General features: G+C 71.5%; 48 protein-coding genes, 1 tRNA gene and 2 pseudogenes (2 of these 51 only partly in view). 25 read left to right on the top strand and 26 right to left on the bottom strand.

The features are described 5' to 3' along the window. Positions 1–137: the final stretch of an ABC transporter permease gene (locus tag O1G22_RS19255; protein WP_225097351.1), read on the top strand. Its footprint begins 658 nt before the window's first position; 137 of the gene's 795 nt are visible here — the last part of the coding sequence; the start codon falls outside the window, past its left edge; the stop codon is at positions 135–137. A 21-nt stretch (positions 138–158) separates the two neighbouring features. Here O1G22_RS19255 and O1G22_RS19250 read toward each other — a convergent pair whose 3' ends face one another. Further along, positions 159–3,299: an ATP-binding protein gene (locus tag O1G22_RS19250; RefSeq protein WP_270082465.1), complete on the bottom strand. Its 3,141-nt coding sequence runs from the start codon at positions 3,297–3,299 to the stop codon at positions 159–161. 20 nt (positions 3,300–3,319) lie between these two features. After that, positions 3,320–3,613: a hypothetical protein gene (locus O1G22_RS19245; RefSeq protein WP_270082464.1), complete on the bottom strand. Its 294-nt coding sequence runs from the start codon at positions 3,611–3,613 to the stop codon at positions 3,320–3,322. A 227-nt stretch (positions 3,614–3,840) separates the two neighbouring features. Between O1G22_RS19245 and O1G22_RS19240 the strand changes: the two genes are divergently transcribed. Then, positions 3,841–5,418 carry a Na+/H+ antiporter gene (locus O1G22_RS19240; protein WP_270082463.1) on the top strand — a complete coding sequence of 526 codons (1,578 nt, stop codon included), beginning with the start codon at positions 3,841–3,843 and terminating at the stop codon, positions 5,416–5,418. A gap of 58 nt (positions 5,419–5,476) precedes the next feature. Here the strand turns inward: O1G22_RS19240 and O1G22_RS19235 are convergent, their stop codons facing one another. Beyond that, complete coding sequence (locus O1G22_RS19235; RefSeq protein ID WP_270082462.1) at positions 5,477–5,677, bottom strand: hypothetical protein; 201 nt, start codon at positions 5,675–5,677, stop codon at positions 5,477–5,479. A gap of 439 nt (positions 5,678–6,116) precedes the next feature. Between O1G22_RS19235 and O1G22_RS19230 the strand changes: the two genes are divergently transcribed. The 4 genes from O1G22_RS19230 to O1G22_RS19215 all read left to right on the top strand — a co-directional run bounded on the left by O1G22_RS19230 (position 6,117) and on the right by O1G22_RS19215 (position 12,293). Beyond that, positions 6,117–7,958, top strand: coding sequence for an APC family permease (locus O1G22_RS19230; RefSeq protein ID WP_270082461.1), 1,842 nt, complete (start codon positions 6,117–6,119; stop codon positions 7,956–7,958). Between the two features lie 237 nt (positions 7,959–8,195). Then, positions 8,196–8,549: an ArsR/SmtB family transcription factor gene (locus O1G22_RS19225; protein WP_428986497.1), complete on the top strand. Its 354-nt coding sequence runs from the start codon at positions 8,196–8,198 to the stop codon at positions 8,547–8,549. Then, positions 8,542–11,220 (top strand): magnesium-translocating P-type ATPase, encoded by a 2,679-nt coding sequence (gene mgtA, locus O1G22_RS19220; protein ID WP_428986381.1) that lies wholly within the window; start codon positions 8,542–8,544, stop codon positions 11,218–11,220. The genes O1G22_RS19225 and mgtA overlap by 8 nt, the downstream gene beginning before the upstream one ends. A 152-nt stretch (positions 11,221–11,372) precedes the next feature. Beyond that, the gene (locus O1G22_RS19215) at positions 11,373–12,293 is read left to right on the top strand and encodes an undecaprenyl-diphosphate phosphatase (protein ID WP_270082458.1); all 921 of its coding nucleotides are present in this window, start codon (positions 11,373–11,375) and stop codon (positions 12,291–12,293) included. A 21-nt stretch (positions 12,294–12,314) separates the two neighbouring features. Here the strand turns inward: O1G22_RS19215 and rodA are convergent, their stop codons facing one another. From rodA to O1G22_RS19200, 3 genes are all read right to left on the bottom strand, one after another. Further along, entirely contained in the window at positions 12,315–13,514 is a 1,200-nt protein-coding gene (gene rodA, locus O1G22_RS19210) for a rod shape-determining protein RodA (protein ID WP_270082457.1), read from the bottom strand. A gap of 97 nt (positions 13,515–13,611) precedes the next feature. Continuing rightward, entirely contained in the window at positions 13,612–15,348 is a 1,737-nt protein-coding gene (locus O1G22_RS19205) for a TIGR03767 family metallophosphoesterase (RefSeq protein ID WP_270082456.1), read from the bottom strand. 156 nt (positions 15,349–15,504) lie between these two features. Further along, positions 15,505–16,359, bottom strand: coding sequence for a ZIP family metal transporter (locus O1G22_RS19200; protein WP_225097335.1), 855 nt, complete (start codon positions 16,357–16,359; stop codon positions 15,505–15,507). 393 nt (positions 16,360–16,752) lie between these two features. On the opposite strand from O1G22_RS19200, the gene O1G22_RS19195 reads away from it, so the two are divergent. Then, positions 16,753–17,286, top strand: coding sequence for a hypothetical protein (locus O1G22_RS19195; RefSeq protein ID WP_270082455.1), 534 nt, complete (start codon positions 16,753–16,755; stop codon positions 17,284–17,286). Positions 17,287–17,372: 86 nt separating this feature from the next. On the opposite strand, the gene O1G22_RS19190 is transcribed toward O1G22_RS19195, so the two are convergent. Further along, complete coding sequence (locus O1G22_RS19190; protein ID WP_333492309.1) at positions 17,373–18,773, bottom strand: sensor histidine kinase; 1,401 nt, start codon at positions 18,771–18,773, stop codon at positions 17,373–17,375. 198 nt (positions 18,774–18,971) lie between these two features. Next, on the bottom strand, positions 18,972–19,754 hold the full coding sequence (locus O1G22_RS19185) for a class I SAM-dependent methyltransferase (protein WP_270082454.1): 783 nt from the start codon (positions 19,752–19,754) through the stop codon (positions 18,972–18,974). Between the two features lie 182 nt (positions 19,755–19,936). Here O1G22_RS19185 and O1G22_RS19180 point away from each other — a divergent pair, with 182 nt between their 5' ends. The 5 genes and pseudogenes from O1G22_RS19180 to O1G22_RS19160 form a co-directional block, all read left to right on the top strand. Beyond that, positions 19,937–20,752 (top strand): COG4705 family protein, encoded by an 816-nt coding sequence (locus O1G22_RS19180; RefSeq protein ID WP_270082453.1) that lies wholly within the window; start codon positions 19,937–19,939, stop codon positions 20,750–20,752. Between the two features lie 288 nt (positions 20,753–21,040). Further along, on the top strand, positions 21,041–21,283 hold the full coding sequence (locus O1G22_RS19175; RefSeq protein WP_270082452.1) for a hypothetical protein: 243 nt from the start codon (positions 21,041–21,043) through the stop codon (positions 21,281–21,283). Then, the gene (locus tag O1G22_RS19170; protein WP_270082451.1) at positions 21,280–22,503 is read left to right on the top strand and encodes an MFS transporter; all 1,224 of its coding nucleotides are present in this window, start codon (positions 21,280–21,282) and stop codon (positions 22,501–22,503) included. Before O1G22_RS19175 ends, O1G22_RS19170 begins: the two co-directional genes overlap by 4 nt. Positions 22,504–22,749: 246 nt before the next feature. Continuing rightward, positions 22,750–23,472 carry a dienelactone hydrolase family protein gene (locus O1G22_RS19165; protein ID WP_270082450.1) on the top strand — a complete coding sequence of 241 codons (723 nt, stop codon included), beginning with the start codon at positions 22,750–22,752 and terminating at the stop codon, positions 23,470–23,472. Between the two features lie 165 nt (positions 23,473–23,637). Beyond that, positions 23,638–24,004, top strand: a pseudogene (locus O1G22_RS19160) (transposase); the annotation flags it as partial. 6 nt (positions 24,005–24,010) lie between these two features. Here O1G22_RS19160 and O1G22_RS19155 read toward each other — a convergent pair. Further along, positions 24,011–24,391 carry a winged helix-turn-helix transcriptional regulator gene (locus O1G22_RS19155; RefSeq protein ID WP_270082449.1) on the bottom strand — a complete coding sequence of 127 codons (381 nt, stop codon included), beginning with the start codon at positions 24,389–24,391 and terminating at the stop codon, positions 24,011–24,013. A gap of 74 nt (positions 24,392–24,465) precedes the next feature. Between O1G22_RS19155 and O1G22_RS19150 the strand changes: the two genes are divergently transcribed. Beyond that, positions 24,466–25,149, top strand: coding sequence for an NADPH-dependent F420 reductase (locus O1G22_RS19150; RefSeq protein ID WP_270082448.1), 684 nt, complete (start codon positions 24,466–24,468; stop codon positions 25,147–25,149). Here O1G22_RS19150 and O1G22_RS45125 read toward each other — a convergent pair. From O1G22_RS45125 to O1G22_RS19125, 5 genes and pseudogenes are all read right to left on the bottom strand, one after another. Then, on the bottom strand, positions 25,034–25,810 hold the full coding sequence (locus tag O1G22_RS45125) for a hypothetical protein (RefSeq protein ID WP_487416690.1): 777 nt from the start codon (positions 25,808–25,810) through the stop codon (positions 25,034–25,036). The genes O1G22_RS19150 and O1G22_RS45125 overlap by 116 nt on opposite strands. A gap of 116 nt (positions 25,811–25,926) precedes the next feature. Further along, positions 25,927–26,255 (bottom strand): annotated as a pseudogene (locus O1G22_RS19140) (DUF488 family protein); the annotation flags it as partial. Between the two features lie 94 nt (positions 26,256–26,349). Further along, a tRNA-Pro gene (locus O1G22_RS19135) sits at positions 26,350–26,423 on the bottom strand. 74 nt (positions 26,424–26,497) lie between these two features. Continuing rightward, positions 26,498–27,256: a Pr6Pr family membrane protein gene (locus tag O1G22_RS19130; RefSeq protein WP_270082447.1), complete on the bottom strand. Its 759-nt coding sequence runs from the start codon at positions 27,254–27,256 to the stop codon at positions 26,498–26,500. 55 nt (positions 27,257–27,311) lie between these two features. Continuing rightward, positions 27,312–28,247, bottom strand: coding sequence for a metallophosphoesterase (locus O1G22_RS19125; protein WP_270082446.1), 936 nt, complete (start codon positions 28,245–28,247; stop codon positions 27,312–27,314). A gap of 109 nt (positions 28,248–28,356) precedes the next feature. On the opposite strand from O1G22_RS19125, the gene O1G22_RS19120 reads away from it, so the two are divergent. Beyond that, positions 28,357–28,824: a GatB/YqeY domain-containing protein gene (locus O1G22_RS19120; protein ID WP_225097306.1), complete on the top strand. Its 468-nt coding sequence runs from the start codon at positions 28,357–28,359 to the stop codon at positions 28,822–28,824. A gap of 218 nt (positions 28,825–29,042) precedes the next feature. Here the strand turns inward: O1G22_RS19120 and O1G22_RS19115 are convergent, their stop codons facing one another. Further along, the gene (locus O1G22_RS19115; RefSeq protein WP_270082445.1) at positions 29,043–31,358 is read right to left on the bottom strand and encodes a transglycosylase domain-containing protein; all 2,316 of its coding nucleotides are present in this window, start codon (positions 31,356–31,358) and stop codon (positions 29,043–29,045) included. 408 nt (positions 31,359–31,766) lie between these two features. Here O1G22_RS19115 and wblA point away from each other — a divergent pair, with 408 nt between their 5' ends. After that, positions 31,767–32,105 (top strand): transcriptional regulator WblA, encoded by a 339-nt coding sequence (gene wblA / locus O1G22_RS19110; RefSeq protein WP_225097304.1) that lies wholly within the window; start codon positions 31,767–31,769, stop codon positions 32,103–32,105. Positions 32,106–32,378: 273 nt separating this feature from the next. Here the strand turns inward: wblA and bagB are convergent, their stop codons facing one another. Then, a complete protein-coding gene (bagB, locus tag O1G22_RS19105; protein ID WP_270082444.1) occupies positions 32,379–33,836 on the bottom strand; it encodes an ATPase BagB in 1,458 nt (485 codons plus the stop codon). Further along, entirely contained in the window at positions 33,833–34,810 is a 978-nt protein-coding gene (gene bagA, locus O1G22_RS19100; RefSeq protein ID WP_270082443.1) for an ATPase BagA, read from the bottom strand. Before bagA ends, bagB begins: the two co-directional genes overlap by 4 nt. 96 nt (positions 34,811–34,906) lie before the next feature. Here bagA and sp36 point away from each other — a divergent pair, with 96 nt between their 5' ends. From sp36 to O1G22_RS19080, 4 genes are read left to right on the top strand one after another with little or no spacing between them, the layout of a single operon-like run. Further along, complete coding sequence (gene sp36, locus O1G22_RS19095; RefSeq protein WP_086024262.1) at positions 34,907–35,065, top strand: Sp36 family protein; 159 nt, start codon at positions 34,907–34,909, stop codon at positions 35,063–35,065. After that, complete coding sequence (locus tag O1G22_RS19090; protein WP_270082442.1) at positions 35,062–35,526, top strand: RidA family protein; 465 nt, start codon at positions 35,062–35,064, stop codon at positions 35,524–35,526. The genes sp36 and O1G22_RS19090 overlap by 4 nt, the downstream gene beginning before the upstream one ends. Before the next feature lie 58 nt (positions 35,527–35,584). After that, complete coding sequence (locus O1G22_RS19085; protein WP_225097300.1) at positions 35,585–36,469, top strand: NUDIX hydrolase; 885 nt, start codon at positions 35,585–35,587, stop codon at positions 36,467–36,469. Continuing rightward, positions 36,466–37,296: an MBL fold metallo-hydrolase gene (locus O1G22_RS19080; protein ID WP_225097299.1), complete on the top strand. Its 831-nt coding sequence runs from the start codon at positions 36,466–36,468 to the stop codon at positions 37,294–37,296. The genes O1G22_RS19085 and O1G22_RS19080 overlap by 4 nt, the downstream gene beginning before the upstream one ends. A 328-nt stretch (positions 37,297–37,624) precedes the next feature. On the opposite strand, the gene O1G22_RS19075 is transcribed toward O1G22_RS19080, so the two are convergent. Then, entirely contained in the window at positions 37,625–38,446 is an 822-nt protein-coding gene (locus tag O1G22_RS19075) for a nucleotidyltransferase domain-containing protein (protein WP_270082441.1), read from the bottom strand. 98 nt (positions 38,447–38,544) lie between these two features. Beyond that, on the bottom strand, positions 38,545–39,219 hold the full coding sequence (locus tag O1G22_RS19070) for a Crp/Fnr family transcriptional regulator (RefSeq protein WP_014674022.1): 675 nt from the start codon (positions 39,217–39,219) through the stop codon (positions 38,545–38,547). 275 nt (positions 39,220–39,494) lie between these two features. On the opposite strand from O1G22_RS19070, the gene nth reads away from it, so the two are divergent. From nth to O1G22_RS19055, 3 genes are all read left to right on the top strand, one after another. Further along, positions 39,495–40,472, top strand: a complete 978-nt coding sequence (nth, locus tag O1G22_RS19065) for an endonuclease III (protein WP_270082440.1) — start codon at positions 39,495–39,497, stop codon at positions 40,470–40,472. A 76-nt stretch (positions 40,473–40,548) separates the two neighbouring features. After that, positions 40,549–41,241, top strand: a complete 693-nt coding sequence (locus O1G22_RS19060; RefSeq protein WP_225097297.1) for an NUDIX hydrolase — start codon at positions 40,549–40,551, stop codon at positions 41,239–41,241. A 93-nt stretch (positions 41,242–41,334) separates the two neighbouring features. Further along, a complete protein-coding gene (locus O1G22_RS19055) occupies positions 41,335–42,534 on the top strand; it encodes a MarP family serine protease (RefSeq protein ID WP_270082439.1) in 1,200 nt (399 codons plus the stop codon). A 491-nt stretch (positions 42,535–43,025) separates the two neighbouring features. On the opposite strand, the gene O1G22_RS19050 is transcribed toward O1G22_RS19055, so the two are convergent. The 5 genes from O1G22_RS19050 to O1G22_RS19030 all read right to left on the bottom strand — a co-directional run bounded on the left by O1G22_RS19050 (position 43,026) and on the right by O1G22_RS19030 (position 50,869). Beyond that, the gene (locus O1G22_RS19050; RefSeq protein WP_270082438.1) at positions 43,026–43,946 is read right to left on the bottom strand and encodes an alpha/beta fold hydrolase; all 921 of its coding nucleotides are present in this window, start codon (positions 43,944–43,946) and stop codon (positions 43,026–43,028) included. Then, positions 43,943–44,431: a phage holin family protein gene (locus O1G22_RS19045; RefSeq protein ID WP_225097294.1), complete on the bottom strand. Its 489-nt coding sequence runs from the start codon at positions 44,429–44,431 to the stop codon at positions 43,943–43,945. Before O1G22_RS19045 ends, O1G22_RS19050 begins: the two co-directional genes overlap by 4 nt. Positions 44,432–44,502: 71 nt before the next feature. Continuing rightward, a complete protein-coding gene (gene nhaA / locus O1G22_RS19040) occupies positions 44,503–45,957 on the bottom strand; it encodes a Na+/H+ antiporter NhaA (RefSeq protein ID WP_270086459.1) in 1,455 nt (484 codons plus the stop codon). A 187-nt stretch (positions 45,958–46,144) separates the two neighbouring features. Further along, on the bottom strand, positions 46,145–48,100 hold the full coding sequence (gene acs / locus O1G22_RS19035; protein WP_270082437.1) for an acetate--CoA ligase: 1,956 nt from the start codon (positions 48,098–48,100) through the stop codon (positions 46,145–46,147). Positions 48,101–48,217: 117 nt separating this feature from the next. Further along, positions 48,218–50,869: a bifunctional SulP family inorganic anion transporter/carbonic anhydrase gene (locus tag O1G22_RS19030; protein ID WP_270082436.1), complete on the bottom strand. Its 2,652-nt coding sequence runs from the start codon at positions 50,867–50,869 to the stop codon at positions 48,218–48,220. 281 nt (positions 50,870–51,150) lie between these two features. Here O1G22_RS19030 and O1G22_RS19025 point away from each other — a divergent pair, with 281 nt between their 5' ends. After that, positions 51,151–52,419, top strand: a complete 1,269-nt coding sequence (locus O1G22_RS19025) for a polysaccharide deacetylase family protein (protein ID WP_270082435.1) — start codon at positions 51,151–51,153, stop codon at positions 52,417–52,419. A 3-nt stretch (positions 52,420–52,422) separates the two neighbouring features. On the opposite strand, the gene O1G22_RS19020 is transcribed toward O1G22_RS19025, so the two are convergent. Then, positions 52,423–53,403 (bottom strand): ATP-binding protein, encoded by a 981-nt coding sequence (locus tag O1G22_RS19020; protein ID WP_270082434.1) that lies wholly within the window; start codon positions 53,401–53,403, stop codon positions 52,423–52,425. Positions 53,404–53,504: 101 nt separating this feature from the next. Between O1G22_RS19020 and O1G22_RS19015 the strand changes: the two genes are divergently transcribed. Then, positions 53,505–54,368: a Fic family protein gene (locus tag O1G22_RS19015; RefSeq protein WP_428986380.1), complete on the top strand. Its 864-nt coding sequence runs from the start codon at positions 53,505–53,507 to the stop codon at positions 54,366–54,368. Between the two features lie 348 nt (positions 54,369–54,716). On the opposite strand, the gene O1G22_RS19010 is transcribed toward O1G22_RS19015, so the two are convergent. Then, a complete protein-coding gene (locus O1G22_RS19010) occupies positions 54,717–55,547 on the bottom strand; it encodes an HAD family hydrolase (RefSeq protein WP_270082432.1) in 831 nt (276 codons plus the stop codon). Between the two features lie 594 nt (positions 55,548–56,141). Here O1G22_RS19010 and ssd point away from each other — a divergent pair. Then, positions 56,142–56,401, top strand: the start of a protein-coding gene (gene ssd / locus O1G22_RS19005) for a septum site-determining protein Ssd (RefSeq protein ID WP_270082431.1). 847 nt of this gene lie beyond the right edge of the window; 260 of the gene's 1,107 nt are visible here — the first part of the coding sequence; its start codon is at positions 56,142–56,144; its stop codon lies off the right edge, out of view.

Genomic DNA, 56,401 nt, shown 5'->3' with positions numbered 1-56,401 from the left:
AGACCCTGCGCGGGCTGCTGCTGGGCAGCGGGATCGGCACGAAGAACGTGGTGCTGGCCGTCGCGTGGTTCGTGGGGATGACGGTGCTGGGTTATGTGTGGGCCAGGGCGACGTTCAACCACGAGCCGAAGCGGTGAGAACGCGGGAGGGGCGGGGTGTCACCCCGCCGTCAGCTCCCTCAGCACCTCCGCCCGCACCTCCTCCCGTCCCAGGGCGGCATACTTCGACCTCGCGTCGGTGTATGCCGCCCTGTCGGCGTTCTCGGCCGCCTCCCGGGAGCGGGTCAGGGACATGGTGGGGAAGTCCCGTACCGCCGGCATCCGTTCCGCGAGCGCCACCAGCCGGACGGCTCCCGCGTCGCCCCGGGCCAGTCCGGCGAAGCCGAGGGCCAGCAACACCGTGCCGTTCACCGACATTTCGGCCGCACCCCGGTCGGCCCCGTCGGACAGCATCCCGAGCAGCCGCTCCCGCAGCTCCTCGGCGAGGCCGGCCACCGGCTGGAGCCGGCCGGCCTGCGCGTGCGCCGCCAGCGCGCCCGACCGCACCGTCAGCGACCACGGCTCCACGAACGGGTCATCGGGATACAGCAGGCTGTCCTCCCGGATCTGCGCGACCGCCCGGCGCCACAGCCCGAGTCCGACCTCGGTCAGCCCCCGGGCCAGCGCGATCTCCGCCCGGTTCGGCAGGTCGGAGCTGAAGACCTGGGCGGACTCCGGCGGCCGGTCCAGTGCCGCGAGCCCCAGCCAGTACTCCGCCTCGTCGACGTCCCCGCGCTGCAGACAGGCGAGCACCAGCGCCGAGTGCACCCCGACCGAGTCCGACCAGTCGCCGAACCCGCTGAACTCGCTGAGCGCGTCCAGCGCGGCCCGCAGATGGCCGTACGCCTCCGCACCCCGCTCGGACTGCAGACACAGCTCGCCGACCCGGCCGTGACTGAGCAGCGCCGTGGCCGGATTGCCGAGCGGGTTCAGCGCGCCGAGCGCCCGGCGGGCGTACTCCAGCGCGCGCTCCGTCTCGTGCTGCGCCTCCCACACATAGCTCGCCACGGTCGCCGCGACGCCCGCCAGCAGCGGTTCGCCGGCCGCGCAGAGCTCCTCCAGCCGCTCGTACTCCGGCGGCTGAATGTCCGGTACGGCGCACAGCACGACGGCCAGCGCCCGCAGCAGGGTGTCCGGCGGCGCGGGCGGCAGCCGGCGCAGGGTGACCAGCTGCCGTAGGGCGGCCTGCGGGCCGTGGGCCATGAAGAGGCTGGCCGCGCACACGGCCGCCGCGCTGCGGGCCGGCTCCGCGTCCTCGGGGTTCCGGGGCCCGGGGCGGAACCGGGACAGCGGCCCGCCGGTCTCGGCGACGAGGGCGGCGAGCCGGGGGTAGTTGGAGTCGATGGCCCACAAGGAGGCCAGTACGGCGGCGAGGGCGGCGATGGCGGGTCCGTCGGCGCGGGCCAGGGCGTGCCGCAGTGCCAGGACGAGGTTGTCCTGCTCGGCGCGGACGCGCAGCCAGGCGGGCACCGGGTCGGAGCCGAACAGCACGTCGTGGTGGGCGCGGCCGAAGTCCCGCGCCCAGGCGAGGAACCGGTCGGTGACCGCCTCCTCCTCGCCGGCCTCGGCACGCCGGTCGGCGCCGAACTCCCGCAGGGTCTCCAGCATGCGGAAACGCACCCCGGACGGGCTGTCGTCCACCTTGATCAGGGACTGTCCGGCCAGTTGTTCCAGCAGCGCCAGCGTGTCCCCGGTCTCGCCGAGGACGTACTCCGCCGCGTCCTCGGCGAAGCCCCCGGGGAACACGGACAGGGCGCGCAGGGCCGCCCGGCCGTCGGGTTCCAGGAGATTCCAGCTCCAGTCGACCACGGCCCGCAGTGTGCGGTGCCGCTCGGGGGCGTCGCGGGCGCCGCCGCGCAGCAGAGCGAACCGGTCCCGCAGCCGGCGGGAGATCTCGGGCACGGACAGCACCCGGACCCGGGCCGCGGCCAGCTCCACGGCGAGCGGCAGCCCGTCGAGGTGCCGGCAGATCTCGGCGACCGCCTCCGCGGGCAGCTCCACGCCGGGCCGGGCGGCCCGCGCCCGCTGGGTGAACAGCTCCACCGAGGTCGCCAGGGACAGCTCCGGCAGTGCGTACACCGACTCCGACGTCAGCCCCAGCGGGGCCCTGCTGGTGGCCAGGACCCGCAGCTTGCTCGACCGCGACACCAGCGCCTGGACGAGGGCGGCGGCACCCGCGACGACGTGCTCGCAGTTGTCCAGCACCAGCAGCGCCGGCCCGGTGCCCAGGGCACCGACGATGCCGGTCACCGTGTCCCCGCCGGCGAACCGGCTCTCTCCGGCACCGACCGCCGAGGCGACCTCACCGGCCACGTCGTCGTCGGCGGTGACACCCGCCAGCGGGACGAAGTGCACCACGGGCTGCTCGGCGGCCCGGCTCACCGCGTGGGAGAGGCGGGTCTTGCCCAGCCCGCCGGGGCCGGCGAGGGTCACCACCCGGGCCTCGCGCAGCAGCCCGGTCACGGCGGCGAGGTCGGCCTCCCGCCCCAGCAGCGGGTTCGGGTCGTGCGGCACGCCGTGGCGGACCGGCGGGGCGTCGGCGCTCAGCAGCTCCTGGTAGACGGCCCGGAGTCCGGGGCCCGGATCGGTTCCCAGGTCGTCCCGCAGGGCGCGGCGGTAGGAGTCGTACCGGGACAGCGCCGCGGCCCGGCCGGCGGTGGCGGCCTCGCAGCGCAGCAGCTCCGCCAGCACCTCCTCGTCCCGCGGCAGCTCCTCCGCCAGCCCGGCCAGGGGCGCGGTGGCCTCTTCCCGCCGGCCCAGCCGGGCGAGCGCGAGCGCCCGGGAGCGGACCAGCGCCCGGTGCGTGCGCACCCGCGCGGCCCGCAGCGCCACCACCGGATCGTGCAGATCCTCTCCCGACCCGGCGGCCACGCTCCCGTCCCACAGCGCGAGCCCCGCCTCGGCCCGGGCGAGGGCGCCCTCGTGATCCCCGGCCCGCGCGCGCTCGGCGCTCGCCGCCTCGTGCAGCAGCAGTGCGGCGCTGTCGACCCGCGTCTCCTCCAGCGCCAGCCGGTAGCCGTTCGGCGTGCTCACGACCACCTCGGCCCCGAGCTGCGCCCGCAGCCGCGACACGAGGATCTGCACCGCCTTGCCCGGCCGCTCCGGCAGCTCCTCGGCCCACAGCCCCTCCACGAGCCGCCCGGTGCTGCATCCGGCCCGCAGGTCCTCCGCGAGCAGGGCCAGCAGTCCGCGCAGCCGGGGTGCGGTGATCTCCCGGCCACGGAAGGCGACTTGGGGCAGCAGGGTCAACTCGGTCGTCACACGTGCAGGTTAGCCAGCGGTCACGAAAGACCGGAGGCCCGGAGCACCGCCGGTGCCGTCTCGCCGTCGATACGGTGGCCCAGCCGATCCAGGACGTCCGCGCCGTGACACAGCGTGCCGCGCTGGAGCGAGCGGCGCACGCCGGTGTCGAGCTCGTGCCGGAGCAGGGGTTCGGCGGCCAGGATCCGGGGATCGAGCTCCAGCCGGTTGCCGTGCACGTCCCGCAGGACCGGGTGGGTGGAGGGGCCGTCGTACTGCCGTACTGCCGTCAGCGCGTCCGTGCGGACGAGGCGCCGCCGCCAGGGCGTGCGCACCGCCGGCCGGCCGGGACCCGCGTTCCGGCCTGCCCGGCAGCAGCGCGACGGCGGGACCGGCGACCGTTGCTGACGCGGCCTTGACGGGGCGGTGCCGGATCCTGACGCGGCCCTTACGCGCCCGATAGGGTGAGGGCAGGTGTGCCGGGAAGTCTGGTCGGCCGGAGGCCGGGGTGGCTTCCGCAATCCCCTTCCGCGTTGTCGGAGGGAATTCCCAGGGGGACGGCATGCGCAGCGTCGGTACGGTTCTCGCCCTTGTGGTCCTCGCCACGGTGGTCGCCACCTTCGCGCGCCGGTGGCGGATCCCGGCGCCGTCGCTGCTCGTGGTCGCCGGCCTTGCCGTCGCGCTGCTGCCGGGCACCCCGCAGATCCAGATCAGCCCGCAGATCATCGCCCTCGTCGTCCTGCCCCCGCTGCTCCACGCGAGCGCCGAGGACATGCCCTGGCGGGAGCTGCGCGCGGTGTGGAAACCGGTCGGGATCCTCGCGATCGGCCTGGTGCTGGCCTCGGCGGCGGCCGTGGCCGCGGTGGCGGCCCTGGTCACCCCGCTGCCGTGGCAGATGGCGTTCGTGCTGGGCGCGGTGCTGGCCAGCACCGACCCGGTGGCGGTCACCGCGCTGGGCCGCCGGCTCGCGCTGCCGCCCCGGGTGCAGGTCCTGGTGCAGGCGGAGAGCCTGTTCAACGACGCGACCTCGCTGGTGCTGGTCCGGGTGGCGGCGGGCATCGCCATCGCCGCGGCGGCCGCGGACTGGGGCTCGGCGAGCGGCGAGTTCTTCCTGCTCGCGGGCGGCGGCACGGTGATCGGAGCGGCGGTGGCGGGAGTGATCGCCCTGATCCGGCGCCGCACCGAGGATCCGGTGCTGGAGACGGTGATCGCGCTGGTCACCCCGTACGCCGCCTACCTCCTGGCGGAGGTCGCGCACACCTCCGGCGTGACCTCGTGCGTGGTCGCCGGAGTGGTCCTGGGCGGCCGGGGCGACCGCCTCACCAACGCCCGCATCCGCCTCCAGCTGCACGCCGTCTACGGCACCGTCGTGTTCCTGCTGGAGAGCGTGGTGTTCAGCCTGATCGGGCTGGCCCTGCCCGCGCAGGTGCGGGCGCTGGCCCACGGCGACCGGGCCTGGCCGCTGTACGCTCTCGCGGTCGCCGCCACCCTGATCGCCGTACGGCTGCTGTGGCTCGCGCCGCTGTCGGCGGTCGTGCAGCGCAAGGGCGGGCTCGGCCGCCTGAACTGGCGGATCCCGGTGGTGCTGACCTGGGCCGGCACCCGGGGCGTGATGCCGCTGGCCGCCGCGCTGTCCATCCCCGAGGTGACGAAGAGCGGCGCACCGCTCGACGGCCGCGCGCTGGTGCTGGTCCTGACCACATCGGTCGTGGTCGTCACCCTGGTCGTGCAGGGCTTCACCCTGGCCCCCGTCGTCCGCGCCTCCGGCATCGCCCTGGAGCCCGCGCACACCGCCCGCGAGGAGGCCCAGGCCCGCTCCCACCTGGCCCACGCCGGTCTCGCCCGGCTGGAGGAACTGGCCGAGCTGGAGGCCGTGTCCGACGTCGTCCTCGACCGTCTCCGCCGCGGCCTCACCGCCCGCCTGGAGGACGCCCGGGACCGGCTGGCCGAGAGCAACGGGGAGAACAGCGCGGCCACCGAGTCGGCCGACCTGGTCTACCGGCAGTTGCGGCGGGACCTGATAGCGGTGGAGACGGCGGAACTGCACCGGCTCTACGACGCCCACGCCATCAGCGACACCACGCGGCGGCGGCTTCAGCGGGCGCTCGATCTGGAGGAGGCGCGGTTGTCGGATGCGTGACGCTTCGCGCGGGCCGGTTCGCCGACCGCGGGTGTGCCGTGGCGCGACCGAGGCGGGCTCAGTGCCGGCGGCGCCCCGGGAACAGCGCGCACAGCGCCCCGCACACCAGCGCGCCGAAGAGCAGTCCGCCCCACGGCGGCCCACCCGGCCGGTGCGTGACCGCCGCGTACGCGAAGATGCCGAGACCGCCGCCCAGCAGGAAGACGGCGAAGCCGCGCAGCCCCAGCCACCACCGGGGTCTGTCCGTCTGTGAGTTCATGCCGGACATTGTGCACGCACCGGATCCCGCTACTCCTCCAGCCCCGACGCCCGGAACACCGCCAGTGCCGTCTCCCGGTCCATCCGGGACGACAGCCGGCGCAACACGGTCCCGCCGCACAGCAGTACCCCGTCGGCCGCGCCTTCCGCGCGCCCTCGTCGAGGAGGCGCCACAGCCGCGGGTTGCCCGCCGGCACCTCGGGGTCGATCCGGAACCCGCCAGGGCGACGACGGTACTGACCTGCGGAAGCGGATTCCGGCACCTTGACACGGCTCTGACGCGGATCCCCGTCAAGGTCGCGTCAAGACGGACCGGTTGGGCGTGAAGATCCCGCAAGGACCGGTCGGATGCGGTCGGAAACGGACAGAACCTGGGTGCGCCCGCGCACGTAAGGAATGGGTGCGCCCGCGCACGCAAGGAAAAAGAGGAGCACGTGCCCATGTCCGTCCTGACCACCGAACCGGATGCCGTCCCCGCCGGCGAGGAGCCCCCTGATACCGGCGAACGGCACCGGCTGACCGCCCTCACCGGGCTCGCCGCCCTGTCGCTGGACGCGATGGCCTCGGTGGCGTACGGGCCCGAGGCGATCGTGCTGGTCCTCGCCGCCGCCGGCGCGCACGGGCTGGGCTTCACCCTGCCGGTCACGCTGGCCATCGCCGCCCTGCTCGCCGTGCTCGTCGCCTCCTACCGGCAGGTCATCGCGGCCTTCCCGGACGGCGGCGGGTCGTACGCCGTCGCCCGGACGCATCTGGGGGCGCGGACCAGTCTCGTCGCCGCCGCCTCTCTCGTCCTCGACTACGTCCTCAACGTCGCCGTCGCCGTCACCGCGGGCGTCGCCGCTCTCACCTCCGCCTTCCCCTCCCTCTACGCCGACCGGCTGTGGCTGTGCCTGGCCGTGCTCGCCCTGGTCACGGGCGTCAATCTGCGCGGCATCGCGGAGTCCGCGAAGGCGTTCATCGTGCCGACTGTCGTCTTCGTCGGGTCCGTCCTCGTCCTCATCGCCGTCGGGCTCTTCCGGTCCCATCCGGTGAGTACGGCGACCGCCGCCGGGCATGCCTCCGTCGTCGCGGGCAACGCGTCCGGCGTGGGCGCGCTGCTCCTGCTGAAAGCATTCGCCTCCGGCTGTGCCGCACTGACCGGCGTCGAGGCCATCGCCAACGCCGTCCCCTCCTTCCGGGTCCCGCGGGTACGGCGGGCCCAGCGCGCGGAGGTCGCCCTGGGCGCCGTACTGGGCCTGATGCTGATCGGTCTGTCGGTGCTGATCGGCCGCTTCCACCTCCAGCCGGTCGCGGGCGTCACCGTCCTCGCCCAGCTCGCGGACGCCTCCCTCGGCCACAACTGGGCTTTCTACGTCCTGCAGTTCGCGACGATGATCCTGCTCGCCCTGTCCGCGAACACCTCCTTCGGCGGGCTCCCGGTGCTGCTGAAACTGCTCGCCCGGGACAACTACGCCCCGCACGTCTTCGCCCTGAAGGCCGACCGCCAGGTCCACCGGCACGGTGTCCTCGCGCTCGCCGTCGTCTCGGCCGCGCTGCTGGTCTTCTCCGGCGGCGACACCAACACCCTGGTGCCGATGTTCGCGATCGGCGTCTTCGTCGGCTTCACCATCGCCCAGGTGGGGATGGTGCGGCACTGGCGGCTCGACCGGAGCTCCGGCCGGCGTGGGAAGGCGCTGCTCAACGGGTTCGGGGCCCTGCTCACCGGGGTCGCCGCCGTCGTGGTCACCGCGAGCAGGTTCACGGCGGGCGCCTGGCTGATCGTCGTCGCGCTGCCGTTGCTGGTGGCCGCCTTCCTCGCCGTCCACCGCGCCTACGGCCGGATCGGCGAGCGGCTCGGGCTCGGCCGGATCCCCGAGGCCCCGCACCGCGACCGCTCGCTGGTGATCGTGCCGGTGTCCTCGCTGTCCCGGCTCACCTCCGAGGCGCTGACCGCGGCCGCCTCCCTCGGTGACGAGGTCCGCGCGGTGACCGTCTGCTACCCCGACCCCGAGGACCGGGCCCAGCTGCACGCCCTGGAGCGGGCCTGGGCCGAGTGGGACCCCGGGGTGCCCCTGGTACGGCTGGCCTGCGCGCGGCGCACCCTCGGCCGGCCCATCGCCGCGTACGTCCGTGCGGCGGCCGCCGCCGAACCGGGCACCCGGGTCACCGTCCTCATCCCGGAGGCCGAGCCGGAGCGGCTGTGGCAACGGCTGCTCCAGAACCAGCGGGGCGCGGTCGTCGCGCACGCCGTGCGGCGGGAGACGGACGCGGTGATCTGCCGGCTGCGCTTCCGGCTCACGTAGACGGCCGCAGGGGACCCGTCCAGACGGCCACAGGGGCCCGTCGAAGCCGTGCGCGCGGCCGTATGACAGCCGTGGGCGGGCGGTCGGATCCGGCCGGACAGGCGACTGCGGGTGAGCGGGGAGCCGATCACACCGTCCCCGGCCGGCGCGCGGCCGGTGGCACCTACACTGAGGGCCGCGCGTTCCTGTGACGCGGCGGGCCGGGCAGGGGACGGACGGGAGAGGGCTGTGGGGCAGATGGCCGGCGGTTTCGAGGATCCGTCCGCCGAGGTGCTCGCGGAGGCCGCCGCCGCCTTCGGGCTGCTGGCGGCGGCGCCCCGGCTGCACATCATGTGGGCGCTGGCCCAGGGCGAGAGCGATGTCAGCCATCTCGCGGACCGGGTCGGCGGTGCGCTGCCCGCGGTCAGCCAGCACCTGTCGAAGCTGAAGCTCGCCGGTCTCGTCCGCTCCCGCCGCGAGGGCCGGCGGCAGATCTACTACGTCGGCGACCCCGATGTCGTCACGGTCGTACGGGTGATGGTCGGTCAGCTCGCCCAGCGCGCCGCGCAGGCACCCGCGGCGGCGGGCGGGCTGCAGGGGACCGGTGCCTAGGATCGCCCCGGCCTGGGGAGAGGACGCCGGGACGCCGGTGTCGGGGGCCGTGCCCGAAGCGCCGGCCGCGAGTGAGCCCGGGGAAGCGGGTGCGGCGACCGCGCTGCAGGTGCTGCGGCGGCTGGACACCGGGCCGCGCGGGCTGACGGAGGACGAGGCCGCGCTCCGCCTGGGCCGGGTCGGGGCGAACACGCTGCCGGCCCGCCGGGACGCCTCCTGGCCGCGGCTGCTGCTGCGGGGCCTGCGCGATCCGTTCACCGCGGTGCTGCTGTGCCTCGCCCTGGTCTCCGCCGCCGTGTTCGCCTGGTCCACCGCCTGTGTGATCCTCGTGCTGGTCGTGACCAGCAGTGTGCTGCGGGCCTCCGGCGAGTACCGCGCCGACCGGTCCATGGACCGTCTGCGCGAGCTGGTCGCCACCACCTCCTCCGTGCTGCGGCGGGCCGCCGAGGACGCGGCACCCGTCGCCCGGGAGGTCCCGGTGGAGGAACTGGTCCCCGGCGACATCGTCCAGCTCGGCCCGGGGGACCTGGTCCCGGCGGACGTACGGCTGCTGCGCGCACGGGGTCTCACGGTGCATCAGGCGGCGCTGACCGGGGAGTCGGTCCCCGTCGCGAAGCACGCGGGGGACGTCGCCGGGCCGGCCCGGGGCGCGGTGTTCGAGCAGCCGCAGCTGTGCTTCCAGGGCAGCAGCGTCGCCACCGGCAGCGCTACCGCGGTCGTGGTGGACACCGGCGGGCGCACCCGGTTCGCGGCGGCTCACGACCGTACGGCAGGGCAGCGCGAGGCGAGCGCCTTCGACCGGTCGGTGTACGGCATCTCGTGGATCCTGATCCGGTTCATGCTGCTCACCCCGCCCCTGGTGCTGATGGCCAACGCGGCGCTGCGCGACCGGGGCCTGGAGACCCTGCCGTTCGCGGTGGCGGTGGCGGTGGGGCTGACGCCGGAGATGCTGCCGGTCGTCGTGACCACCTGTCTGGCGCGCGGGGCGGCGCTGCTGGCCCGCGCGCACGGGGTGATCGTCAAACGGCTCCCGGCCCTGCACGACCTGGGCGCGGTCGACGTGCTGTGCCTGGACAAGACGGGCACCCTCACCCAGGACCGGCCGGTGGTCGAGCGGGGCCTGGACGCGGCCGGCGGGGACGCCCCCGAGGCGGTGCACTGGGCCGCCGTCAACGCCTGGTGGACCCTGCAACTGGCCGAACTGCCCGCGCCCGACGCCCTGGACGAGGCGGTCCTGGACGCGGCCGACGAGGACGGCCTCATGGCGTACGACGGGATCGCGGCGCTGCCGTTCGACCCCGTGCGCCGGCTGTCCACGGCCGTGGTGCGCACCCCCGGCCGGCTGGGCACGCACACCCTTGTCGTCAAGGGCGCCGTGGAAGCCGTCCTGGAGCGCTGCGCCCTGCGGCCGGAGGAGACGCGGCGGCTGACCGAGCTCGCGGACCGGGCCGCGCGGGACGGCCTGCGGGTGCTGGCGGTCGCCACCGCCGAACGCCCGGCCCGGCTGCGCGACTACACCCCGGCCGACGAACGCGGCCTGGACTTCCAGGGTTTGGTCACCCTGCGCGACGCCCTCGCGCCCACCGCCGCGCCGGCCCTGGCCGCGCTCGCCGACCGGGGCGTCACCGTCAAGATCCTCACCGGCGACCACCCGGGCACCGCCGCGCGCGCCTGCCGCGACCTGGGCATCGTGCTCGGTGCGGACGCGGTGGTCACCGCCGACCGCACCGACAGCCTGACCGACGCCGAACTGGCCCGACTGGCCGCCCGTACGACGGTCTTCGCCCGCTGCACCCCGGAACACAAGGCGCGGATCAGCGCCGCGCTGCGCACCGGCGGGCACACGGTGGGCTTCCTCGGGGACGGCGTCAACGACGTGTCCGCGCTGTGGGCGGCCGACGTCGGCATCGCCCCGCGCGACGCCACCGACGTGGCCCGCGAGGGCGCCGACGTGGTGCTCGCCGAGAAGGACCTCACGGCCGTCGGCCACGCCATCGCCGCGGGCCGGCTGAGCGGCGGCAACATCGCCACGTATCTGCGCATCACCCTGTCGTCGAACCTCGGCAACGTCGTCGCGATGCTCGCCGCCGGCCTGCTGCTGCCCTTCCTGCCGATGCTTCCGGCCCAGGTGCTGGTGCAGAACCTGTGCTTCGACACGGTGCAGCTCGCCTTCGCCTACGACCGCCCCCACCCGGCCGTGCTGCGCCGCCCGGCCCGCCTCGACCCGCGCGCCCTGCTGCGCTTCATCACCGGGTTCGGCATCCTCAACGCGGCGGCCGACCTCGCGACCTTCGGCGTCCTGGCGCTCGCCCTGCACGGCCGGGGGCCGGGGGAGGACGAGGCGGTGTTCCACTCCGGCTGGTTCACCGAGAACCTGATCACCCAGAGCCTGGTGATGCTGCTGCTGCGCACCGGCCGCCGGCTGTTCGAGGACCGCCCGCCCGGCCCGGTGGGCTGGACGGCGGGCGCCCTGGCGGTCATCGGCGTGCTCCTGCCGCCGTCCCCGCTCGGCCCGCCGCTCGGTCTGACCGCATTGCCACCGGAGTATTACCTGCTTCTCACCGTCGTCCTCGCGCTGTACGCCGCCGCGCTCGTCCTGGCCCGCACCCGCCAGGAACGGCACCTCATCGGCCGGGACGAATGGGTGGAAAGCGGTCGTTTTCCGCGCTGACGTTCCCGGGACGGAGGCGGTGAACGGGCCGCTTCGTGCGACCTGTCCGCGTTTTTACACTCGTGTAGTAGCTTCTGCGCGCGGAGCCGCCCCTCGCGCGTGCTGTCCCCGGCTCCATCCCTTGTCGCGCACCTGGAGTCGAAGGCCGGCCGATGTCCGTTCTGACCTATCCCGAAGCCGTGGGCGTGGGCCTGCTGCAAGGCGTCACCGAACTGTTCCCCGTCTCCAGCCTGGGGCACAGCATCCTGATACCCGCGCTGCTGGGCGGGCACTGGAAGCACGACCTCGACGTCTCCGCCGACGGATCCCTGTACCTCAACGAGCTGGTCGGCCTCCATCTGGCCACCGCGCTCGCCCTCGTCGTCTACTTCTGGCGGGACTGGGTGCGGGTGATCCGCGGCCTGACCACGTCGATCACCCAGCGCCGGATCGAGACCGTCGACCAGAAACTCGCCTGGCTGATCATCACCGCGTGCGTCCCGGTCGCGGTCGCGGGCGTCGCGCTCGACAAGGTGTTCCGTACGACGCTCGGCAAGCCCGTCCCGACCGCGATCTTCCTGGCGCTCAACGGCATCGTGCTCTTCGTCACCGAGCAGCTGCGGCGCGGCGGGACCGGCCGCCGGCGGGCCGGAGCCGCCGTCGCCCCCGGCGAGGAGCATCTGTCCGCGGACGAGCAGTCGGACCTGCGGATCACCCGGATGACGATCCGGCAGGCCGTGACGATCGGCGCGGCCCAGATCCTCGCCCTCTGCCCCGGCATCAGCCGCTCCGGCTCCACCATCAGCGCGGGCATCTTCAAGGGCCTGGGCCACGAGGACTCCGCGCGCTTCGCGTTCCTGCTCGCCACGCCGGTGATCGGCGGCGCCGCGCTGCTCAAGCTGCCGCCGCTGCTCGGCCCGCAGGGCAACGGCCTGCGCGGTCCGCTGCTGGCGGGCAGCGTGGCCGCGTTCGTGGCGGCCTACCTCGCCACCCGCTTCCTCGTGCGCTATTTCGAGGACCGCACCCTGATCCCGTTCGCGATCTACTGCTCCGTCGCGGGCCTCGGCAGCCTGGCCTACTTCACCCTCGCCTGACCCCGCGCGTGCGGGCCGGCGTCAGGCCCGCACCGGCCGCTGGACCTTGATCGACTGCAGCAGCCCCACGGCCACCCACACCGCGAACATGGACGAGCCGCCGTAGGAGACGAAGGGCAGCGGGATGCCCGCCACCGGCATGATGCCGAGCGCCATCCCGATGTTCTCGAAGGACTGGAAGGCGAACCAGGCGACGATCCCGGCGGCCACGATCGTGCTGTACAGCTCGGTCGACTCGCGCGCGATACGGCAGGCCCGCCACAGGATGACCCCGATCAGGCCGATGATCAGGATGCCGCCGGCGAAGCCCAGCTCCTCCCCGGCGACCGTGTAGACGAAGTCGGTCTGCTGCTCCGGCACGAACTGCCCGGTGGTCTGCGCCCCGTGGAAGAGCCCCTGCCCCATCAGGCCGCCGGAGCCGATGGCGATCCGGGCCTGATTGGTGTTGTAGCCGACGCCGGAGGGGTCCAGGCTCGGATCGGCGAAGGCGGCGAAGCGGTTGATCTGGTACTGGTCCAGCAGATGCAACTGCCAGATGGCGACCGCGCCGAGCACCCCGACGGAGAGCAGCCCGAAGATCCACCGGTTGGAGGCGCCGGAGGCGAGCAGCACGCCCAGGATCGTCACGGTCATGACCATCGTCGAGCCGAGGTCGGGCATCATCATGACGACCATGATCGGTACGGCGGCCAGCCCCAGCGCCTGGATCACGGTGCGGCTGTCGGGATACGGCCGGTCACCGGCGTCGACCTGCGCGGACAGCAGCATCGCCATGCCCAGGATGATCGAGACCTTCACGAACTCCGAGGGCTGGAGCGAGAACCCGCCGCCCAGCACGATCCAGTTGCGGTTGCCGTTGATGGTCGCGCCGAGCGGGGTGAGCACCGCCAGCACGCCCGCCAGGGACAGGCCGTAGAGGACCGGCACCGCGTTGCGCAGGGCGCGGTGGCCCAGCCAGAGGGTGCCGGTCATCAGGACGAACCCGATGCCGAGGTTCATCAGATGCCGGACCAGGAAGTAGTGCGGGTCTCCCTGGTTGATGGCGGTGCGGTTCCGGGTCGCCGAGTAGACGAGCAGCGAGCCGATGAACGACAGCGCGAGCGCCGACAGGAGTATGGGCCAGTCCAGCCGCCGGACCACGGAATCGCGGGCGAGGAGCCGCGTCCACCGGGGCCGTTCGGGCCCGTACCCCGAGACGGAGAAGCTTTTCACGCTGGTCATGTCAGCAGCCTCCGGCCTGCCCACCTGCCTGGTCGCCGAAATGCTAGCTGCGCAGTTGCGTAAGACAGCAAATGTCACGCGTGCGGGAAGGTAAGAGTCAGGTGGTGGCCGGCCTGGTGAGGAGCAGCTCGGTGTTGTGGTCGGCGGCGGTGCCGATGCGGGTGGCGGGGGTGGCGTAGGGGTCGTTGTAGGCGAGTTCGCGGTACAGGGCGGCGAGGCCGGGGTCGGAGGTGTCGGCGAAGTCGGTCCGGTAGGGGGCGGCGGACTCGATGAGGGTGGTGAACAGCGAGAGGGTGCCGTCGTGGTTGTCGGCGATCTCGATGATCCGGGCGTGGTGCGGATAGTCCACGTGAGAGGCGGTGTTGATCTCCCAGAAGGCCCGCTCCGGGATGCTGTGGCCGTGCGGGATGATCTGGTTGGTGTGGGTGTGCCCGTTGACCCAGGCCACGACGTTCGGGAACCGCTGGAGCAGGGCGACCAGCTCGGCCCCGCTGTGCCGCCCCTCGAAGAGCCGGTACGGATCGGGCAGCAGGTTCCCCATGGTGCCGCTGGTGTGGTGGCTGAACACCACGACGAGCCGGCTCTGGGATCCGCCTCGCACGACATGCCCGTCACCGTCGTACCAGTGCCCGCTGTTGGCCTTGAGGACCGACTCCAGCCAGTGCAGCTGCGCCGTACCGAGGGAACCGTCGGCGAATCCGGCGCGGTTGGTGGTGTCGAGGCTGATGCCGAGGACGTTGTCGGCGAGGTCGAAGGTGTAGTAGAGCCGCCCGCTGTCGGCGGACTCCTGGCTGAACCCGTGCCCGACGGGACCGGCGCCGGTGTGCGCGGGGTCGAGGTGGGCGCGGGCGAACTCGGCGGGCGTGAACGGGTGCCGCCGCTCGTCGGGCGTCACGGTACGGAGGGCACCGCCGCCGGCCAGCAGCTTGCCGAGCAGGAGGACGGCCTCACCGGGATCGTGCAGCAGGGCGTCCGCGAGCTGCCGGGCGGTGGCGTCGTCACACCCCTCGACCTTCCGCGCCCCGGTGTAGAGGTCGTTCAGCAGTCCCAGATCGGGCAGGCTGCCCTCGATGCTGTCGTCGTGGTTGCCGACCGTGGTGTACCAGGGCACGCTCAGCCCGGGCGCGTCGAAGGGCCGGATGGCGGAGCTGAGCAGCCCGGGAATCAGCGGCAACCCCTTGGCCTTGTAGGCGTCCTGAAGCCCGGACTCGGGATTCCAGTACATCCCGCTCCCGGAGTTCTGCACCCCCTCGTACCGCCCGGGATCCCCACTGTTCGGAGTGATCCGCCCGCCGCTCATGACGGTGAGATACCAGTCGAGCTCGATCCGCTCGTGGTTGTCGGTGTTGTCCCCGGTGGCCATGACGAAGGAGAACGGCAGCCCCGTGTAGGGCCCTTGCCGCACCGCGTTGACCCGCTCGACGAGCGACGAGGCGCCCCGCACGGTCAGCGTCTCCTGCGGCCGGTGCGCACTGTCGTTGAACCGCGCCAGATACTCGAACCGCACCGGCGACTCGGTGTCCGTCAGATGCAGATCGGTGAACTGCACGAAGGAGGCGAGCCCGGCCCGCCGCGCGTCCCGCCCGCCGTCGGCCCCGGCCAGCTCACCCCGCACCACCAACGGCCACCCGGGCCCGGCCACCAGCCGCTTGTACGCACCGTCCCCCACGGGCATGGCCACCTGCTCCAGCGTGGTCCCGCCGATCCGCACGGCCCGCTCGGCACTGCGCGTCAGGGCCCGCTCCCGCGCCGCGGCCCGCCCCGGCCACAGCGCGACACCGGCTCCCGCCCCGGCCATCCCCGCGACCAACCGACGCCGACTGATCCCACCCATGAATCCCCCTGTCCACCAAGGCGTTCGCCTCGTCCGTCTCACTCACCGGGCCGAGACGGCCCGCCGCCCGAACCTTACTGACGAGTAGTGAGGTGTCCAGGGGGTGGACGCAAACTTGGGGGAAACAGGGGGTCAAACAGGGGACTTGGGTACTGCTCAGGCGCCCGCGGCCGTGACGACGGCGTCGGTGGCGAAGCCGAGCAGGAGGCCGAGGAGGATGCACCAGGTGGTGAGCGTCTTGAAGCCGGCCTTACGGGCCACGGCCAGCAGCTCGATGACGACGTAGAGGATCGAGCCCGCGGCGAGGCCGAGGAAGGCGATGGACAGGGTGTCGTTGACGAGGTGCTGGCCGACGACCGTGCCGAGGAAGGTGGGGCCGCCGCCGATCAGGCCGAGCCACAGCAGGGTGAGCCAGGAGGGGCGTTCGCCCTCGGCGGCCAGCGGGGCGACGATGCCGAAGCCTTCGGTGGCGTTGTGCAGGCCGAAGCCGACGATCAGCAGCACGGCGAGGGAGAGTTCGCCCTGGGCGGCGGAGTTGCCGATGGCCAGGCCCTCGGCGAAGTTGTGCAGTCCGATGCCGGTGGCGATCATCAGCGCGAGCGAGCTCGCCTGACTGCGGACCTTCGGCGCCGCTTCGGCCAGTTCGGCGGAGGCGGCCGCGCCGGGGCCCGCGGACCGGGCGGCGGCGGCGCGGTCCACGGCGGCCTTGCGGCGGCGGGCGATCCAGCCGTCGTAGTGGACGAGTCCGGCGAGTCCGATGGTCAGGCCCGCGACCAGGGTGAGGCCCCCGGACGCCACCGTCCCCCAGTCGTGCTTGCCGAGCGCCTCGTCGGTGGGCTCCCAGGCGTGGGTCAGCACGTCCCAGACGAGGAAGACCAGGATGCCGATGGCCACCGCGTTCAGGCCCGCCTTGAGCCGGGGCGTCGGCGTGCGCAGGCGGCCGAGGGGCAGGCCGAGGTAGATGGTGAAGCCTGCGATGGCACCGAGCAAGGTGATGTTCGCGCTGGACATGACGGGACTCCGGTCTGACGTGCACAAGAAGCCCACAGAACGTAAAGGAGGTAAGCCTTACCTAACAAGGCAGGGTGGCCGACTTGGTGGAAGCTTGGCGAAGTCATTACGTGCGTCCCGCGTCCGCCGAGCACGATCCGACCAGGAGCAGGCGGACCACGGTGACCCCGGCGACGACCCTGTCCTACGACTACTTCCGGTACGACGACCCGGAAACAGGCACGTACCTGACCTCGGACCCGCTGGGTCCGGCGATGCCCCATCAGCAACCTGCGCCAGGAGCCGCGCCGTACCCGTCCTGGGATCCGGCATCACCCCGCAGCCGGCGACGGTCGGCGTCGCCGTGCGTGCCCGTCCTGTCCCCAACTCCCCGTCTCCGGAGACGATACGACCATGTCCATCTTCAGCAAGCGCCGTACCGTCCGGCTCTCCCAGCACCGTACGGCCGACAGCCCGTTCGGGCCGATACGGATCAGCTATGACCGCTGGCCCGCTGTCATCGCGCTCGTCCAGGGACCCGGCGTGCCGCCCGTCACGGTGCGGCCCGGCCGTGAGCACGGCTGGATCAAGGTCGACGGGCAGGTGATCCCCACGCGCCGGGGGAGCGACAGCCGCTGGGCCCTGCGCCGCAGAACGCGTACCCGTACGGCCGTGGTGGGCGAGCGTACCTACGAGCTGCGGCCCACCGGCCTGTGCCGGGCCCGGGTCCTGCGTGACGGCATGCCCATCGCCGAAGCGCACGGCACCCTGGGCGCGTACGGCCCTCTCCGGAGCATCCCCGGCATCGACGCCAGGCTGACCTGGTCCCACGGCCTCGGCCGCTACGACGTGGCGATCGGGCAGGCCATGGTGGTCGCCTTCGGCGCGGGCGCCCCCGGTGCCCTGGCCACGATCGCCTCCTTCTGGCTCGACATCATCGGCTCCTGACACACCACCGGGCCTTCGGCGGCGTGGCGGACGCGGGAGTCGTGGTCGGCGGGGTGCTCTGAGGACGGCCGGGCCGGTTGTGCCGGTCAGCGGGGCGTGGCGGCGGAGTCGGCCGCCGGTGCCGTACGAGGCCGTCGGACGCGGGACGTGGGGTCGAGGGTGAAGCCGATGATCGCGCCGCCGCCGGCGCGGTTGTGGGCGAAGGCCGTGCCGCCGTGGGCGACGGCGACGGCGTGCACGATCGCCAGGCCCAGCCCGGAGCCGGGCAGGCTGCGGGCGCTGTCGGCGCGGTAGAAACGGTCGAAGACGCGGGGCAGGTCGGCCTCGGCGATGCCCGGTCCGCGGTCGCGCACCTCCACGCGGGTGCCCTTGACGGCGAGTTCTATCGGCTCGGTTCCGCCGTGGTCGAACTTGGCCGCGTTCTCCAGGAGGTTGGTCAGCGCCCGCTGCACCGCGTCCGGCCGGGCTCGTACGACGGTGTCGTCGGCCTCGATGAGGATCTCCCGGCCGGTGCGGCGCCGGGTGAGGGCGGCCGCGTCCTCGGCCAGGGCACCCAGGGTGATCTCCGTGGGCTGTTCGGCGTTCCGGTCGCCGGCGGCGAGGTCGACCAGTTCGTTGACGAGGTTGACCAGTTCGCGGGTCTCGCTCTTCATGTCCGCGATCAGATCCGCCTTGGCCTGCGGGGGCAGTTGGTCGATGCGGTCCAGGAGGGCTGCGTTGGCCTGCAACGAGGTCAGCGGGGTGCGCAGTTCGTGCCCGGCGTCCTGGACGAGGCGACGCTGGATCTCCTCGGACGCGGCGAGCCGCCCCAGCATGCCGTCGAACGCCCGCCCGAGCCTGCCGACCTCGTTCTGCCCGGTGACGGGGACCTCGGTGTCCAGCCGGCCGGTCCGGGCCACGTGCTCGGCGACCCGGGGCAGCCGTACCAGCCGCCCGGCGATCCGGCGCGCCAGCCACCAGCCCGCGAGCCCGGCCACGACGATGACGATGGCACTGAGTTCGACGGTGCGGTCCTTGAGCTTCCGGAGCAGATCCTCCGTGTCGCTGTACTGCTGGGCCACCTGCACGGCGCCCCGGCCGCCGCCCAGCGCGACGGTGGCGACGCGGTAGCGGTCCCCCTCGATCCGGGCCTTGTAGTAGATGGTGTGGCCGGCCGTGGCGTGTGAGGCCGCGGCGCGGTCGGCCGCGCGGACCGGCAGCGCCGGGAAGCCGCGTTCCTCGACGCGGCCCGCACGGCCGAGGACCTGGACGTCGGTGCGTATGCGCCGCGAGAGATCGTCGCGGGGGCTGTCGCGGTCGGGGCTGACGCTGAAGTAGTCGGACGGCGACAGCCGGCGCTGGGCGACCTGCTGGTGAAGGTCGTTGACGACGCCGCGGAAGACGTCGTCCTGGTCGACGCGCACCATCTGGGCCGCCGCGTTGTAGCTGAGGAAGCCGCCGAGGAGGGTGGTGGCAGCGGTGACGCAGGCGAAGGAGAGGGCGAACACGGTGCCCAGGCTGCGGCGGGGTGCAGGATGGCGAGCCGTTGGCGCGTGCTGTCCATGGGTGGGGCTTCCTCCGGGGCGGTCGGCGCCGCCAGTGTGCCTGGCCGACCACCGCCGACGGCAGGGCCCGGGGCCTATCGGTGACTGCTCTTACTGGCCTCTCACCAGCAGCTTCACCAGGACCGCCGCAGAGTGCGGCCGCTACACCGCCACCGCGTGCGTGACCCGGATCTTCGACTGGCCGTGCGGGCGCCGTTCCCAGTCGTCCATGAAACGGGCGGTCAGCCCGTGCCGTTCGGCCAGCGACAGGAGGGTCTCGGTGCGGTAGTAGAAGTCCTCACGGAGCACCTGGTGTTCGGGGCCCTCCGTGCGGTCGTAGGTGAAGTCGAAGAAGCCGCCGGGGGCCAGCACCCGTCCGACGCTGGCCAGACACTCGTCGATCACCTCCAGCGGCGAGTGCGAGAAGACGCTGTGGGCGTGCACCACGGTGAACCAGCCCGGGGGCAGGAAATCGAGCGTCAGGTTCTCGACGAGGGCCAGATGGGGGAGGCGGTCCTGCAGCCCTCGGTGGACGAGGGTGCGCTGTGCTTCCAGGAGGATGTCCGGCGAGATGTCGATCCCGTAGTAGTGGCCCGGTTCGAGGTGGTCGATGAACCGCCACCCCGCCCGGAGGTTCCCGCAGCCGATCTCCAGCATGCGGTCCTGCGGCCTCAGGCCGTGTTCGATCAGGTAGTCGAACTGCATCTGGCCCAGCGCCAGCCAGCCGGCCTGCGAACCGCTGCCTACGGCACGTTCGGGGCTGCGCGCGGTGTCGGAGGCCATGACGGCGCGGTAGTAGGCGACGTGGTCGCGGTGCCGGAGGCCCAGCCAGGTGTCCCGGGCGGCGCGGCGCAGGTAGGGAGAGATGCGGTCAGGGTGCCGCAGGGCGTAGCGGAGCTTGTGTCGCAGAGAGGACCGGTTCCGCTTCGGTTCGGGCTTCGGCATGGCTGACTCCGTGATCCAGGACAGCCCCCGCCTGGCAGCGTAGCCCGGAGCCTGCGGTACGGCCTCCCCACGGCGTGATCGGCTGAAGGAGCGAGAGGCTGCTCTGTTCGGCCCTGAGCGCATGGCCGTGGTGAGTACCCCGAGCGAGTCTGTCCTCACGTCGGCTGCGGAGAGGAGCTTCGGTGAGCAAGGTCCCTGTGAGCAAGTTGCCGATGGTCGGCGTGCTCTTCTGGACGATCAAGATCGTGGCGACCACGCTGGGTGAGTCGGTGTCGAACTTCGTGTCGATGGCACCCCTGAACCTCGGCTACGCCACCAGCGCACTCCTCTTCCTGGCGGCCTTCGCGCTCACGCTGACCATGCAGCTGAGGACCGACCGGTTCCGGCCGGTGGTGTTCTGGTCGGTGATCCTCACGACCAGCATCGTGGGCACCGCGATGTCGGACTTCATGAACCGCACCGCCGGCCTGGGTTATGCCGGCGGTGCGACCGTGCTGACGACCCTGCTGGTGCTCGTACTGATCGGATGGCGGGCGACCGGCCAGACCATGGACGTGGAACGGATCGCCACCACCAAGGGTGAAATCCTGTACTGGACCGCGACCCTCGTGTCCAACACGCTGGGCACCTCCAGCGGTGACTTCCTCTCCGACGGCCTGGGCATCGGTTTCCGCGACAGCGCCCTGGTGCTGGGCGGGGCGATGCTGCTGATCCTCGCCGCCCACTACTTGTCACCGATCTCGGGCACAGTGCTGTTCTGGGCGGCCTACGTCCTGACCCGGCCCCTCGGCGCGGTGGCGGAGAACGCCGTGGAAAAGCCTGTGGCGCAGGGCGGCCTCGGGGTGGGGACCACCATCACCTCCGGCGCCCTGCTCGCCGTGCTGGCCATCCTGGTGGGCTACCAGCAGCTCACCCACCAGAAGCAAACCGTCACGCTGGAAGGTCCCCGAGCCGAGGGCCAGGCCGATCAGCGACCGGAGGCGGCTCCATGGCGGTGACAGCGGACTCATCGTCCAGGTGATGGACGCAGGGCTCCCTGGTGACCCGGGATGGCGATAGCCTGACCGTCGGTTGTGATCTGTGATCTCTCATCTGTCATCTGTGATCACGACGCGGCGGTGGGGCTCGCCGTACCCGAACCGCGGCAACGGTGCCGCCGACAGTCCCTACTTGCGACGGAGTGTGCCCGCATACCTGCGGACCCCGGCGAGTAGGGAGACGTACGTTCAGTTGGCACCACAAGCCGCCCGACGGGGGGACCCCATCGTGGGCAGGGAGAAGAAGGCGTGAACTGGCTGCTCGTCGTCGTCGGCGCCATGGTCGGCGCGCCCTTGCGGTATCTGACCGACCGGGCGGTGCAGAAGCGGCTCGACACGGTGTTCCCGTACTCGGCGTTCTCCTACGAGGCGCTGCGGCCGGCCGAGGACGGCGCGAGGTTCTTCGCCGCCGCCAATGTCGTCGCCAGTGTGGTGGCCGGCCTGGGGGCGGCGTTCGTCGGGGTGTCGTTCGCACAGGCGCTGTGGGCATGAACCGGCCGGTGCCCGAGGAGAGGGACGAGGAGCGGCCGTCGGCGCGGATGGGGCCGTGGCGGTTCGTGGTGTGGTTCGGCACGGTCAGCATGCTGGCGGACGTGGTGTACGAGGGCGCCCGCTCGATCACCGGGCCGCTGTTGGCTTCGCTGGGCGCTTCCTCGCTGGTCGTGGGTGTGGTCACGGGTGCGGGGGAGGCAGCCGCGTTGGGGCTGCGGCTGGTCTCGGGGCCGATGGCGGACCGTACCCGCCGCTTCTGGGGCCTGGCCATCGCCGGGTACGCCCTGACGGCGGTCTCGGTGCCGTTGCTGGGTGTGGCCGGGGTGCTGTGGGCCGCGTGCGTGCTGGTGATCGCCGAGCGGGTCGGCAAGGCGGTGCGCTCACCGGCGAAGGACACGCTGCTGTCGCACGCCACCGCGGCGACGGGGCGGGGCCGCGGCTTCGCGGTGCATGAGGCGCTGGACCAGATCGGCGCGCTGGCCGGTCCGTTGCTGGTGGCGGGAGTGCTCGCGCTGACCGGGAACAACTACGGCCCCGCGCTCGGCGTCCTCGCCGTCCCCGGCATCGCCGTGCTGCTGCTGTTGTTCTGGCTGCGGGCGCGCGTGCCGGACCCGGAAGCGTACGAACGCGAGGTGACCGGCGTGATGCCCGCGACGGCGCGGGCATCGGAGGGCCGGCTGCCGAGGGCGTTCTGGACCTACGCGGCCTTCACGGCGGCCACCACGACCGGGTTCGCCACCTTCGGTGTGCTCTCCTACCACCTCGTCGAGCGGCATCTGCTGTCCGCTGCGTGGGTGCCGGTGCTGTATGCGGGGGCGATGGCGGTGGACGCGGTCGCGGCGCTGGCCACGGGGTGGCTCTACGACCGGGTCGGCCCGCGTGTGCTGCTCGCGCTGCCGGTGCTGACGGCGGGTGTGGTGGCGCTGGCGTTCACCGACACGGTCGCGATCGCGGTGGCGGGGTCGCTGGTGTGGGGGGCGGCCATGGGCATCCAGGAGTCCACGCTGCGCGCGACGGTCGCCGATCTGGTGCCCAGCGGGCGGCGGGCGACGGCGTACGGGCTGTTCGCGGGTGTGGTCGGTGCGGCGAGCCTGGCCGGCGGTGCGCTGACCGGCGGTCTGTACGGGTACTCGATCCCCCTGCTGATCACGGTCGTCGTCGCCGTCCAGGTCCTGGCTGTGGCGCTGCTGGCCGCCACCAGGGCCGGCCGACGGCGCTGAGCCGGTTGTACGTGGCGAACGCATTCGGCGTAACCGGCGTCTCGATGACTTCTCCGCACCGGAGCCTCCGCAAAAACCCGTTGGCGGACCACGGCGGCCACTGCTACTTTTCCGGAGGCCGTGCGAGAGAACGAGGAGGTGGTACCCGTGAACGCAGTATCGACATGGGTGCTCCCCTCCGGGGTCACGGTCGGACGATAGGTCGTCCGGGAGCGCCGTTCACGAGCCCTCCCGAAAGGCACGACCATGCGATTCACTTCCGAACAGCGCCTCGACGACGGCGTCCTCGAACGCGAATTCACCCTCGGCGAGATCCCCGGCACCCTGTGGACACCTGAATCCGCCGCACCGGCCCCGCTGATCCTGATCGGCCACAACGGCGGCCTGCACAGGCGGGAATCGCGGCTGGTGGCCCGGGCCCGGCAATCCGCGGCGTACGGCTACGCGGTGGCCGCCATCGACGCCCCCGGGCACGGGGACCGGCCCCGTTCCGCCGTCGATGACCAGGCCCGCGCCGACCTCCGCCGGGCGATGCAGGCCGGCGAGCCGGTCGACGAGATCTTCGAGTCCTTCGTCGGCCCGCTGGTCGAAAAGGCGGTCCCGGAGTGGCGGACCACCCTGGACGCCCTCCTTGCGCTGCCCGAGATCGGCGGCCCGGTCGGGTACTCGGGGTGGACCGCCGTCGGCATTCGGCTGGCGGTGGTCGAGCCGCGCATCGCGGCCGCCGGTTTCTTCGCCGGGGGTTACGTGCCCCGCGCCCAGCGCGAGGAGGCCCGGCAGGTCACCATCCCGCTGCTGTTCCTGCTCCAGTGGGACGACGAAGGGAACCCCCGGCAGCGGGCCCTGGACCTGTTCGACGCCTTCGGTTCCCAGGAGAAGACGCTGCACGCCAATCTGGGCGGTCACGCCGGTACCCCGTGGTTCGAGGTGGACGACGGGGGCCGGTTCTTCGCCCGGCACCTGAAGTGAGAGGGAAAGGGTTGGTGGGGACGGCTTGGGCGGGGCCCGAACTTCGCGGAGCAGGGCCGTCTCAAGCCCTCCTTGCTCCAGATCGAGCTCCAGACCGCCCACGCCCGGGAATTGCACGAGGCCCTCTTCGCTGAGCTTCGCAGCGCGAACGTGCTTTGTAGCACCGGCAGCAAACCACACCTGATCACCGATGCCACCGGCATCCCGCTCGCGGCCACCCTGACCGGCGGCAACCGCAACGACGTCAACGCGGCTCATTCCGCTGCTCGAAGCGGTGCCGCCGGTGCGGGGCAAGCCTGGACGGCCCCGGCGCCGGCCGGACGTCGCGCTGGGCTACCGCGGCTACGACCACGACAAGTACCGCCGCTTGGTCTGGGATCTCGGCGTAAAGCCGCTGATCGCCCGTCGTGGCACCGAGCATGGCTCCGGTCTGGGCACCCAACGCTGGGTCGTGGAACGGGACATCCACGAAGCTCTCCTCACTCTGGGCTGTGCGCTGATCTGCTGGCGACGTCTGCGTTCACGCCGTTGACCGGTTCTAGCGAGTAGGAGGAGGGGGCTGCAGGGCGGACGTGCATGCTGCTTCCTGGGCTGCCATGACCTCGTCGCCGTGCTCGAAGGCCCATGCGCCGACGGCGTCGATGGGCGCCAGCAAGGACCGGCCCAGAGTGGTGAGTTGGTACTCGACCCGTGAGGGTACGTCGGGGTGTGCCTGCCGGTCGACCAGTCCGTTGAACTGCAGTCGGCGCAGAGTCTCGGTGAGGACCTTGGAGCTGATGCCCCCGATCCGCTCCCGTAGTTCGACCGGGCGCCTGGGGCCGTCGCGCAGTGCCCAGAGCACCACGGCGTTCCAGGTGTTGGAGAGCAGGTCGAAGGCGAGGCGGGCACGGCAGTCGGCGAGGAAGGCGTCGGTCGTCACGTACCAAATGGTGCCCGAACGGCCTTCTAGTGTCGGTGTGAACGGTCGAAGCAGGCACGGAGAGGGACCGCGTGATGAGAATCGGCGTACTGGGCACGGGCAACATGGCCGACGCGCTCGCCACCCACTGGGTGCGGGCCGGGCACGAGGTGATCATCGGGGGACGGGACGCACACAAGGCGCAGCGGCTCGCGACGGGCATCGGAGGCAGCGCGAAGCCTGCCAGTCTGCGCGCGGCGGCCGAGTCCGGTCAGGTGGTGCTCGCCGCGCTGCCCTTCGGGGCGGGAGCAGACGTGGCACGGGACCTGCAAGAGGCCCTGGAGGGCAAGGTGCTGCTCGACTGTTCCAACCCGGTCGGACCGGGCTTCCGACTGCTGACGGAAGGAGGCCCCTCAGCCGCGCAGCAACTTGCCGCGGCGGCACCAGGAGCCCACGTGGTCAAGGCTTTCAACCTCTGCCACGAGGATGTGTGGCGCATGCAGCCGCCCGTCTTCGACGGGCGACCACTGGCTGTCCCGGTCTGCGGGGACGACGAGACGGCCCTCGCGCGTGTGCGTGAGTTGGTGCGGGACGTGGGTTGTGAACCCGTGGCCGGCGGCGGTCTCGAACGTGCGGTACTCCTGGAAGCGACTGCCGCGCTGTTCATCGCCCTGTGGGTCGGTGAGGGAGCGGACGCCCAGGCAATCGCACCTCCGCTGGCATACGCGGCCGGACCGAGCCACCAGGAAACGGAAGGCGGCACGGGGGCATTCCATTAGGAGTTCTTAAGGCGACACCGTTCCTGAAGGCACGCCGGTCAGTCGTCGAACAGGCTGTCCTGGACGTACTGGACGACATTCGCCTTCGGGCGGAACAGGCCCAGCAGCATGAAGGTCTTGGGTGGGCCGCGATGTTGCCGACGAAGAAGCGGACGGCACGGTCGGGAGTGAACATCGACTCGTACCAGCGCTCCCGCAGCGTGTCCTGCACGGCGTGTTCGCCGTACCTGCGCAGGAACTTGCGGTACGGCGCACCGGCCTCCCAGTCCTTCAGCGCCATGTCGTGCGTGGGGCAGTCGTCGTCCGCGCAGCGGAACTTGTAGCGGAATTCCAGAGGTACCCACTCAAGCCGGGCCAGGTCCTGTTCGAAGAGGTCGAGTTGGTCGGCCGGCGCGGCCTTGGACTCAGGCCAGGGCTCTGCCGCTGTCAGCCGGAAGCTGACCTCCGTGGGCCGGAACACGCCGAGTGAGGTCCCGTGCTCCTCCTGGTCCCTCTTGATCGCGTACATGGACTGCGAAACGAGCGGCTCGACGTACTTGTACCGCTGCCTCCAGTCGCCGTCCGCCGGCACATCGCCCATGATCTTGAGGGTGTCGAGGTCTGGCCGCAGACTTTCGGGCCGCGAATCACGCTTGCCGTGCGGCTCGACGTCTCCCTCGATGATCGAGTACTTGGAGAACTGAGCCTCCTCCGTGCGCCACCGGCAAGGGCGCGTGCAGGGGCGAGGGATGAAGTCAGGCCGGGGGGATCACGGGCACAGCGGCCCGCTCGCGGACCTTCCTTGGGATTGCCCAGGCCACGCAGGTGGGTGTACTCGATGCCGGCCTCGGCGAGTGCCTGCCCGAGGCGGGTCTTGCTGAAGCCCTTCTTGCGGCTGATCGGCGTCAGCCGGACGTCCGCCACCACATCGATACGGCTGTCGAGGAGCGAGGCGACGAACGAGTCGATGTCCCGCCCTTCGTATCCGGCGGACCACAGACCGGGTGCGACATGGGCCTCCGGAACAGATCATCCAGGGAGACCTCAAGAGCCTCTGCGAGCGCGCGAGCGTGGTCGTGAGGACGCGCTGAGTGATGGCCTGGCCCCCTCCGGGAGAAGCCGACCAAGATCTTCTCCCAGGTTTCTCCCAAACGATCTCCAGAAACCCGTCAGGGCCACCTACTAGTGACTAGTAGGTGGCCCTGACCTGGTACTACGGCGTCGGGGTGGCGGGATTTGAACCCACGACCTCTTCGTCCCGAACGAAGCGCGCTGCCAAGCTGCGCTACACCCCGGTGTCGCTGCTGTTCTGCTTGTCGCGGCGACGACGTTTACTTTAGCCCACCGGTGGCTGTAGACGAAATCCGGTTTAGACGCGGCGGCGGACCGGGGTCGGGCGGGTGTGGTCCAGGGCTACCAGGAGGACGGCCAGGGCGTAGATCGCGAGGCCCAGGAGGAGGGCGTTGGCCAGGGTGCTGCGGTAGCCGTGGGTGGCCGCGTCCAGGAAGGGGTAGAGGTAGCGGCCGGGGGACGAGGGGGTGAGGAGCGCGGCCCGCGTCAGGGAAAAGGCCAGGTAGGCCAGCGGGTACAGGAGCCAGGCCGCGGCCTGGCGGAGGTGCAGGCGGGCTGCGGGGGTGAGCAGCAGCCAGTCCAGGACGGCCGCCAGCGGGGTCACCGTGTGGAGGAGCTGGAGGGTCACCCAGGCGCCGTGCCAGCGGGCGGGGAGCGTCGTCGCGTCGGTCATGGAGAACGGGGGCGTCGTGTGGGCCAGCAGCAGGTGGTAGACCAGCGCGGTGATCACGGCGTAGAGAAGTGTGGCGCCTGTCACGCCAGACGGCAGTGGGCGGCGGGCCCGCCAGGCCCTGCGCGCCGACAGGAGCATGACCACGGCCAGCAGGATGTTCGTCTGGACGCTGAAGTAGCTGAGCGTGCGGGCCGGCGTGCCCAGCAGGAGCTCCAGCCCGACGCCGCCGGCCGCCGCCAGGGCGGTCAGCAGGCGGAAGAGCGCGACCATGGGGCGGCGGACCGGGGCGACCACCGCCGTGGCCGGGACCGGGGAGGGCAGCAGCAGGGGCGGGCCCGGGACCGCGGGCAGGTCCGGGATGTCCCTGGGTATCGGTGCGGTCATGCCCTCACGCTAGGAGCGGGGGAGCGGTGCGGCCACGTGGGCTGCTCCAGGTGGGTTATCCCGGCTGCCCCCGCCCCACCAACGTCAGCAACGTCGCCTCCGGCGGGCACGCGAAGCGGACCGGGGTGTAGCGGTTCGTGCCGCAGCCCGCCGAGACGTGGAGGTAGGAGGTGCGGGCCTCCGCCGTGTGCGTCGACAGGCCCTTCACGCGGTCCGTGTCCAGGTCGCAGTTGGTGACGAGGGCGCCGTAGAAGGGGATGCACAGCTGGCCGCCGTGGGTGTGGCCGGCCAGGATCAGGGGGTAGCCGTCCGCCGCGTACGCGTCCAGCACCCGCAGGTACGGCGCGTGCACCACGCCCATCGAGAAGTCGTACGTCTCCGAGGGGCCGCCCGCCACCCGGGCGTAGCGGTCGCGCTTGATGTGGGGGTCGTCGAGGCCCGTCAGCTCGATCGACACGCCCTCGACCTTCAGCACTCCCCGCGTGTTCGTCAGGTTCAGCCAGCCCGCCGTGTCGAAGCCGTCCCGCAGGTCCTCCCACGGGTTGTGGATGGCGCCGACCACCGGCGGGTTGCCGTTCAGGCCGTGGCGGCCGCTCGTCTTCTCCAGCAAGTAGCGGGCGGGGTTGCGGGGTTTGGGGCCGTAGTAGTCGTTGGAGCCGAAGACGTACGCGCCCGGGAACTCCATCAGGGGGCCGAGGGCGTCCAGCACTTCCGGCACGGCCTCGGGGTCCGACAGGTTGTCGCCCGTGTTGATCACGAAGTCCGGGCGCAAGCCCGCCAGCGACTGCAGCCAGCGCTGCTTCTTGCGCTGGCCGCTCACCATGTGGATGTCGGAGACCTGGAGCACGCGCAGCGGGCGCATGCCCGGCGGGAGGACCGGGACCGTCACCCGTCGCAGGCGGAAGGAGCGGGCCTCGAAGCCCGCCGCGTACGCCAGACCGGCGGCGCCTGCCGCCATGATTCCCAGGGGTACTCCGTATCGCGCGCGCATACGTCCATCGTGTCAGACCCCGGGAGGGCGGGAAGACCGGCGGTCCCCCGAATCAGGCGCCGCTAAATCAACGGGCGTTCGCCTCGGGCAACCTGCGACAATCGACCCCATGACCACCACGCTCAAGTCGAAGCTGCACGACGACCTCAACGCCGCGATCAAGGAGCGCGACGAGCTCCGCTCCTCGACGCTGCGGCTGACGCTCGCCGCGATCACCAAGGAGGAGGTCGCGGGCACGGAGAAGCGGGAGCTGTCCGACGACGAGATCCTCAAGGTGATCACCCGTGAGGCGAAGAAGCGGCGCGAGGCGGCCGAGGCCTTCGCGCAGGGTGGTCGTGCCGAGTCGGCCGAGCGGGAGAAGGCCGAGGGCGAGGTTCTTGCCGAGTACCTGCCCAAGCAGCTGTCCGACGACGAGCTGAACGCCATCGTCGCCGAGGCCGTGGCCGAGGCGAAGGCGGCCGGCGCCGAGGGGCCGAAGGCCATGGGTGCCGTGATGAAGATCGTGAAGCCGAAGGTGGGCGACCGGGCCGAGGGCGGCCGCGTCGCCGCCGCGGTGAAGCAGCTCCTCCAGGGCTGAGCCGAGGGGCCGGTCCGGCAGGGCTGAGCCGGCGGACTGGTCTGGCAGGGCTGAGCCGGCGGACTGGTCCGGCTGGGCCGACCGGGCCGACCGGCGTAGGGCCGTAGTACGGCCGCACTCCCGTCGCAGTACGGCCGCAGCACGACCGGAGTACGACGACCGCGGGGCCGCACCCCGATTTCCGAGGTGCGGCCCCGCTGTCGTACGTACGCCCGGCGCTAGCGCGGGAAACCGCCGTTCCCGTTCCCATTCCCGTTGGTGCCGCCGTTGCCCTGCCCCTGGATGAAGTTGCCGGGGAGGGAGAAGGTCGGGGCCGGGACGGGGCCGCCGGTCGTGGCGCCCGTGGTGCCGCCGTCAGCCGTGCCGCCGGCCGTCAGTCCGCCGATTCCCGCCGTGGTGTCCCCGTTCTTGCCGCCGTCCGTCCCCCCTTGGCCTTTTCCCTGACCCTTCCCCTTGTTGGTGTCGTCGGGGATGTCGATCAGGTGGAAGTCCTGGGCGGGCTTGCCCTGCAGCGCGCCGGTCATCATGTCGCGCCAGATCGGGCCGGGGACCTCACCGCCGAAGACCTTGTCGTGCGGGACGCCGCCGATGGTGATGTTGATCATCTTGCGCTTGTGCTGCGGGTCGCCGACCCAGACCGCGCCCGCCATGTTCGGCGTGTAGCCGACGAACCAGGCGGCGTAGCGCTCGTCCGTCGTACCCGTCTTGCCCGCGCTCGGGCGGTCGCCGAGGCCGGCTTCCTGGCCTGTGCCGTCCTCGACCACGCCCTTGAGGATCGTGCTGACCGTGTCCGCGGTCTTCTCGGACATCGCGCGCGAGCAGGTCGACTTCGGCACCTGCAGGGACTTCTCGTCGCTGCCGATCTTCTGGGTGATCGACTCTATGGCGACCGGCGTGCAGTAAATACCGCGCGAGGCGAACGTGGCGTACGCGTTCGCCATCGTCAGGGGCGAGACCTCCTGGGTGCCGAGCGCGATGGACGGGGCCTGGTCGATCTTGCGGCCGTCCGCGCGCTGCACACCCATCTTCTGCGCCATCTGAGTGACCGGGCAGATGCCGATGTCGCTGATCAGCTGCACGTAGTAGGTGTTGACCGACTTGGCGGTCGCTTCCTTCATCCCGTACGGGCCGTGCTCCGAGGGGTTCTCGTTGGTCAGCTTGTCCGGGTTGTTCGGATCGGTGCGCCAGACCTTGCCGTCACACGCCTGCACGGGGCTCGGGTACGCCATCTGGTACGGCGACGAGTACTGCTGCGTCGGGGGCTTGCCGCCCTCGATCGCGGCCGCCGCGACGATCGGCTTGAACGTCGAACCGGGCTGGTAGCCCGCACCGCCGCCCATGTCCGAGTTGACCGAGAGATTGATCTGCGTCTCGTTCTTGCCGAATCCGTACGGGCGGGACTGGCCCATCGCCAGGATCTTGCCGGTGCCCGGCTCGACGATGGTCGCGGCCGTGGCCACCGGGTCGGACTCGTAGACGTGGTTCTTGACGGACGCCTGCACGGAGTCCTGGGCCTGCGGGTCGAGCGTCGTCCGGATCGTCAGGCCGCCCTGGTTCCACAGCTTCGCCCGGTCCTGCTTGGTCTTGCCGAAGACCGGGTCGGTCAGGACGACGTCGCGGACGTAGTCGCAGAAGAAGCCGGCGCCGCGGACCGCGGTGATGCAGCCGTTCTTGGGCTGGCTCGGCTTCAGCCCGAGCGGCTTCTGCTTGGCCTCGTCGGCCTCCTGCGGGGAGATGTCGCCGACCTCGGCCATGCGCTGCAGGACGATGTTGCGCCGCTTGGTGGCCTCCGCCTCGTCGTTGACCGGGTCGTAGCGGCTCGGGGACTGCACGATGCCCGCGAGCAGCGCCGCCTCCTGGAGGTTCAGGTCCTTGGCGTGCTTGGAGAAGTACCGCTGGGCGGCGGCCTCGACGCCGTAGGCCTGCTCGCCGAAGAAGGTGATGTTCAGGTAGTTCTCAAGGATCTTCTTCTTGCCGAGCTTCTCCTCGATCTGGATCGCGTACTTCAGCTCCTTGATCTTGCGGCCGATGGTCTGCTGGGTGGCCTCGGCGACCTTCGTCGGGTCGTCGCCGGCCTCCTCGATGAAATAGTTCTTCACCAGCTGCTGGGTGAGCGTGGAGGCGCCCTGCGCGACCCCGCCCTCCTGCGCGTTCTTGTTCAGCGCGCGCAGCACGCCTTTGAGGTCGATCGCGCCGTGCTGGTAGAAGCGCGAGTCCTCGATCGCGACGATCGCCTTCTGCATGTACGGCGAGATGTCCTTGAGATCGACCACCGTACGGTCGCGGGAGTAGACGCTCGCGATCTGATTGCCCTGGTTGTCCAGAATTGTCGTGCGCTGGCTCAGCTGGGGGCTCTTGAGGTTGGCCGGGATCTCGTCGAAGCTCTGGACCGATCCCTTGGCCGCGAGGCCGAGCGCGCCGGCCGCGGGCAGTGCGATGCCCGCCATCACGGCTCCGGCGAGCACACTGACACCGAGGAACTTGGCGGCCTGCTGCGTTGCCGACAGACCACCGCCCGAGCGCTTTTTTGGCATGGGGGCAGCCTACGTTCTCAATCGCCGGACACGCGTATATGCCTTGGCCTAAGCTGCTCTCAACTGTCACAGCAGTGCGGTCACGTATCAATACGTCCGGCGACCCCGAATCGTTCCGGAGGTTCCCCAACTCTTTTGGTGGGGGCGTGTCCGAATCCGCCTCGTGTGTCATCTGGTGCCCGATGTGGCGCACCACGGCTGTCCTGGTTTGCCGGGAGAGTCGTGTATGTCGCCAGCTCACTCCCGCGGGTGATCTGCCGCTTACCCATAGTCCGTTCGGGCCATTCAAGATTGGGCCCGAAGGGGGTGTTGCGCTGTCCCCACCTTCCGTAACGTCCTCAACTGGCGGCGGTGAATATGCCGCTGCCGCCGTGGGGGAGCCTCGATTCGGGAGAGGACGGCGCCGGTATGGGCTGGGTAACCGACTGGAGTGCGCAGGCTGCCTGCCGCACTACCGATCCGGATGAACTGTTCGTTCAAGGAGCAGCGCAGAACAGGGCCAAGGCGGTGTGCACCGGATGCCCGGTACGCACCGAATGCCTGGCCGACGCGCTGGACAACCGCGTCGAATTCGGCGTGTGGGGAGGCATGACGGAGCGGGAACGCCGCGCACTGCTGCGCCGGCGGCCCACCGTGACCTCCTGGCGCAGGCTGCTGGAGACCGCCCGCTCGGAGTACGAGCGCGGCTCCGGGATCGTGCCCCTCGACAGCGACGAGGTGTACGAGCACTACGCGGCGGTGAGCTGAGGGCAAGCGGCTCTTGGGCAGAGGGCAGTAGAGCACAGGGGCCGCACGGCACCGGTGCCCGGCAAGCGCCGATCGGGCCTGGACCTGGGGGCGCCACGATCGGCCTGCGGCCCAGCCGTGGGTGCGCCTTCCGCTGCGCAGCCGTACGGCTCCCGTAACGGCATCCGTACGGCATACGGCTCCCGTGCGTGTGCCTGCGCCTGTGCCTGTGTGTGCCCCCTCGCGGCATGCACACGTGCACACCTGCTCACGTGCTCGTACTCACGTGCTCGCTCACCGCTCGGTGTCCGCCTGCGCGCCGCCCGCGGCCAGCAGGGTGCCGATGTCGCGCAGGCCTGTGAGGTCGTGGACGTCGCCCGGCAGTGCGGGTACTTCGACGACCGCCACCTCGGGGTGACGGGCGGTGAAACGGTCACGCGTGCGCTGCTCGCGCGAGAGCAGCTGCATGCGGTCGGCGTGCAGCCTCAGCAGTCCCGCGGTGAGCCGGTCGACGGGGCGCTCCGCGTCGGCGGGGGAGCCTTCCTCGGAAGCGGCGGGGGAACCTTCTTCGCGAGCGGGGGCGCCGGTTGCGGCCTCGGATGCGGGAGGCGATGCGGAAGATTGTGAACTGCCGTACGTGTCGGGAGAGTTACGAAGTCCAGCTTTCCCGCCACCCTGATCGACAATGCCGGGGTCCTCAAGATTTTCCGCGGCGGCGAGCGCCCGCTCGGCCGACAGCCCGTCGGCACCGCTGTCGTGCACCCGGTTGAGCACCAGGCCGACCAGCGGCATGCGCTCCTCGGCCAGCCGCTCCACGAAGTACGCCGCCTCGCGCAGCGCGTCCCGCTCCGGGGCCGCGACCACCAGGAACGCCGTACCGGGCGCCTGGAGCAGCTTGTACGTGGCGTCCGCACGCGTACGGAACCCGCCGAAGGTCGTGTCCATCGCGGCCACGAACGTCTGGACGTCCTTCAGCAGCTGACCGCCCAGCAGCTTGCCCAGTGTGCCCGTCATCATCGACATGCCGACGTTGAGAAAGGCCATGCCCGCGCGGCCGCCCAGCTTGGCCGGGGCCGTCAGCAGGCGGATCAGGCGGCCGTCCAGGAAGGAGCCGAGCCGCTTGGGCGCGTCCAGGAAGTCCAGCGCGGAGCGGGAGGGCGGGGTGTCGACCACGATCAGGTCCCACTCGTCCTTCGCGCGCAGCTGGCCCAGCTTCTCCATCGCCATGTACTCCTGCGTGCCCGCGAAGCCCGCCGAGAGCGACTGGTAGAAGGGGTTGGCCAGAATGGCGGCCGCCCGCTCGCGGTCCGCGTGCGCCTCCACGACCTCGTCGAAGGTGCGCTTCATGTCGAGCATCATGGCGTGCAGTTCGCCGCCCGCCCGTCGCCCGTCACCGCCCTCGACCGAATCGCTGCGCGATGCTCCTCCTTGATCGTCAGTGCCCTTCACCCGGCGCGGGACGTTGTCGAGGGAGTCGATGCCCATCGACTGGGCCAGCCGCCGGGCCGGGTCGATGGTCAGGACGACCACCTTGCGGCCCCGCTCGGCGGCCCTGAGGCCGAGCGCCGCCGCGGTCGTCGTCTTGCCGACCCCGCCCGAGCCGCAGCACACCACGATCCGGATCTTCGGGTCGTCCAGCAGCAGGTCGATGTCCAGCACGCGCGCGGGGGAGAGCCGGTGGGCCTTGTCGTGCCCCTCGGCGGATTCCCGCCCCTTCGCCGCCGTGGACGCCTCGGCCGGGTCCGGACTCATGACAACCCCTGCTTCCGCAGCTCGGTGGCGAGTTCGTAGAGCCCCGCCAGGTCCATGCCCTCGGCGAGCAGCGGCAGTTCGCCCAGCGGCAGGTCCAGCTCGCCGAGGACCGCGCGCTGCTCCTGCTCCAGCGCGTACCGCTCGGCGTACTCCGCCGCCTGCCGCAGCAGCGGATCCACCAGCCGCTCGGCGTGCCCGCCCCGCCGGGCCCCGCCCAGGCCGGCGGCCGAGAGTGCCTGTGCGACAGAAGAACGCTCCACGGTCCGTACGAGTTCCAGGTCGGCCGCGTCGAGCACCTCCGGCCGGACCATGTTCACGATGACGCGGCCCACCGGGAGCCGGGCCGCGCGGAGTTCGGCGATGCCGTCGGCGGTCTCCTGGACCGGCATCTCCTCCAGCAGCGTCACCAGGTGCACGGCCGTCTCCGGGGACTTCAGCACGCGCATCACGGCCTGCGCCTGATTGTGTATCGGGCCGATCTTCGCCAGGCCCGCCACCTCGTCGTTGACGTTCAGGAAGCGGGTGACGCGGCCGGTCGGCGGGGCGTCCATGACGACGTAGTCGTACGCGAACCGGCCGCTCTTGTCCTTGCGGCGCACCGCCTCGCACGCCTTGCCGGTCAGCAGCACGTCCCGGATGCCGGGCGCGATGGTGGTGGCGAAGTCGATGGCGCCGAGCTTCTTCAGGGCGCGGCCGGCACCACCGAGTTTGTAGAACATCTGGAGGTAGTCCAGAAGGGCCAGTTCCGGATCGATGGCGAGCGCGTACACCTCCCCGCCGCCCGGAGCGACCGCGATTTTCCGCTCCTCGTACGGCAACGCCTCCGTCTCGAAGAGCTGGGCGATGCCCTGCCGGCCCTCGACCTCCACGAGAAGCGTCCGCTTCCCCTCGGTCGCGAGGGCCAGCGCGAGTGCGGCGGCGACCGTCGTCTTTCCGGTCCCGCCCTTGCCGCTGACGACCTGGAGCCTGCTCACGTCTTCGAGACTAACCAGTCCGGCCGACACTCACGCGGGAGGCTGTGGATGACGCAGGTCACCGTCGTGCGGGGCACAGCGGCTACAGTCGGCCCCATGACCAAGTGGGAATACGCAACCGTGCCGCTGCTCGTCCATGCCACGAAGCAGATTCTGGACAACTGGGGCGAGGACGGCTGGGAGCTCGTCCAGGTCGTGCCCGGGCCCAACCCCGAGCAGCTCGTGGCCTACCTGAAGCGGGAGAAGCAGGCATGAGCGCGGTCGAGGCCAAGCTGGCCGAACTGGGCCTGACCCTGCCGGACGTCGTACCGCCGCTGGCCGCGTACCAGCCGGCCGTGCGGTCCGGCGTGTACGTGTACACCTCCGGCCAGCTGCCGATGGTCGAGGGCAAGCTGCCGGTCACCGGCAAGGTGGGCGCCGAGGTGACGGCCGAGGAGGCCAAGGACCTCGCCCGTACGTGCGCGCTGAACGCGCTGGCCGCCGTGAAGTCCGTCACCGGTGACCTGGACCGCATCGCGCGCGTGGTGAAGGTCGTCGGCTTCGTCGCCTCCGCGTCCGACTTCACCGGGCAGCCCGGCGTCGTCAACGGCGCCAGCGAGCTGCTCGGCGAGGTCCTCGGCGACAAGGGCGTGCACGCGCGCAGCGCGGTCGGCGTCGCGGTGCTGCCGCTGGACGCGCCCGTCGAGGTCGAGATCCAGGTCGAGCTGGTTCCGTAAGCCCCGCTGACCTCGGGCACCTCTCGAACATTCGCCCTACACGGGATAGCCTCCGGCCATGGCGAACGGTCAGTGGTACCCCGAGGAGTGGCCGGACCGCATCCGCGCGCTCGCGGACGGCACCCTCACCCCGGTGTCCCCCCGGCGCGCGGCCACGGTGCTGCTGCTGAGGGACACCGAGTCCGGTCCGGTCGTCCACATGCTGCGCAGACGCGCCTCCATGGCCTTCGCCGGAGGCGCGTACGCATATCCCGGGGGCGGTGTCGACCCGCGCGACGACGACCGCCTGGTGCGCTGGGCAGGGCCCACGCGCGCGTGGTGGGCCGAGCGGCTCGGCGTCGACGAGGCGGGCGCCCAGGCGATCGTGTGCGCGGCCGTACGGGAGACGTACGAGGAGGCGGGTGTCCTGCTCGCCGGGCCCGGCCCGGAGTCGGTCGTCGGCGACACCACCGGGGAGGACTGGGAGGCGGACCGGGCCGCGCTGGTCGCGCGCGAGCTGTCCTTCGCCGAGTTCCTCGACCGGCGCGGGCTGGTGCTGCGCTCGGACCTGCTGGGCGCGTGGACCCGCTGGATCACCCCGGAGTTCGAGGCCCGCCGCTACGACACCTGGTTCTTCGTCGCCGTCCTCCCCGAGGGCCAGCGCACCCGCAACGCCTCCACGGAGGCCGACCGCACGGTGTGGATCCGGCCCGAGGAGGCCGCCGCCGGCTACGACAAGGGCGAGCTGCTGATGATGCCGCCCACCATCGCCACGCTGCGCCAGCTGCAGCCGTACGCCACCGCCGCCGAGGCACTGACAGCCGCACCCGCGCGGGACATGACGCCGGTGATGGCCGGTGCCCGTCTGGTGGACGGTGAGATCGTCCTGTCCTGGCCGGGGTATGCGGAGTTCACCAAGCACATCCCGACGGCCGAGACGAGCACCGGTGGAGGCCCCGCATGACCGACGCAAGCACACTGCCCGGCCAGCCCCGCGGCCAGGTGCTCTCCGGCCCCGCCACCGAACGGGCCGTCAACGTCCTCGCGCCCAATGCCTCCGCGATGACCCTGGACGGCACGAACACCTGGATCGTCGCCGAGCCCGACTCCGACCTGGCCGTGGTGATCGATCCGGGCCCGCTGGACGACGGCCATCTGCGCACGGTCGTGGACACCGCCGAGAAGGCCGGCAGGCGCATCGCGCTGACCCTGCTCACCCACGGCCACCCGGACCACGCCGAGGGCGCCGCCCGTTTCGCGGATCTCACCGGTACGCGCGTGCGTGCCCTCGACCCGGCGCTGCGCCTCGGCGACGAGGGCCTGGCCGCCGGCGACGTGATCACCGTGGGCGGCCTGGAGCTGAGGGTGGTCCCGACCCCCGGCCACACCGCCGACTCCCTCAGCTTCCATCTCCCGGCCGACCGCGCGGTCCTCACCGGCGACACGATCCTCGGGCGCGGTACGACGGTCGTGGCGCACCCCGACGGCCGCCTGGGCGACTATCTGGACTCCCTGCGCCGGCTGCGCTCCCTGACGGTCGACGACGGCGTCCACACGGTCCTGCCGGGGCATGGGCCGGTCCTGGAGGACGCCCAGGGCGCCGTCGAGTTCTACCTCGCCCACCGCGCCCACCGGCTCGCCCAGGTGGAGACGGCGGTCGAGAACGGCTACCGCACCCCGTCCCAGGTCGTCGCCCACGTCTACGCCGACGTCGACCGCTCCCTGTGGCCGGCGGCGGAACTCTCGGTACGGGCCCAGCTGGACTACCTGACCGAGCACGGCCTGATCTAGGGCCTCTCTTTCGGATCTTGCCGGGCTCGCGGGGTCTGGCACGCGCATCTGCGGCGTTGTCGGCAGTCGCCGACTCCCCACGCTCGGCTTCTCCCCCACGCTCGACTTCTCCCCCACGCTCGACTCCGCTCGCGCGGGAGGGACCCCCAGCGCGGGAGGGACCCCCAGCGCGGGGACCCTCACCGCGTCGCCCGCCGCGGCAGCGGCTGATGTCACGGCCTCCTCCGCCGTGCAGCTGCACGCACCAGACCCCGCTCGGGTCGGCCGGGAGGCGCCGTCGCCTCAAACCGTCCTGATCCGAAGGAAAGGCCCTAGCTGCGGGGCCCGGCTAGTCCGGTCTGGGCGCCTTGATGCCGTGCACGCGCGCGTACTCGGCGGCGAGCCAGGGGCCGAGATCGTCGACGTACGTGCGCAGCACCTCGGCATCGCCGACGGGTTCACAGCCGTACTCGGCCGCCGTGCGCAGCTGTGCGGCCCGCCGCGGGTAGGAGGCGGCGAACGCCTCGGCCATCTCCCGCAGATCGCTGGTCCAGCCGTTCCAGCGGGGCATGACCAGTGTGAAGGCGGTGCGGACGAGGTGGCGGGACATGAAGCGGACGAGGGGGCGCCGGGCCTCCTCGGTGTTCGCGGCGCCCGCGATCCGGTCCCGCCAGCGGGGCAGCCACAGGGCCAGGTCGCCGTTGGTCTCGCGGGCCAGCAGGGAGTCGGGCCGGTAGCGCGGCAGGTGCTCGGCGAGGTCGTCGCCGAGCAGCGGGGTGCACAGGCAGGCGACGAACCAGCTCAGGTCGTACCGCTCCGGCTCGCTCAGCAGCCGGTCCCTGCCGTAGAGCAGCGTGCCGACCCCGTCGATCTGCGGGAACTGTCGGTCGAGGCTCTCACCGAGCGTCCGTACGGCCACCCGGTCGGCCTCGCCGGGCTCCTCCCGCAGCGCGACGAGCAGGTCGAGGTCGCTGCGTCCCACGCGCGCGGTGCCGCGCGGGATCGACCCGTAGAGGTAGGCGCTGTGCAGCCGCGTCCCGAAGATGTCCGGCAGCCGGTCGCGCGCGGCGGCCACGACCGGGCGGAAGGCGGCGGGCACGCGCGCGAGGGAGCCTTCGCGCGCGAGGAAGCCCTGCTCGTCGAGACCGGGACGACGGATTGTTTCAGCCATGGGACAACTGTCCCGTGCGGCACTGCCCGGGGCAGCTGGTTTTCCCCGTGGGGCCCGGCCCGCGGCAGCTGGTTTTCGCCCGCCGCGGCGCCCTGGGGCTAGCGGGACCGCTTGGCGAGCCGCTCCACGTCCAGCAGGATCACGGCCCGTGCCTCCAGGCGGAGCCACCCGCGCTGGGCGAAGTCCGCCAGCGCCTTGTTCACGGTCTCGCGTGAGGCGCCGACCAGCTGGGCCAGCTCCTCCTGCGTGAGGTCGTGGACGACGTGGATGCCCTCCTCGGACTGCACGCCGAAGCGGCGCGAGAGGTCCAGCAGGGCGCGGGCCACGCGGCCGGGGACGTCGGAGAAGACCAGGTCGGACATGGCGTCGTTGGTCTTGCGCAGCCGGCGTGCGACGGCGCGCAGCAGGGCGCCGGCCACCTCGGGGCGGGCGTTCAGCCAGGGCTGGAGGTCGCCGTGGCCGAGACCGAGCAGCTTGACCTCGGTCAGCGCGGTCGCGGTGGCCGTACGCGGGCCCGGGTCGAACAGCGACAGCTCACCGATCAGCTCACCGGGGCCGACGACGGCGAGCATGTTCTCGCGGCCGTCGGGGGAGGTGCGGTGCAGCTTGACCTTGCCCTCGGTGACGACGTACAGCCGGTCACCGGGGTCGCCCTCGTGGAACAGTGAGTCACCGCGCGCGAGGGTCACCTCACTCATGGAGGCGCGGAGCTCCGCGGCCTGCTCGTCGTCGAGCGCCGCGAAGAGCGGGTTGCGCCGCAGAACGTCGTCCACGAGTTCTCTCCCTTGTCGACCTGCTCAGGGGATCTTGTTCCCCCGTGTACCAGGGGACCGTGCTCCCCATTTTGCCGGACGGTCCAAACAGTGTGATCTGTCACAAGGATGCCGCACAGGTGTCCTGAGGTAAGCGTCAGGGGTCCAATCGGGGGCCGATCTTGCGGGTCCGGGGCGGATGTCGGTGCCGGGCTCTAGGCTGGCCGGGTGTCCAAATCACCGTGAGAGCACAGGCCAAGGGGGCTTAGCGGGTGGTTGTACGTCGCGATTCCGCTGTGGGCGAACAGGGTCCTGGCGGTAGTGAGAAAACCGGAAAAACGGCTAAAAAGGTCACCGCTGCCAAGAAGGCGGCCGCCAAGAAGGTGTCCTCCAAGAAGGTCGTGGCGGCCGCCAAGAAGGCCGAGGCCGTGCGGACCGGGAAAGCCGTCGCCGTGAAGAAGGCCGCGCCCGTCAAGAAGATCGCGGTGAAGCCCCCGGCGCAGGAGTCCCGCACCGCCCTGGTCCGCCGCGCCCGCCGCATCAACCGCGAGCTGGCCGAGGTGTACCCGTACGCCCATCCCGAGCTGGACTTCGAGAACCCCTTCCAGCTGCTCGTCGCCACGGTGCTGTCGGCCCAGACCACGGACCTGCGCGTCAACCAGACGACCCCGGCGCTGTTCGCCACGTACCCGACCCCCGAGGACCTCGCCGCGGCCAACCCGGAGGAGGTCGAGGAGATCCTGCGCCCCTGCGGCTTCTTCCGGGCCAAGACCAGGTCGGTGATAGGGCTCTCCAAGGCGCTCACCGAGGACTTCGGTGGTGAGGTGCCCGGCAGGCTGGAGGACCTGGTCAAGCTGCCCGGTGTCGGCCGTAAAACCGCCTTCGTCGTCCTCGGCAACGCCTATGGCCGGCCCGGGATCACCGTGGACACCCATTTCCAGCGGCTCGTACGGCGCTGGCGGTGGACCGAGGAGACCGACCCGGACAAGATCGAGGCGGCCGTCGGCGCGCTCTTCCCGAAGAGCGAGTGGACCGATCTGTCCCACCACGTGATCTGGCACGGCCGCCGGATCTGCCACGCCCGCAAGCCCGCCTGCGGCGCCTGCCCGATCGCCCCGCTCTGCCCGGCCTACGGCGAGGGCGAGACCGATCCGGAGAAGGCGAAGAAGCTGTTGAAGTACGAGAAGGGCGGCTTCCCGGGCCAGCGCCTCAAGCCCCCGCAGGCGTATCTCGACGCGGGCGGCAAGCCGGCCCCGCCGCTGGGGGCCGCGTGACGGATCGGACTCGCCGCGTGACGGAACGATCTCGGGGCCCTCGGGCGTTGGACAGGCAGAGGCGACGGGGGTGGCGATGACGAAGGCCAGTGAGGCGCGGGGCGCGGTGACGCTGAGCAAGGAGGGGCTGCCCGACTGGCTGGCGCCGGTGGTGAAGGCGGCCGAGACGGTCGAGCCGGTCCAGCTGAGCAGATTCCTGCCGCCGGAGAACGGCTCGGGTCGGCAGTCGGCGGTGCTGATCCTGTTCGGCGAGGGCGAGCGCGGCCCCGAGCTGCTGCTCATGGAGCGCGCCGGCTCGCTGCGCTCGCACGCCGGGCAGCCGTCCTTCCCGGGCGGCGCCCTCGATCCCGAGGACGGCGATCCGCACGCCGACGGGCCGCTCAGGGCCGCCCTGCGCGAGGCCGAGGAGGAGACCGGCCTCGACCCGTCCGGCGTCCAGCTCTTCGGCGTGCTGCCCGCGCTCTACATCCCGGTCAGCGGCTTCGTCGTCACGCCCGTGCTCGGCTGGTGGCGCGAGCCCAGCCCGGTCGGCGTCGTCGACCCCAACGAGACGGCCAGGGTCTTCACGGTCCCCGTGGCGGATCTCACGGACCCCGCCAACCGCGCCACCGCCATCCACCCCCGGGGCCACGCCGGCCCGGCATTCCTGGTCGAATCGGCCCTCGTCTGGGGCTTCACGGCCGGCGTGATCGACCGTCTGCTGCACTACGCGGGCTGGGAGCGCCCCTGGGACAGAGAGAAGCGGGTGCCACTCGACTGGCGGTCATGACAGGGTGTCGTCGTGCTGTGTCTTTCCGGGGGACAACCCCGGACCCCCGGCCAGGCCGCGGGGAGCGGAGTGGAGTAGGCGAGGCCTGAAGCAGTGAACGCGCTGGACATCCTGTTGCTGGTCGCGGCCGTGTGGTTCGCGGTCGTGGGCTACCGCCAGGGCTTCGTCGTCGGCATCCTGTCGGTGATCGGTTTCCTCGGCGGCGGCCTCGTCGCCGTGTACACCCTGCCCGTGATCTGGGACGCCGTGACCGACAAGGCGACCGTCGGCACCACCGCGGCCGTGGTCGCCGTGGTCGTCGTCATCGTGTGCGCCTCCGTCGGCCAGGCCCTGACCACCCACCTCGGCAACAAACTGCGCCGGTACATCACCTGGTCCCCGGCCCGCGCCCTGGACGCCACCGGCGGGGCGCTGGTCAACGTCGTCGCGATGCTGCTGGTCGCCTGGCTGATCGGTTCCGCCCTCGCCGGTACGACGCTGCCGACACTCGGCAAGGAGGTGCGCGGCTCCAAGGTGCTCCTCGGGGTCTCCCGGGCGCTGCCCGCGCAGGCCAACACCTGGTTCGCGGACTTCTCCACCGTCCTCGCGCAGAACGGCTTCCCGCAGGTCTTCAGCCCCTTCGCCAACGAGCCGATCAAGGACGTCCAGCCGCCCGACCCGGCCCTCGCCGGCAGTGGGGTCGCCGCCCGCGCCCAGGACTCCATCGTCAAGGTCACCGGCACCGCCGAGAGCTGCGGCAAGGTCCTGGAGGGCACCGGCTTCGTCTTCGCCGACCGCCGCGTCATGACCAACGCGCACGTGGTCGGCGGGGTCGACGCGCCCACCGTGCAGATCGGCGGTCAGGGCCGCAGGTACGACGCCAAGGTCGTCCTGTACGACTGGAAGCGCGACATCGCCGTACTCGACGTACCGGACCTCAGGGCGGCGGCGCTGCGATTCTCCGGCCGGGAGGCGGCCGGCGGCGACGGCGCGATCGTCGCGGGCTTCCCGGAGAACGGCTCGTACGATGTGCGCGCCGCGCGCGTGCGCGGGCGCATCACGGCCAACGGTCCGGACATCTACCACCGCGGCACGGTCAGCCGTGACGTCTACTCGCTGTACACGATCGTCCGCCAGGGCAACTCCGGCGGCCCGCTGCTCACGCCCGACGGCAGGGTGTACGGCGTGGTGTTCGCCAAGTCCCTGGACGACGCCGAGACCGGCTACGCGCTCACGGCGGACGAGGTCCGCCCCGACATCGAGCGGGGCCGTGCGGCGACAGAGGAAGTGGGTACGGACAGCTGCGCTCTGTGAGCCCCGGCGGGTTCGCGTGGTGCGGGGTTCAGCCGCGCGGGTGACGCAGACGTACCGAGACCCAGCGGGCCCGGCGGCGCAGGATGTGCGGGATTCCCACCCGAAGGTCCGCCTCCGCGAGTTGCGGGGTGCCTCGCTGAGGCGTGCTCAGACCGGAGGTCGAGCGGCGGTTGCGGGGTGCGTCACTGTCGTGCGTCCAGCCCATACCCCGACGTGTGCCCCGTCAGAAGGTCGATAACCGCGTGTGCGCCCCCCAATTGGCCTATGCGGCAGGCATGTGGCCGTTCGAGGGACAAGTGTTCACCAACCGGATACACCACGCATCGACCCTGTCACCGCACGGTCACCGGCATACCGTCACCGGTCGGGCTCGGGGTCTTTCAGCCAGTTGACGAGTTCTGTGGAGAACGCCACCGGGTCCTCCTCATGCGGGCTGTGCTTTCCCGGGGGCCGACCCCCGGACCCCCAGCCGCGTGCGTGCGGGGGGCGTTTCACCGGTCGGGCTCGGGGTCTTTCAGCCAGTTGACGAGTTCTGTGGAGAACGCCACCGGGTCCTCCTCATGCGGGAAGTGGCCGAGGCCGTCGAACAGGCGCCAGCGGTAGGGGGCTTCGACGTACTCGCCGGAGCCGGCCGAGCTGCGCGTGCGGGTCACCGGGTCGAGTGAGCCGTGCAGATGGAGCGTGGGCACCCGAACGGGGCGTTTCATACGGCGGTTGAACTGGATGCCGTCCGGGCGGGCGAACGAGCGGACCAGCCAGCGGTACGGCTCGATCGAGCAGTGCGCGGTCGACGGGATGCACATGGCCCGCTGGTACGTCTCCACCGCCTCGTCCTCCGGCGGGCGCGGCCCGGACCAGTCCCGGATCAGCCGGCCCACCAGCGCCCCGCCGTCCGCGGTGAGTTGACGCTCCGGGAGCCACGGCCGCTGGAAGCCCCAGATGTAGGAGTTCGCGGCGGTCTGCCGGGCGTCGAGCAGCATCGCCGCGCGCCAGCGCCGCGGGTGCGGCATCGACACGACCGCGAGCCGTCGTACGAGCTTCGGCCGCATCGCCGCCGCCGTCCATGCCAGATAGCCGCCCAGGTCGTGGCCGACCAGCGCTGCGTCCGGCTCGCCGAGCGAGCGGATCACGCCGGTGACGTCCAGTGCCAGGTTGGCGGGGTCGTACCCGCGAGGCGTGCGGTCGCTGCCGCCGACGCCCCGCAGGTCCATCGCCACCGCCCGGTAGCCCGCGTCCGCGAGCGCCGCCATCTGGTGCCGCCACGTCCACCAGAACTGCGGGAAGCCGTGCAGCAGCAGCACCAGAGGGCCGTCGCCGAGCTCGGCGATGTGGAAGCGCGCGCCGTTGGCGGCGACGTCCCTGTGGGTCCAGGGACCGTCGATCCGTACGGCCGAGGGGGCGGGGTCGCTCATGACGACGAGCGTGCCACAGCTTCGATGGCCGCGGGGGTGCGGTCCTCGGGCAGTTCGGCGCGCGGGTGCGGCTTGGCGTTCTGCAGGACGCCCGCCGTCTCCTTCACCGACGCGGCCACCTTCTGCGGGCCCTTGCTCTTCTTGGCCTTCTTCGCGAAGACCAGGCCGATCAGCGCGAGGAGGACGGCGACGAGCACGTTGGCCGCGAAGGACAGCACGAAGCAGATCGCCAGATTCCAGTGGGTCCAGGTCCGGATGCCGTACGCGAGCGCGAAGTTGAGCATCGGCAGGGAGAACAGCAGCACCATGCCCGCCATCGAGAAGGCGCCGCCGCTGACCGCGCCGCGCTTCACGTCCTGCTTCAGCTGGGCCTTGGCCAGCGCGATCTCGTCGTGCACCAGCGCCGACAATTCGGTCGTCGCCGAGGCGAACAGCTGGCCGATGCTGCGTTCGGCGCCGACCGGGCTGCCGTCGGGTGCGCTCATCGCGTTCTCCCTCAGAGGTCTGTCCGGCCGTCCTGCGGGGTGGCCGTCTTGTTTTGTACCGTCTCGTCAGATCATGCCGGACGGTCGTCGTCCTCGCCTGCCCCGCCCGCCACTTCCGCAAGCCCGTGGCGGGCCGCGGCCGTCCGCTCCGCGGCGCGCTCGGCGGCGATCCGCCGGTGTTCGGCGGCCTTGCGCTCGTGGATCTCGGCCATGCGCAGGTGGTACGCCGGGTCGTCCTGCTCGTACACGTCCGGGATGCCGTCGAGGTCGTCGTCGCGCTCCTCCTCCGCGCACAGCCTGCGGTACTTGGCGTTGCGTATCTTCAGCAGCACCGTCGCCCACACCGCCGCGATCAGTGATCCGGTGAGGACGGCGGCCTTCACCTCGTCGGTGAGGACGGCATCGCCGGCGAAGGCGAGCTCGCCGATGAGCAGGGAGACGGTGAAGCCGATCCCGGCGAGCGAGGCCACCGCGAAGACGTCGGCCCAGGCGAGGTCCTCGCTGAGAGAGGCGCGGGTGAAGCGGACGGTCAGCCATGTGCCGCCGAATATGCCGAGCGTCTTGCCGACGACGAGCCCGAGCACCACGCCGAGCGTCTCCGGCTTGGTGAACACGTCCCCGAGCGCCCCGCCGGAGACCTTCACCCCGGCGCTGAACAGCGCGAACAGCGGTACGGCGAGCCCGGCCGACAGGGGCCGCACCAGGTGCTCGATGTGCTCGCCCGGGGAGTGCTGCTCGCCCTCGCGGGTGGTGCAGCGCAGCATCAGGCCCATGGCCACACCGGCGATGGTGGCGTGCACGCCGCTGTTGTACATCAGCGCCCAGATCACCAAGGCCAGCGGAACGTACACGTACCAGCCGCGCACGCCTTTGCGCAGCAGCAGCCAGAAGACCACCAGCCCGGCGACGGCCCCGCCGAGGGCGGCGAAGTTCAGCCGCTCGGTGAAGAAGACCGCGATGATCAGGATCGCGAAGAGGTCGTCGACGACCGCGAGGGTGAGCAGGAAGGCGCGCAGGGCGCTGGGGAGGGAGGTGCCGATGACCGCGAGGACCGCGAGCGCGAAGGCGATGTCGGTCGCCGTGGGCACCGCCCAGCCCTGCGTGGAGCCGTGTCCGGTGAGGGTGGTGAGGGTGTAGACGAGCGCCGGTACGGCCATGCCGCACAGCGCGGCGACCACGGGCAGCGCGGCGGCTCTGGGGTCGCGCAGGTCCCCGGCGACCAGTTCGCGCTTGAGCTCGATGCCGGCGACGAAGAAGAACACCGCGAGCAGGCCGTCGGCGGCCCAGTGGGTCAGGGAGAGGTTCAGGCCGAGCGTGCCGGGGCCGAGGTGGAAGTGGCTGACGGTCTCGTAGCTGTGGTGGAGAGCCGGGATGTTCGCCCAGACGAGGGCCGCGACGGCGGCGAGAAGCAGCAGGACACCGCCGACGGTCTCGGTGCGCAGCGCGTCCGCGACGATGGCCCGCTCGGGCAGGGAGAGCCGTCCGAGGGCCTTGCGGGGGGCTTTCTGGGTGCGGGGCGCGGCCACGGCGGGGACCTCCGGGTCGGTACGGCGATGATCACGCCGTCGCGCGGGGTCGCCGGCGGCGTCGCCGACCAGACTTCCCGGCACACCCTGAGGCTGCCACTTTACCGGATTTTGACGCTGGAGGTTAGTGAGGCGAACGAAAAAGGGCGCCCGGTGGTGACATCGGGCGCCCTCGCCGCCGTTCTGCCTAGTCCTCGCTGGGCGCGGCCGGCAGCTTGGCCTGGATCAGGTCCATGACCGTGGAGTCCGTCAGCGTGGTGACGTCACCGAGCTGGCGGTTCTCGGCCACGTCGCGCAGCAGACGGCGCATGATCTTGCCGGAACGGGTCTTCGGCAGCTCGGCCACCGGCAGTATCCGCTTGGGCTTGGCGATCGGGCCGAGCGTGGCGCCCACGTGGTCGCGCAGCTCGCCGACGAGCGCCTCGGTCTCCGCGGCCGTACCGCGCAGGATCACGAACGCGACGATCGCCTGGCCGGTCGTCTCGTCGGCGGCACCGACGACGGCCGCCTCGGCGACCGACGGGTGGGACACCAGCGCCGACTCCACCTCGGTGGTGGAGATGTTGTGCCCGGACACGAGCATGACGTCGTCGACCCGGCCCAGCAGCCAGATGTCGCCGTCGTCGTCCTTCTTCGCGCCGTCACCGGCGAAGTACTTGCCCTCGAACCGCGACCAGTAGGTGTCGATGAACCGCTGGTCGTCGCCCCAGATGGTGCGCAGCATCGACGGCCACGGCTCGGTCAGCACCAGATAGCCACCGCCGCCGTTGGGCACCTCGTTCGCCTCGTCGTCGACGACGGTCGCGCTGATGCCGGGCAGCGGGCGCTGCGCGGAGCCGGGCTTGGCCTCGGTGACGCCGGGCAGCGGCGAGATCATCATCGCGCCGGTCTCGGTCTGCCACCAGGTGTCCACGACGGGCGTGCGGTCCGCGCCGATGTTCTTGCGGTACCAGACCCACGCCTCGGGGTTGATGGGCTCGCCCACCGAGCCGAGGACGCGCAGGGAGGACAGGTCGAACTTCGCGGGGATGTCGTCGCCCCACTTCATGAACGTCCGGATCGCGGTCGGCGCGGTGTAGAGGATCGTGACGCCGTACTTCTGCACGATCTCCCAGAACCGGCCCTGGTGCGGGGTGTCCGGCGTGCCCTCGTACATGACCTGCGTGGCGCCGTTGGCCAGCGGGCCGTAGACGATGTACGAGTGCCCGGTGACCCAGCCGACGTCGGCCGTGCACCAGTACACGTCCGTCTCCGGCTTGAGGTCGAAGACCGCGTGGTGTGTGTACGCCACCTGGGTGAGGTAGCCGCCGGAGGTGTGCAGGATGCCCTTGGGCTTACCGGTCGTGCCGGAGGTGTAGAGGATGAACAGCGGGTGCTCCGCCTCGAACGCCTCCGGGGTGTGCTCGGCCGACTGACGCTCGACCAGGTCGTGCCACCAGTGGTCCCGCTCGTCGTTCCAGGCGACGTCCTGCCCGGTACGGCGCACCACCAGCACGTGCTCGACGTTGTCGACCTTGCCGATCGCCTCGTCCACGGCGGGCTTGAGGGCGGACGGCTTGCCGCGCCGGTAGCCGCCGTCGGAGGTGATGACGACCTTGGCGTTCGCGTCCTGGATGCGGGTCGCGAGCGCGTCCGCCGAGAAGCCGCCGAAGACGACCGAGTGCGCGGCGCCGATCCGGGCCGAGGCCAGCATCGCGATCGCGGTCTCCGGGATCATCGGCATGTAGATGGCGACCCGGTCCCCCTTGCGAACGCCCAGCTCCAGAAGAGCGTTGGCCGCCCTGGAGACCTCGTCCTTCAACTCCGCGTAGGTGATCGAGCGGCTGTCGCCGGGCTCACCCTCGAAGTGGATGGCGACTCGGTCGCCGTGTCCGGCCTCGACGTGGCGGTCCACACAGTTGTAGGCGACGTTCAGTTCGCCGTCCTCGAACCACTTCGCGAACGGAGGGTTCGACCAGTCCAGCGTCTCGGTCGGCTCCTTGGCCCAGGTCAGCCGGCGGGCCTGCTCGGCCCAGAAGCCGAGCCTGTCAGCCTTGGCCTGTGCGTACGCCTCCGCCGTGACGTTGGCGTGCGCGGCCAGGTCGGCGGGGGGCGCGAACCTGCGTTCTTCCTTGAGCAGGTTGGCCAGGCTCTCGTTGCTCACGACATCTCCCTCTCGAAGGGTGTCCGTTGTGTCCCAGGCCACAGCTCATCAGACGTGGGGGTCCCATGACAAGGGTCGTCGCCAAAATTGGTTTAGACCTGTTCCGAATTCGGTGGCTCACACCGCATCGCGTGCCTCCTCTTCCACCGTGACGCCCTCCCTGACGTCCTCGAACACCCTGTCTCCTGCCGCCTCCGCGAGCAGATACGCCTGCGCCTCGGCCACGTGGAAGTACATCCCGTGCAGCTCCAGCTCGCCCCTGGCCAGCGCCTGGGCGACCGGCCGGTGCGCCCTCAGATGCTCCAGCTGCTGCACCACGTTGACCAGGCACAGCTGCTCCACCGCGTCCGCCGGCGCCCGCCCGGCCAGCCGGGGCCGGCTGTGGCGGTCCCGGTCCATCCGGGCGAGACTCGGCATCCCGTGCCGGAGCCAGCGGCGCAGAGGGGTCGGCGCGCCGGCGAAAGCAGGTTCGGCGGATGCGGTTGTGGCGGACCCGGAGTCGCCGGCTGCGGTCTCGATGGGCCTGGGTTCGCCAGGTACGGTCTCGCCGGACCCCGACCCGGATCCCGACCCGGACCCCGACCCGGACCCGGACCCGGACCCCGACCCGGACCCGGACCCGGGACCGCCGGTCGCGGTCTCGGCGGCCCCCCTGGCACCGTGCGCGTCGGACAGCAGCGCCTGCATCGCCCCGCATCCCGAGTGCCCGCACACGGTGATGGAGCGCACCCCGAGCACCTCCACCGCGTACTCGATGGCCGCCGCCACCGAGTCGTCGCCGTGCTCCTCGCCCGGCGGTGGCACCAGGTTGCCGATGTTGCGGACGACGAACAGGTCGCCGGGACCGCTGGCGGTGATCATCGACGTGACGAGCCGGGAGTCGGCGCAGGTCAGGAAGAGCTGCGCGGGGCGCTGGCCCTCCCGGGCGAGCCGGGCCAGCTCCGCCCGCACCAGCGGCGCGGTGTGACGCTGGAACGAGCTGATGCCACGCGCCAGTTCCCGTCTTGCCGCCCGCTCCGCCTGCTGCCCCGGCGCCTGCCCCGCCGGGGTGGACGGTCTCCCCGTGGCGCACTCCTGGTGGTTGCGCCAGGGCGTCCAGGGGCGGCACGGGCACGGGGCGGACCGAGCCGGGGCGGTGGCGTCGAGGGTTCCGGTGGTCAGGGTGGAGCCGGTGGTGTCGGTCAGGGTGGTCCAGGTGGTGTCGGCTGGGGCGGAGCCGGTCGGGGTGGGCCCGGTGGCGGTCCGGATTCCGCCGCGTCGGCCCGACAGCTCGGCCGTACCGCCGCGCGCGGTGTGGGCGGCGCGCCAGTCCTGCAGTGACTCGTACGCCGCGTGGTCCATGAACGACCCGTCCAACTCCACGACGGCGTGGGCGCCTTGGGGTACGAGCTGCAGGGCTCTGCTGAGCCGGGGCACGGCGAGGAACGTCAACTGGCCTCGGACACGTACGTGATGGACTCCTTCCTGCTGGTCATGGGTGATGCGGGTGCGGGCGAGGCGGTGCAGGGCGACGGCGACCGCCACGGCGACTCCGAGGGCCACGCCCTGGAGGACGCCGAGGAGCACCACGCCGAGTGTGGTCGCGGCGTAGACCAGCACTTCGCGGTGGCGCGTCACTGTGCGGATGTGGTGCAGGGACACCATCCGGATGCCGACGGCCATCACCAGGGCGGCGAGGGAGGCGAGCGGGATCTCCTCCAGGACCGGGACCATCAGCAGCGCGGCGACTACTACGAGAACGCCGTGCAGCATCGTGGAGTTCCGGCTTTCGGCACCGGAGTTCACATTGGCCGCGCTGCGCACCGCCACCCCCGCGACCGGCAGCCCGCCGAGCGCCCCGGAGACGACGTTGGCGGCGCCCTGGGCCAGCAGCTCCCGGTCGAGGTCGGAGCGGCCGACGCGAGAGACCGGGCCGGAGCGGGCGGCGACCAGCTTGTCCACGGCCACCGCGCCGAGCAGCGACTGCACGCTGCACACCAGGGTGGTGGTGAGTACGGCGGCGGCGATGCCGAGGACCGGTCCCTCGGGCAGCCCGGCCAGGGCGTGGCTGCGCCAGGACGGCAGATCGACCCGGGGCAGGTCGAGTCCGGCGAGGGCTGCTGTGGCGGTGGCCCCGGTCACGGCGACGAGGGCGGCCGGCACCCTGCGCAGCAGCCGTCCGGTCCGGCCGGGGAGCCGGGGCCAGGCCAGCAGCAGGGCGAGCGTGAGCGCGCTCATCGACGCGGCACCCGGGTGCAACTGAGCCAACTGGGTAGGCAGTGCACTGAGGTTGGCGACGACCGTGCTGTCCGGGCTGCCGCCGAGGACGATGTGCAGCTGGGCGACGGCGATGGTGATGCCGATGCCGGCGAGCATGCCGTGCACGACCGCCGGGCTGACCGCGAGCGCGCCGCGAGCCACCCGCAGACAGCCGAGCGCGAGCTGGGCGAGTCCGGCGAGGACGGTGATGCCGCAGGTCGCCCGCCAGCCGTAGCGGTGGATCAGGTCGGCGGTGACGACGGTGAGTCCGGCGGCGGGCCCGCTGACCTGGAGCGGGCAGCCGCCGAGCCGGCCGGCGACGAGCCCGCCCACGGCCGCGGCGACGAGACCGGCCTGGAGCGGGGCGCCGGTGGCCAGGGCGATGCCGAGGGACAGGGGCAGGGCGATCAGGAAGACCGCGACGGACGCGGACAGGTCGGCGGTCCCGACAGGGAAGCGCCTACGGAGCCCGGCCGGCGGGCTGTGCGGCGGGTGGGGGTGCTGGGTGTGAGGGGGTGCGCAGGTCGGCATGGTCCCGTCTCCTCCGGGGCGGCGTGGGCGCGGACTGGGGCGGGATGGAGCACTGTCAGTAAATGAAGAGTAACGCAAAGTAAAGAAAGGGCATAGCTTTTCGGGGCAAATAGCGCATTAGATCCCCCATGTGAGTGAAGTAATCAATCGATCGGCTTGTCGTACTAATTCCTTCTCGCTCCCGTGCGACCTTGGCCGCACTGTCGGTGCAAGCCCGGCACTTCACCAGAAAACGGCCATCGTCAGCGTCTGTCCGAGAGAAGGAAGAAGGTGGGCGGAGCATGACCGCCACCCAGAGGATCGCCGTCGGCGTCGTGGTCGCCGCGGCCTGCGCCTCGTCGCTCGCCGGTTGCGCGACCGGCTCCCACGGTTCCAAGGAAGGGGTGTCCGGTCCGCCGAAGGGTGCGCCGGCGCCGCCCAAGAGCGTGGTCCGGCTGATCGGTGACGGATCGACCGCGTACACCGGCGCGCAGCCGCATCTGCCCCGGCCCGAGCGGCTGAAGCCCGGTCAGAAGCCGCCGCAGTTCGTCGTCTTCTCCTGGGACGGCGCGGGCGAGGACCGTCAGAAGCTGTTCTCGCACTTCCGCAAGGTCGCCAAGGAGAACAACGCGACCATGACGTACTTCCTCAGCGGTGTGTACGTGCTGCCGGAGGACAAGCGCGACCTCTACAAGCCCCCGCAGCACTCGCCGGGGCGCTCGGACATCGGCTTCAACGACGAGCAGGGGATCGCCGACACCGTCAAGCAGGCGCGGCTGGCCTGGCTGGAGGGCAACGAGATCGGCACCCACTTCAACGGTCACTTCTGCGGGCCCGACGGCGGGGTCGGCACCTGGTCGGTGGACGAGTGGAAGAGCGAGATCGCCCAGGCCAAGCAGTTCGTGAAGACCTGGAAGACCAACACCGGCATGAAGAACGCGGCCCCGCTGCCCTTCGACTACGACAAGGAGCTGATCGGCGCCCGCACCCCCTGCCTCGAAGGCCAGAAGAACTTCATGAAGGCCGCCCACGACCTGGGCTTCCGCTACGACTCCAGCGGCGTCAACAACCAGGTCTGGCCCAAGAAGAAGGAGGGCCTGTGGGACCTGTCGATGCAGCTGGTGCCCTTCCCCGGGCACACCTTCGAGCAGCTGACCATGGACTACAACTTCATGGTCAACCAGTCCGGTACCCAGACCCAGGGCGACCCCGACAAGTTCGACTACTGGGGCGACCAGATGCGCGACGGCCTCGTCAAGGGCTTCTACCGGGCCTACGACGGCAACCGCGCGCCGCTGATCATCGGCAACCACTTCGAGTCCTGGAACGGTGGCACGTACATGCGCGCCGTCGAGGACACGGTGAAGGAGGTGTGCAACAAGCCGGACGTGCGCTGCGTGTCCTTCCATCAGCTGGCCGACTGGCTGGACGCCCAGGACCCGAAGACCCTGGAGAAGCTGCGCACCCTGAAGGTGGGCGAGGCGCCCCGGCAGAGCTGGGCGTCCTTCCTTTCCGGCGGTCCGGCTCCGGCGCCCAAGGGCGTGCCCGGGGCGCCGGCGGTCAGGCAGTAGGCGTCAGACCGGAGTTGCCACACTCTCGCCGAGCACGAAGGAGGGGTCGACCTGCGCTGCCAGGTCGGCCCCGGTGCGTTCGTTGCCCCAGGCCTCGGCGTTCTTCAGGTGGAAGTGCACCATCTGGCGGGTGTAGCGCTCCCAGTCCCGCAGCTCGTACGTGGCGTCCGCGGCGTCCTTGAGGGTATGCAGGGCACGGGAGTTGGCCTCTTCCAGGAGGTCGAACCGGGGCGGGCGGCCCTTCTCCATGGCGCGGACCCAGTCCGAGCGCCCGACCGTCACGAGCAGGTCGTCCCCGACCTCCGCGCGCAGGAAGTCGATGTCGTCCTGTTCCTGGATCTTGTTGCCGACGACTTTCAGAGCGACGCCGAAGTCGCGGGCGTACTCCTTGTACTGGCGGTAGACGGAGACCCCCTTCCGGGTCGGCTCGGCGACGAGGAACGTCATGTCGAAGCGGGTGAACATGCCGGAGGCGAAGGAGTCCGAACCCGCCGTCATGTCGACCACGACGTACTCGCCGGGGCCGTCGACGAGGTGATTCAGGAACAGCTCCACCGCTCCCGTCTTGGAGTGGTAGCAGGCGACCCCCAGGTCGGCGTCCGTGAAGGGGCCGGTGACCATCAAACGGACGGCGCCCCCGTCGAGTTCCACCGGACGTGCGCAGGCGTCGTAGATCTGGTTCGGCTCGCGCACGCGCACCAGGCGCGAGCCCTCGCCGGGCGGGGTCGTTTTGATCATCGTCGCGGCCGAGGGGATGCGCGGGTTGCCGCCACGCAGGTAGTCCTTGATCAGCGACAGCCGCTCGCCCATGGCGGGCAGTGCGGCTGCCTCCGCCTCGTCGAGGCCGAGCGCCGGGCCGAGGTGCTGGTTGATGTCCGCGTCGATGGCGACCACCGGGGCGCCGGTGGCCGCGAGATGGCGGATGAAGAGGGAGGAGAGTGTGGTCTTGCCACTGCCGCCCTTCCCGACGAAAGCAATTTTCATGTTCACCAACGGTAGTCGGGTGATAGCTGTATGTGTCAGGTGGAAGTGAAGAAGACCACTCCTTCGAGGGGTCGGCCGAAGAGGTGCGTAGGGTCGTACTCATGAGTACGACAGGCGCGACCGCCGATCCGCCCCCAAGCTCTCGAATGAGCTCGCACAGGGGGGACCCCCTTGCGGCCCTGGGCTCGCTGCCCGGTGTGGCCGAGTCCGTGGAGTCCGTGCGCAAGGCCGTGGACCGGGTCTACGGACACCGGGTCATGCGGCGCCGCAGCACCGAGATCACCGCCGAGGCGGCCCTGCGCGGCGCCCGCGGCTCCGCGGCGCTGTCCGGTGCCGACTGGGCCCTGGAGGAGGTGCGGCGGCGTACCGACTTCAGCGGCGATGCCGAGGCGCGCGTGATGGGCGCCGCCCTGCGGCTGTCGGCCGAGGCGGGGCAGCTGCTGTCGATCTGGCGGCAGTCGCCGCTGCGGGTGCTGGCCCGGTTGCATCTGGTGGCCGCGGCGAGTGCCGGCGAGAAGGTCGGCCGGCCGCGCCAGGCCGGCGAGCCGGTGGACGAGCCGCTGATCGAGCTGTCGCTGCCGGATGCCGCGGAGGTATCGGGCCGGCTGGAGGCGCTCGCGGACCTGATCATCGCCGGAACGTCGGCGCCCGCGCTGGTGACGGCCGCCGTGGTGCACGGCGAACTGCTCGCGCTGCGGCCCTTCGTGTCCCACAACGGGCTCGTCGCGCGCGCGGCCGAACGGATCGTGCTGATCGGCAGCGGCCTGGATCCGAAGGCGATCTGCCCGGCCGAGGTCGGGCACGCCGAACTGGGCCGCGCCTCCTATCTGGCCGCGTTGGACGGATACGTCTCAGGCACCCCCGAGGGCATGGCTGCCTGGATCGCCCATTGCGGGAAGGCGGTCGAGCTGGGTGTGCGTGAGTCGACGGCGGTGTGCGAGGCGCTGCAGCGCGGCGCGGCCTGAGCGGGCGAGGGCGGCGCCGCGGGGCCGGACACGGGTTGCGGCGGTACGAGTGCTCGTACCGCCGCTGGCATGCTCATCGGGTTACCAAGCGTCCTCGATATGTGCCCATCAGGTCGGGGACTTTGCCCGTCACCTGGTGCTGCTGGCCCGTAATCGACGGGTCGACGTCGCGTGGGTGCCCGGTGTTCATGCGGGGTCCGTGGGCCAAGTGCGTAGTGATAGGTGATCCTCGCGGATGTCCTTTGGTCTCGCGGGCCTATGTTCTTTCTACCGCGAGCCGGGAGGAAGCGGAACCCCTGCCTGCACTTCTTTACTTTCAGGTTCAAACGCGGGTGAAACGGGCGGCGTTCAGGCGGTGCTCCGGCGCCGGCTGGTGTACCAGACGAGACCGGCGGTCGCGGCCGCCGCTCCTATCGCCGCCGCCGCGACGAGCGCGGGTCGGGGCGGGACCGACAGCGCGGGCAGTCGCTTCTTGAGCGGGACGGGCCGGCGGAACGCCAGAACCGGCCACCCGCGCGCGAGTGCCTCGCGGCGCAGTGCGCGGTCCGGGTTGACCGCGTGCGGGTGTCCGACCGTCTGGAGCATCGGCAGATCGGTCACCGAGTCGCTGTAGGCGTAGCAGCGGTCGAGGTCGTACCCCTCGGACGCGGCCAGCTCGCGGATCGCCTCGGCCTTGGTCGGGCCGTAGGCGTAGTACTCCACCTCCCCGGTGAAGCAGCCGTCCTCGCCGACGACCATGCGTGTGGCCACCACCCGGTCGGCACCCAGCAGTTCGCCGACCGGCTCGACCACTTCGGCGCCCGAGGTCGACACGATCACCACGTCTCGTCCGGCCGTGTGGTGCTCCTCGATGAGGGAGGCGGCCTCGTCGTAGATGATCGGGTCGATCAGGTCGTGCAGCGTCTCGGCCACGATCTCCCGCACCTGCTGCACGTTCCAGCCGCGGCAGAGGGCGGACAGATACTCGCGCATGCGCTCCATCTGGTCGTGATCCAGGCCGCCGGCCAGGAAGACGAACTGGGCATAGGCGGTACGCAGCGCGGCCCTGCGGTTGATCAGCCCGCCTTGGTAGAAGGACTTGCTGAAGGTGAGCGTGCTCGACTTCGCAATGACCGTCTTGTCCAGGTCAAAGAAGGCTGCCGCGCGGGGCAAGGAGTGGTTTTCCACGTCCCTGAGCATAGGCGCCCACCATTCGGCGTAAGGTGGGGCGCGTGGGTTTGCCTGAGAGGGCTCTCGGGTACACCATGGAAGTCACGGATCGTTCGCGACCGTGCTAACCCGGTCCGACTCCTCCCCCCCCGAGTCGGCCGTGGGGACGACCCCCGCTCTCCCCCCCGGCGGGGGTCGTCGCATGTCCGGACGGGTTTTCACCCTCCTTCCCCTTCTTTCCGCGACCGTACGGCCGCTCCGGCGCCGCAGCGGCCGTCGCTTCGGCATGCCCATGATCCGTTACTCACGGTAATCTCTGGGCTGCTCTGTGGAAGTCGCACAGGGATCGGTACAGGCGTCACCGGTATGGGTGACGGAGATATTCACAGGCCCGGAGTTGTCCACAGTTTTCGACCAAGATCCACATTATTTCGCCGTTCGCTGCACCGTGATTCCAGCGCACCGCGGCCCGGGGCGAGTTCATGGCCGGTTCCGATTGCCGGAGCGCGTATGGCCGGTTTCCGTCGGCCGTTCATATGGAGGCCTGCTTGCCGGTTCTCCACATCTTTGGGAAACGCGGGGCCGCAGGGGCTGCGCGGCCCACGCAGCGAAGGGGGAACACCCGTGACCGGAACTGTCACCCACGACCCGCCGCCCGGCACCTCGGACCGGCCGGGCCGGCCGCTGATCGTCACCGAGGACGCCGAACTCCTGGACGACCTGCTGCGCCTGTGCGCGGCCGCCGGCGCCACACCCGAGGTCCATCCCTGCGTCCCGGACCACGGCGACGGCTGGGCGACGGCCCCGCTCGTGTTGGTCGGCGATGACGCCGCCCGGCGCGTCGGCGGGGCCGCGCGCCGCCGCGGAGTGGTGCTGGTCGGCCG

The sequence above is a fragment of the Streptomyces camelliae genome (assembly GCF_027625935.1).
GTDB lineage: Bacteria > Actinomycetota > Actinomycetes > Streptomycetales > Streptomycetaceae > Streptomyces > Streptomyces camelliae.
Note: the sequence above shows the minus strand (reverse complement) of the source record. Positions and strands in the feature narration are given on the sequence as shown.

Coding starts and splice junctions, on each gene's coding strand:
- O1G22_RS19240 (WP_270082463.1), top strand. CDS start 3,841: ATGCGCAGCGTCGGTACGGTTCTCGCCCTTGTGGTCCTCGCCACGGTG.
- O1G22_RS19235 (WP_270082462.1), bottom strand. CDS start 5,677: ATGAACTCACAGACGGACAGACCCCGGTGGTGGCTGGGGCTGCGCGGC.
- O1G22_RS19230 (WP_270082461.1), top strand. CDS start 6,117: ATGTCCGTCCTGACCACCGAACCGGATGCCGTCCCCGCCGGCGAGGAG.
- O1G22_RS19225 (WP_428986497.1), top strand. CDS start 8,196: ATGGCCGGCGGTTTCGAGGATCCGTCCGCCGAGGTGCTCGCGGAGGCC.
- O1G22_RS19215 (WP_270082458.1), top strand. CDS start 11,373: ATGTCCGTTCTGACCTATCCCGAAGCCGTGGGCGTGGGCCTGCTGCAA.
- rodA (WP_270082457.1), bottom strand. CDS start 13,514: ATGACCAGCGTGAAAAGCTTCTCCGTCTCGGGGTACGGGCCCGAACGG.
- O1G22_RS19205 (WP_270082456.1), bottom strand. CDS start 15,348: ATGGGTGGGATCAGTCGGCGTCGGTTGGTCGCGGGGATGGCCGGGGCG.
- O1G22_RS19200 (WP_225097335.1), bottom strand. CDS start 16,359: ATGTCCAGCGCGAACATCACCTTGCTCGGTGCCATCGCAGGCTTCACC.
- O1G22_RS19195 (WP_270082455.1), top strand. CDS start 16,753: ATGTCCATCTTCAGCAAGCGCCGTACCGTCCGGCTCTCCCAGCACCGT.
- O1G22_RS19185 (WP_270082454.1), bottom strand. CDS start 19,754: ATGCCGAAGCCCGAACCGAAGCGGAACCGGTCCTCTCTGCGACACAAG.
- O1G22_RS19170 (WP_270082451.1), top strand. CDS start 21,280: ATGAACCGGCCGGTGCCCGAGGAGAGGGACGAGGAGCGGCCGTCGGCG.
- O1G22_RS19165 (WP_270082450.1), top strand. CDS start 22,750: ATGCGATTCACTTCCGAACAGCGCCTCGACGACGGCGTCCTCGAACGC.
- O1G22_RS19150 (WP_270082448.1), top strand. CDS start 24,466: ATGAGAATCGGCGTACTGGGCACGGGCAACATGGCCGACGCGCTCGCC.
- O1G22_RS19130 (WP_270082447.1), bottom strand. CDS start 27,256: ATGACCGCACCGATACCCAGGGACATCCCGGACCTGCCCGCGGTCCCG.
- O1G22_RS19125 (WP_270082446.1), bottom strand. CDS start 28,247: ATGCGCGCGCGATACGGAGTACCCCTGGGAATCATGGCGGCAGGCGCC.
- O1G22_RS19120 (WP_225097306.1), top strand. CDS start 28,357: ATGACCACCACGCTCAAGTCGAAGCTGCACGACGACCTCAACGCCGCG.
- O1G22_RS19115 (WP_270082445.1), bottom strand. CDS start 31,358: ATGCCAAAAAAGCGCTCGGGCGGTGGTCTGTCGGCAACGCAGCAGGCC.
- wblA (WP_225097304.1), top strand. CDS start 31,767: ATGGGCTGGGTAACCGACTGGAGTGCGCAGGCTGCCTGCCGCACTACC.
- bagB (WP_270082444.1), bottom strand. CDS start 33,836: ATGAGTCCGGACCCGGCCGAGGCGTCCACGGCGGCGAAGGGGCGGGAA.
- sp36 (WP_086024262.1), top strand. CDS start 34,907: ATGACCAAGTGGGAATACGCAACCGTGCCGCTGCTCGTCCATGCCACG.
- O1G22_RS19090 (WP_270082442.1), top strand. CDS start 35,062: ATGAGCGCGGTCGAGGCCAAGCTGGCCGAACTGGGCCTGACCCTGCCG.
- O1G22_RS19085 (WP_225097300.1), top strand. CDS start 35,585: ATGGCGAACGGTCAGTGGTACCCCGAGGAGTGGCCGGACCGCATCCGC.
- O1G22_RS19080 (WP_225097299.1), top strand. CDS start 36,466: ATGACCGACGCAAGCACACTGCCCGGCCAGCCCCGCGGCCAGGTGCTC.
- O1G22_RS19075 (WP_270082441.1), bottom strand. CDS start 38,446: ATGGCTGAAACAATCCGTCGTCCCGGTCTCGACGAGCAGGGCTTCCTC.
- O1G22_RS19060 (WP_225097297.1), top strand. CDS start 40,549: ATGACGAAGGCCAGTGAGGCGCGGGGCGCGGTGACGCTGAGCAAGGAG.
- O1G22_RS19050 (WP_270082438.1), bottom strand. CDS start 43,946: ATGAGCGACCCCGCCCCCTCGGCCGTACGGATCGACGGTCCCTGGACC.
- O1G22_RS19045 (WP_225097294.1), bottom strand. CDS start 44,431: ATGAGCGCACCCGACGGCAGCCCGGTCGGCGCCGAACGCAGCATCGGC.
- O1G22_RS19030 (WP_270082436.1), bottom strand. CDS start 50,869: ATGCCGACCTGCGCACCCCCTCACACCCAGCACCCCCACCCGCCGCAC.
- O1G22_RS19025 (WP_270082435.1), top strand. CDS start 51,151: ATGACCGCCACCCAGAGGATCGCCGTCGGCGTCGTGGTCGCCGCGGCC.
- O1G22_RS19020 (WP_270082434.1), bottom strand. CDS start 53,403: ATGAAAATTGCTTTCGTCGGGAAGGGCGGCAGTGGCAAGACCACACTC.
- O1G22_RS19015 (WP_428986380.1), top strand. CDS start 53,505: ATGAGTACGACAGGCGCGACCGCCGATCCGCCCCCAAGCTCTCGAATG.
- O1G22_RS19010 (WP_270082432.1), bottom strand. CDS start 55,547: ATGCTCAGGGACGTGGAAAACCACTCCTTGCCCCGCGCGGCAGCCTTC.